General features: G+C 45.0%; 56 protein-coding genes and 1 tRNA gene (1 of these 57 cut by a window edge). 39 read left to right on the forward strand and 18 right to left on the reverse strand.

All coding sequences use genetic code 11. The annotated features are described in order from the left end of the window. Positions 1-289: the start of a transglycosylase domain-containing protein gene (locus AS034_RS18575; RefSeq protein WP_058299712.1), read on the reverse strand. Its footprint begins 1,562 nt before the window's first position; the window shows 289 of its 1,851 coding nt (coding positions 1-289); the start codon lies at positions 287-289; the stop codon falls past the left edge of the window. 17 nt (positions 290-306) lie between these two features. After that, positions 307-1,521: an MFS transporter gene (locus tag AS034_RS18580; RefSeq protein WP_032086441.1), complete on the reverse strand. Its 1,215-nt coding sequence runs from the start codon at positions 1,519-1,521 to the stop codon at positions 307-309. Between the two features lie 275 nt (positions 1,522-1,796). On the opposite strand from AS034_RS18580, the gene kapD reads away from it, so the two are divergent. Then, on the forward strand, positions 1,797-2,417 hold the full coding sequence (gene kapD, locus AS034_RS18585) for a 3'-5' exonuclease KapD (RefSeq protein ID WP_032086389.1): 621 nt from the start codon (positions 1,797-1,799) through the stop codon (positions 2,415-2,417). Between the two features lie 54 nt (positions 2,418-2,471). On the opposite strand, the gene kapB is transcribed toward kapD, so the two are convergent. Then, positions 2,472-2,876, reverse strand: coding sequence for a kinase-associated lipoprotein KapB (gene kapB, locus AS034_RS18590; protein ID WP_032086388.1), 405 nt, complete (start codon positions 2,874-2,876; stop codon positions 2,472-2,474). A gap of 243 nt (positions 2,877-3,119) precedes the next feature. On the opposite strand from kapB, the gene AS034_RS18595 reads away from it, so the two are divergent. From AS034_RS18595 to AS034_RS18605, 3 genes are all read left to right on the forward strand, one after another. Next, the gene (locus AS034_RS18595) at positions 3,120-3,710 is read left to right on the forward strand and encodes a peptidylprolyl isomerase (protein WP_244888203.1); all 591 of its coding nucleotides are present in this window, start codon (positions 3,120-3,122) and stop codon (positions 3,708-3,710) included. A gap of 266 nt (positions 3,711-3,976) precedes the next feature. Next, on the forward strand, positions 3,977-4,204 hold the full coding sequence (locus AS034_RS18600) for a hypothetical protein (RefSeq protein WP_318293572.1): 228 nt from the start codon (positions 3,977-3,979) through the stop codon (positions 4,202-4,204). A gap of 325 nt (positions 4,205-4,529) precedes the next feature. Next, a complete protein-coding gene (locus AS034_RS18605; RefSeq protein WP_058299714.1) occupies positions 4,530-5,063 on the forward strand; it encodes a superoxide dismutase family protein in 534 nt (177 codons plus the stop codon). Positions 5,064-5,159: 96 nt separating this feature from the next. Here the strand turns inward: AS034_RS18605 and AS034_RS18610 are convergent, their stop codons facing one another. Together AS034_RS18610 and AS034_RS18615 are read right to left on the reverse strand one after the other, a co-directional pair. After that, entirely contained in the window at positions 5,160-6,329 is a 1,170-nt protein-coding gene (locus tag AS034_RS18610) for a MalY/PatB family protein (protein WP_058299715.1), read from the reverse strand. A 222-nt stretch (positions 6,330-6,551) separates the two neighbouring features. Further along, positions 6,552-7,454 (reverse strand): alpha/beta fold hydrolase, encoded by a 903-nt coding sequence (locus tag AS034_RS18615; protein ID WP_082641750.1) that lies wholly within the window; start codon positions 7,452-7,454, stop codon positions 6,552-6,554. Between the two features lie 167 nt (positions 7,455-7,621). Here AS034_RS18615 and AS034_RS18620 point away from each other — a divergent pair, with 167 nt between their 5' ends. Both AS034_RS18620 and AS034_RS18625 read left to right on the forward strand, forming a co-directional pair. Beyond that, positions 7,622-8,122: an Lrp/AsnC family transcriptional regulator gene (locus AS034_RS18620; RefSeq protein WP_032086383.1), complete on the forward strand. Its 501-nt coding sequence runs from the start codon at positions 7,622-7,624 to the stop codon at positions 8,120-8,122. Then, on the forward strand, positions 8,119-9,288 hold the full coding sequence (locus tag AS034_RS18625; RefSeq protein ID WP_032086382.1) for an aminotransferase: 1,170 nt from the start codon (positions 8,119-8,121) through the stop codon (positions 9,286-9,288). The genes AS034_RS18620 and AS034_RS18625 overlap by 4 nt, the downstream gene beginning before the upstream one ends. 233 nt (positions 9,289-9,521) lie before the next feature. Here the strand turns inward: AS034_RS18625 and AS034_RS18630 are convergent, their stop codons facing one another. Further along, a complete protein-coding gene (locus tag AS034_RS18630) occupies positions 9,522-9,881 on the reverse strand; it encodes a helix-turn-helix domain-containing protein (protein WP_032086381.1) in 360 nt (119 codons plus the stop codon). A 143-nt stretch (positions 9,882-10,024) separates the two neighbouring features. Beyond that, positions 10,025-11,353 carry a sodium-dependent transporter gene (locus AS034_RS18635; protein WP_058299716.1) on the reverse strand — a complete coding sequence of 443 codons (1,329 nt, stop codon included), beginning with the start codon at positions 11,351-11,353 and terminating at the stop codon, positions 10,025-10,027. Positions 11,354-11,710: 357 nt separating this feature from the next. On the opposite strand from AS034_RS18635, the gene AS034_RS18640 reads away from it, so the two are divergent. The 8 genes from AS034_RS18640 to AS034_RS18675 all read left to right on the forward strand — a co-directional run bounded on the left by AS034_RS18640 (position 11,711) and on the right by AS034_RS18675 (position 18,961). Beyond that, positions 11,711-12,007 carry a spore morphogenesis/germination protein YwcE gene (locus AS034_RS18640; RefSeq protein WP_032086379.1) on the forward strand — a complete coding sequence of 99 codons (297 nt, stop codon included), beginning with the start codon at positions 11,711-11,713 and terminating at the stop codon, positions 12,005-12,007. A gap of 160 nt (positions 12,008-12,167) precedes the next feature. Next, complete coding sequence (locus AS034_RS18645) at positions 12,168-12,725, forward strand: RNA polymerase sigma factor (protein ID WP_058299744.1); 558 nt, start codon at positions 12,168-12,170, stop codon at positions 12,723-12,725. Continuing rightward, a complete protein-coding gene (locus tag AS034_RS18650; RefSeq protein WP_058299717.1) occupies positions 12,718-13,983 on the forward strand; it encodes a hypothetical protein in 1,266 nt (421 codons plus the stop codon). Before AS034_RS18645 ends, AS034_RS18650 begins: the two co-directional genes overlap by 8 nt. Positions 13,984-14,178: 195 nt before the next feature. Then, positions 14,179-14,586 carry a S1 domain-containing post-transcriptional regulator GSP13 gene (gene yugI, locus AS034_RS18655; RefSeq protein ID WP_032086377.1) on the forward strand — a complete coding sequence of 136 codons (408 nt, stop codon included), beginning with the start codon at positions 14,179-14,181 and terminating at the stop codon, positions 14,584-14,586. 118 nt (positions 14,587-14,704) lie between these two features. Beyond that, complete coding sequence (locus tag AS034_RS18660) at positions 14,705-15,277, forward strand: MEDS domain-containing protein (RefSeq protein ID WP_058299718.1); 573 nt, start codon at positions 14,705-14,707, stop codon at positions 15,275-15,277. A gap of 180 nt (positions 15,278-15,457) precedes the next feature. Continuing rightward, a complete protein-coding gene (gene adh / locus AS034_RS18665) occupies positions 15,458-16,978 on the forward strand; it encodes an aldehyde dehydrogenase (protein ID WP_058299719.1) in 1,521 nt (506 codons plus the stop codon). Position 16,979: 1 nt separating this feature from the next. Further along, entirely contained in the window at positions 16,980-17,312 is a 333-nt protein-coding gene (locus tag AS034_RS18670) for a DUF779 domain-containing protein (RefSeq protein ID WP_058299720.1), read from the forward strand. A gap of 188 nt (positions 17,313-17,500) precedes the next feature. Further along, a complete protein-coding gene (locus AS034_RS18675; RefSeq protein WP_032086373.1) occupies positions 17,501-18,961 on the forward strand; it encodes a catalase in 1,461 nt (486 codons plus the stop codon). A gap of 704 nt (positions 18,962-19,665) precedes the next feature. Here the strand turns inward: AS034_RS18675 and AS034_RS18680 are convergent. Continuing rightward, positions 19,666-21,057 (reverse strand): sigma-54 interaction domain-containing protein, encoded by a 1,392-nt coding sequence (locus AS034_RS18680; protein WP_074440083.1) that lies wholly within the window; start codon positions 21,055-21,057, stop codon positions 19,666-19,668. Positions 21,058-21,339: 282 nt separating this feature from the next. Here AS034_RS18680 and AS034_RS18685 point away from each other — a divergent pair, with 282 nt between their 5' ends. The 3 genes from AS034_RS18685 to AS034_RS18695 all read left to right on the forward strand — a co-directional run bounded on the left by AS034_RS18685 (position 21,340) and on the right by AS034_RS18695 (position 25,507). Continuing rightward, a complete protein-coding gene (locus AS034_RS18685; protein WP_058299722.1) occupies positions 21,340-22,536 on the forward strand; it encodes an ornithine--oxo-acid transaminase in 1,197 nt (398 codons plus the stop codon). A gap of 186 nt (positions 22,537-22,722) precedes the next feature. Continuing rightward, positions 22,723-23,967 carry a Glu/Leu/Phe/Val family dehydrogenase gene (locus AS034_RS18690; protein ID WP_032086368.1) on the forward strand — a complete coding sequence of 415 codons (1,245 nt, stop codon included), beginning with the start codon at positions 22,723-22,725 and terminating at the stop codon, positions 23,965-23,967. Positions 23,968-24,109: 142 nt separating this feature from the next. Next, positions 24,110-25,507, forward strand: coding sequence for an aldehyde dehydrogenase (locus tag AS034_RS18695; protein WP_058299723.1), 1,398 nt, complete (start codon positions 24,110-24,112; stop codon positions 25,505-25,507). Positions 25,508-25,610: 103 nt separating this feature from the next. On the opposite strand, the gene AS034_RS18700 is transcribed toward AS034_RS18695, so the two are convergent. Then, positions 25,611-25,844 (reverse strand): DUF378 domain-containing protein, encoded by a 234-nt coding sequence (locus AS034_RS18700; protein ID WP_032086367.1) that lies wholly within the window; start codon positions 25,842-25,844, stop codon positions 25,611-25,613. A 184-nt stretch (positions 25,845-26,028) separates the two neighbouring features. Here AS034_RS18700 and AS034_RS18705 point away from each other — a divergent pair, with 184 nt between their 5' ends. The 3 genes from AS034_RS18705 (at position 26,029) to AS034_RS18715 (ending at position 29,772) form a co-directional block, all read left to right on the forward strand. Then, positions 26,029-27,192 (forward strand): iron-containing alcohol dehydrogenase, encoded by a 1,164-nt coding sequence (locus AS034_RS18705; protein ID WP_032086366.1) that lies wholly within the window; start codon positions 26,029-26,031, stop codon positions 27,190-27,192. A gap of 715 nt (positions 27,193-27,907) precedes the next feature. After that, the gene (locus tag AS034_RS18710) at positions 27,908-29,257 is read left to right on the forward strand and encodes a glucose-6-phosphate isomerase (RefSeq protein ID WP_058299724.1); all 1,350 of its coding nucleotides are present in this window, start codon (positions 27,908-27,910) and stop codon (positions 29,255-29,257) included. A 107-nt stretch (positions 29,258-29,364) separates the two neighbouring features. Beyond that, positions 29,365-29,772 carry a YugN-like family protein gene (locus AS034_RS18715; protein WP_058299725.1) on the forward strand — a complete coding sequence of 136 codons (408 nt, stop codon included), beginning with the start codon at positions 29,365-29,367 and terminating at the stop codon, positions 29,770-29,772. Between the two features lie 57 nt (positions 29,773-29,829). Here AS034_RS18715 and AS034_RS18720 read toward each other — a convergent pair whose 3' ends face one another. Then, positions 29,830-30,822 (reverse strand): potassium channel family protein, encoded by a 993-nt coding sequence (locus tag AS034_RS18720; protein WP_058299726.1) that lies wholly within the window; start codon positions 30,820-30,822, stop codon positions 29,830-29,832. Between the two features lie 62 nt (positions 30,823-30,884). Continuing rightward, positions 30,885-31,436: a GNAT family N-acetyltransferase gene (locus AS034_RS18725; protein ID WP_058299727.1), complete on the reverse strand. Its 552-nt coding sequence runs from the start codon at positions 31,434-31,436 to the stop codon at positions 30,885-30,887. Positions 31,437-31,644: 208 nt separating this feature from the next. Here AS034_RS18725 and AS034_RS18730 point away from each other — a divergent pair, with 208 nt between their 5' ends. Continuing rightward, a complete protein-coding gene (locus AS034_RS18730) occupies positions 31,645-31,932 on the forward strand; it encodes a hypothetical protein (protein WP_058299728.1) in 288 nt (95 codons plus the stop codon). Positions 31,933-31,974: 42 nt separating this feature from the next. Here AS034_RS18730 and AS034_RS18735 read toward each other — a convergent pair whose 3' ends face one another. After that, positions 31,975-32,622: a hypothetical protein gene (locus tag AS034_RS18735; protein WP_058299729.1), complete on the reverse strand. Its 648-nt coding sequence runs from the start codon at positions 32,620-32,622 to the stop codon at positions 31,975-31,977. After that, positions 32,615-33,169 (reverse strand): sigma-70 family RNA polymerase sigma factor, encoded by a 555-nt coding sequence (locus tag AS034_RS18740; RefSeq protein ID WP_074440084.1) that lies wholly within the window; start codon positions 33,167-33,169, stop codon positions 32,615-32,617. Before AS034_RS18740 ends, AS034_RS18735 begins: the two co-directional genes overlap by 8 nt. 157 nt (positions 33,170-33,326) lie before the next feature. On the opposite strand from AS034_RS18740, the gene AS034_RS18745 reads away from it, so the two are divergent. Both AS034_RS18745 and AS034_RS18750 read left to right on the forward strand, forming a co-directional pair. Then, a complete protein-coding gene (locus AS034_RS18745; protein WP_058299730.1) occupies positions 33,327-33,761 on the forward strand; it encodes a hypothetical protein in 435 nt (144 codons plus the stop codon). A 31-nt stretch (positions 33,762-33,792) separates the two neighbouring features. Continuing rightward, a complete protein-coding gene (locus AS034_RS18750; protein ID WP_058299731.1) occupies positions 33,793-33,975 on the forward strand; it encodes a hypothetical protein in 183 nt (60 codons plus the stop codon). 30 nt (positions 33,976-34,005) lie between these two features. Here the strand turns inward: AS034_RS18750 and AS034_RS18755 are convergent, their stop codons facing one another. Then, entirely contained in the window at positions 34,006-35,403 is a 1,398-nt protein-coding gene (locus AS034_RS18755; RefSeq protein ID WP_058299732.1) for a cryptochrome/photolyase family protein, read from the reverse strand. A 492-nt stretch (positions 35,404-35,895) separates the two neighbouring features. Between AS034_RS18755 and AS034_RS18760 the strand changes: the two genes are divergently transcribed. The 4 genes from AS034_RS18760 to AS034_RS18775 all read left to right on the forward strand — a co-directional run bounded on the left by AS034_RS18760 (position 35,896) and on the right by AS034_RS18775 (position 42,022). Then, positions 35,896-37,581: a serine hydrolase domain-containing protein gene (locus AS034_RS18760; RefSeq protein WP_058299733.1), complete on the forward strand. Its 1,686-nt coding sequence runs from the start codon at positions 35,896-35,898 to the stop codon at positions 37,579-37,581. 20 nt (positions 37,582-37,601) lie between these two features. Next, complete coding sequence (locus AS034_RS18765) at positions 37,602-39,704, forward strand: glycoside hydrolase family 3 protein (RefSeq protein ID WP_058299734.1); 2,103 nt, start codon at positions 37,602-37,604, stop codon at positions 39,702-39,704. 26 nt (positions 39,705-39,730) lie between these two features. Next, positions 39,731-41,005 (forward strand): exo-beta-N-acetylmuramidase NamZ family protein, encoded by a 1,275-nt coding sequence (locus AS034_RS18770; RefSeq protein WP_032086354.1) that lies wholly within the window; start codon positions 39,731-39,733, stop codon positions 41,003-41,005. Positions 41,006-41,407: 402 nt separating this feature from the next. Next, on the forward strand, positions 41,408-42,022 hold the full coding sequence (locus AS034_RS18775) for a PH domain-containing protein (protein WP_058299735.1): 615 nt from the start codon (positions 41,408-41,410) through the stop codon (positions 42,020-42,022). Positions 42,023-42,374: 352 nt separating this feature from the next. Here AS034_RS18775 and AS034_RS18780 read toward each other — a convergent pair whose 3' ends face one another. Further along, positions 42,375-42,788 (reverse strand): hypothetical protein, encoded by a 414-nt coding sequence (locus tag AS034_RS18780; RefSeq protein WP_032086352.1) that lies wholly within the window; start codon positions 42,786-42,788, stop codon positions 42,375-42,377. A 186-nt stretch (positions 42,789-42,974) separates the two neighbouring features. On the opposite strand from AS034_RS18780, the gene cidR reads away from it, so the two are divergent. The 3 genes from cidR to AS034_RS18795 all read left to right on the forward strand — a co-directional run bounded on the left by cidR (position 42,975) and on the right by AS034_RS18795 (position 44,984). Then, positions 42,975-43,868 carry a cidABC operon transcriptional activator CidR gene (cidR, locus tag AS034_RS18785; protein WP_032086351.1) on the forward strand — a complete coding sequence of 298 codons (894 nt, stop codon included), beginning with the start codon at positions 42,975-42,977 and terminating at the stop codon, positions 43,866-43,868. 208 nt (positions 43,869-44,076) lie between these two features. Next, positions 44,077-44,613, forward strand: a complete 537-nt coding sequence (locus AS034_RS18790; protein WP_032086436.1) for an acyl-CoA thioesterase — start codon at positions 44,077-44,079, stop codon at positions 44,611-44,613. Then, positions 44,610-44,984, forward strand: a complete 375-nt coding sequence (locus AS034_RS18795; RefSeq protein ID WP_058299736.1) for a hypothetical protein — start codon at positions 44,610-44,612, stop codon at positions 44,982-44,984. The genes AS034_RS18790 and AS034_RS18795 overlap by 4 nt, the downstream gene beginning before the upstream one ends. 91 nt (positions 44,985-45,075) lie before the next feature. On the opposite strand, the gene AS034_RS18800 is transcribed toward AS034_RS18795, so the two are convergent. Continuing rightward, positions 45,076-45,148, reverse strand: a tRNA-Ala gene (locus AS034_RS18800). 249 nt (positions 45,149-45,397) lie between these two features. Here AS034_RS18800 and AS034_RS18805 point away from each other — a divergent pair. From AS034_RS18805 to AS034_RS18835, 7 genes are all read left to right on the forward strand, one after another. Further along, positions 45,398-46,921 carry a glycine betaine uptake BCCT transporter gene (locus AS034_RS18805; RefSeq protein WP_058299737.1) on the forward strand — a complete coding sequence of 508 codons (1,524 nt, stop codon included), beginning with the start codon at positions 45,398-45,400 and terminating at the stop codon, positions 46,919-46,921. 120 nt (positions 46,922-47,041) lie between these two features. Then, positions 47,042-47,863: a Cof-type HAD-IIB family hydrolase gene (locus AS034_RS18810; protein WP_058299738.1), complete on the forward strand. Its 822-nt coding sequence runs from the start codon at positions 47,042-47,044 to the stop codon at positions 47,861-47,863. A gap of 447 nt (positions 47,864-48,310) precedes the next feature. Then, positions 48,311-50,287 (forward strand): lipoteichoic acid synthase, encoded by a 1,977-nt coding sequence (ltaS, locus tag AS034_RS18815; protein WP_058299745.1) that lies wholly within the window; start codon positions 48,311-48,313, stop codon positions 50,285-50,287. Positions 50,288-50,496: 209 nt separating this feature from the next. After that, positions 50,497-51,249 (forward strand): DeoR/GlpR family DNA-binding transcription regulator, encoded by a 753-nt coding sequence (locus AS034_RS18820; RefSeq protein WP_058299739.1) that lies wholly within the window; start codon positions 50,497-50,499, stop codon positions 51,247-51,249. Next, the gene (gene pfkB, locus AS034_RS18825) at positions 51,246-52,157 is read left to right on the forward strand and encodes a 1-phosphofructokinase (protein WP_058299740.1); all 912 of its coding nucleotides are present in this window, start codon (positions 51,246-51,248) and stop codon (positions 52,155-52,157) included. Before AS034_RS18820 ends, pfkB begins: the two co-directional genes overlap by 4 nt. A gap of 15 nt (positions 52,158-52,172) precedes the next feature. Then, positions 52,173-54,053: a PTS fructose transporter subunit IIABC gene (locus tag AS034_RS18830; RefSeq protein WP_058299741.1), complete on the forward strand. Its 1,881-nt coding sequence runs from the start codon at positions 52,173-52,175 to the stop codon at positions 54,051-54,053. Between the two features lie 143 nt (positions 54,054-54,196). After that, complete coding sequence (locus AS034_RS18835) at positions 54,197-54,931, forward strand: MgtC/SapB family protein (RefSeq protein ID WP_032086344.1); 735 nt, start codon at positions 54,197-54,199, stop codon at positions 54,929-54,931. A gap of 31 nt (positions 54,932-54,962) precedes the next feature. Here the strand turns inward: AS034_RS18835 and AS034_RS18840 are convergent, their stop codons facing one another. Beyond that, positions 54,963-55,628: an MgtC/SapB family protein gene (locus AS034_RS18840; RefSeq protein WP_032086434.1), complete on the reverse strand. Its 666-nt coding sequence runs from the start codon at positions 55,626-55,628 to the stop codon at positions 54,963-54,965. A 174-nt stretch (positions 55,629-55,802) separates the two neighbouring features. On the opposite strand from AS034_RS18840, the gene AS034_RS18845 reads away from it, so the two are divergent. Continuing rightward, the gene (locus tag AS034_RS18845; RefSeq protein WP_058299742.1) at positions 55,803-56,732 is read left to right on the forward strand and encodes a DMT family transporter; all 930 of its coding nucleotides are present in this window, start codon (positions 55,803-55,805) and stop codon (positions 56,730-56,732) included. Then, positions 56,713-57,210 carry a GNAT family N-acetyltransferase gene (locus AS034_RS18850; RefSeq protein ID WP_032086343.1) on the forward strand — a complete coding sequence of 166 codons (498 nt, stop codon included), beginning with the start codon at positions 56,713-56,715 and terminating at the stop codon, positions 57,208-57,210. The genes AS034_RS18845 and AS034_RS18850 overlap by 20 nt, the downstream gene beginning before the upstream one ends. Before the next feature lie 252 nt (positions 57,211-57,462). On the opposite strand, the gene AS034_RS18855 is transcribed toward AS034_RS18850, so the two are convergent. Next, positions 57,463-57,642: a hypothetical protein gene (locus tag AS034_RS18855; protein WP_032086342.1), complete on the reverse strand. Its 180-nt coding sequence runs from the start codon at positions 57,640-57,642 to the stop codon at positions 57,463-57,465. Positions 57,643-57,671 lie beyond the last annotated feature (29 nt).

The following is a 57,671-nucleotide window of genomic DNA, read 5'->3' on the forward strand; positions in this document are numbered from 1 at the left end:
CATAAAAGTGCTGGTCTTCTGAAGCGACCAGGATCTCTTTTACAAAAGGGGGGATTTTCTCATCTTCCGCATATAACCGAAAGGGGCGGTTCACTTCCGAAACTACATTTCCGTCTTTGTCCAGCAGAAGACTTGTTTTATTAAGGTTCAACTGATCCGTATTCACGGTGTCTTCAAGTTCATCCTGAAACCCCTGGACTTTGGCGACTTCTTCGGTCGTAAAGAACAGTGAGGTGAAGAACAAAGCCATAAAACAAATCACTGTCAGAAATCCTGCAAACACTCTCATACTTCCACTCTACTTTTCTAGTAATCTTGATTCACGTGACCGTCAACTTCTGAATGTCTTATACTCCACCATAATAATCCAAATGCCCCCAAGAATAAAGCACCAGTTACATAAAAAACGGAAGAAATTCCAATATATCCGGAAACTGTGCCGCCGAAGGCAGGTCCAATCACATTCCCGAGGAACCGGAAGCTCTGGTTATAGCCCAATACTTCCCCCTGCATGCTGAGCGGTGCCTCCTGGCGTATATAGGCTGTGACACATGGGATCATGCCGCCGATCGCAATACCGAATAAGAAACGGAGGAAAACGAGCTGCCAAAGCTCGGTCACAAGCGCCTGCGGCACGATCAATATGGAGGCAAGCACGAGCAGGATGGATAGGACCTTCTCATACCCGATCTGGTCTCCGAGCTTTCCCCATTTACGTGTAGCGATGAAGTTCCCGAAGCCGGTTGCCGAAAACGCAAGACCCGCTAAGAAAGCAAGGTTTGAAGATGAAGTAAGTTCACTTACATACAGGGCGAGCAGCGGCTGTATGCTGAAATTCGCGACTTGGATGAGCAGCGACAGAATGATCACAGTCACAAGAAGTTTGTGACTGAATATGTGACTCAGCACCTGCCTGCTTGAATATTTGTTTTGCTTATTCCTCTGTTCCTTATCCCTCTGTTCGTTTATGCCGAACAGGACCACAGTGGCCGCAATGGCGATTGAAATCGCCGTGAAGATAAAGGTATAAGAAAAACCAACATTATCAGCAAGGATCCCGCCGATGACAGGACCGAACAAACCTCCGGATACCGTTCCCATCTGCAAGGTGCCCAGTATTTTCCCCGCTTCCCTTTTCGATGTCTGTGAAGAGATGAGTGCCATCGATGTAGGAATGAACCCGGTGACCGCCCCCATCAGCATCCTCAGAATGAACAAACCATGAACGGACTCCATAAAGCCCATAAAGAAAATCGACGCGGCAATCCCATATCCTGTGATCAGGAGGATGGGCTTATAACCGTAACGGTCCCCGAATCTTCCCCATAAAGGAGAAACGAAGAATGCCGTCAAAAACGTGACGCCAAAAACAAAGCCGGACCACTGCTGGACATATTCAGCACTATAATCGCCGAATGTCTCAATATACAGGGACAAAAAAGGCAAGATCATCGTGGCGCTGGCAGCCACTAAGAAATTCGCCGTGACCATGATGACAAGATTCTTTTTTTCTATTGAAATGATGAACACCTTCTCAATTATTATTTATTTCGGATTACTAAATATCTATTTTATAAAAGATTCCCGCATGAGTCCACTGAATGGAATCTTTTCTGTTTGTTTAAAAGGATTTAGTCATAATTTTCAAGGGGAACATGATATAATATAAGAATAAGAATTATGTTCACTGGTCATACAGGCACAGCGGTATAAGTGGACATAAACACGTTCGTATACACTATAGTAATCTACCAGCAAGAAAATTGGGGTCTGTACAAGATTGAGGAGGGAGTTACGTGGTAAAAGCAAAGCAGCTTGTGTTCATTGACTTTGAGTTTTCAATGCCTGAACGAAATAGAGTCCCCAAAGGCTTTTTCCCTGAAATCATCGAAACAGGTGTTGTGGTGGTTCAGAATGGGAAGGTGACAGATACGTTTTCAACTTATGTAAAACCATCTGCCTTTCCCAGACTAACCAATCGATGCAAACGATTCTTATCGATCACGCAAAATGAAGTGGACGGAGGTATCTCCTTTCAGACCCTCATTGATTATTTCAATCAGCTGAACTCAAAAGGCATTGAAAAAGTTGTCACCTGGGGCAATATGGATATGAAAGTGCTGAGGGATAATTGCGCCCAGTCGGGTATCGTATTTCCATTTCAAGCCCAATTTGTCGATTTATCGATGGAATATAAACGATTCTTCGGAGACCAGAATCAAACAGGGCTTTGGAAAGCTGTCCAGGAGTATGGAAGGGAAGGGGTCGGCAAGCATCACAAGGCGCTTGATGACGCGATGACCACCCATCATATCTACAACCTGGTGGAAAAAGATAAAAAATATCTGGATAAAGCCGAACCGACCACCATCGGCGACCGGATTGATTTGAGCAAGCTTTATAATCAGCTCGCTTAATATAAAAAACGTGCCGCTCATATAATGCGGCACGTTTTTTCGTAGGTTCAGAGTTTAAGATTGAAACGTCAATCCATACATCAATTCGTACTCCCGCTGCACTCCCGCCAGGGCTTCAAGACTTTTCAGCGCATGCGGGGAACCATCAGTTTCCAGTTGCTTTTTCAGGTCGCCGAATGCAGTGAGAAGGGTCTCATTATAATCCGGGATATCCCCTTCATAAGGCTTCACCATCTTTTCAGGCATATTGGCCTGTTCCCGATGAGCGAGTGCCTTCCTTTCATGAAACAACGGTACCTCCACATCGGCCGGATTGTGCAAGTCACCTTGCCGTGGATGCTTGAGTACGGCAAGGATTCTTACCACATAAGCGCCTGGACGCTCACCCGTCACCTCACCGATGTATTTTCCTGTCTTATAAAAAGCCGTGACTTTATCCCCTATTTCAAAATTTTGCAAAAAAACCCCTCCTCTTCATTGTCTAAGTCTATTATAATGGAACACAAAGTGATTTTGATGGCACTTACAATAAAAGTAGCATGTGGAGGTACATAAATGAAGCGATTGGCACTATTATCCTTGTGTCTGATAGGTTTAATCCTGGCCGGATGTGGACAAACAGAGAAAGATGAAAGCAGCAAAAGCAAACCTGCTGAAACAGAAGAAAAAACATCTGGAGAAGAAACTGGAGGAGATCAAGAAATGACATACCCGCAATTGACAACAGAAGTGGCTGAAAATGAAAAAGTAGTAGATATGAAGACATCGATGGGCAATATAAAAATAAAATTATTCCCTGAACAGGCTCCGAAAACGGTTGAAAACTTCATCACCCACAGCGAGAACGGCTACTATGACGGATTGAAGTTCCACCGGGTCATCAAAGATTTCATGATCCAGGGCGGAGACCCGAACGGTAATGGAATGGGAGGAGAAAGTATCTGGAAAGAGCCTTTCGAAGACGAATTCTCCAAGCAGCTTTTCAACATCCGCGGAGCACTTTCAATGGCGAACGCAGGTCCCGATACAAATGGAAGCCAGTTCTTCATCGTCCAGAACGATGAAATGAACCCCGGTTTCGAAGAGAAGATGAAGGAAGCGGGATTCCCGCAGGAAATCATCGATGCCTATATGGAACGCGGAGGGACCCCGCATCTTGACTTCAAACACACGGTATTCGGTCAAGTCATCGAAGGCATGGATGTCGTCGATAAAATCGCAAACGTCGAAGTGGGAGAAAATGACGCTCCGAAGGAAGACGTGATCATTGAGAAAATCACTGTAGAGAAATAATTTGATAAGAACCCCCCTTATTCGAAATCCGGATAAGGGGATTTTTTATGGCGGGTTGTCGCTTATTTCCTCGGAAATTGTCGGAATTGGGGAGATAGGAGTTTCAGGTATAGGGAGAGGGGGGAGCCCGGATTCCTCCTAATCGTGGTGGAGCCTGCGTTTTATTCGGCATCTGACGAGCGGTGGGCCGTTCATAGAATCGTTAAATTAATCTTATATGATATTGGTTTCTGCAATTTTATCTTGGTATAATGGTGAAAGAGTTTGTGGATAGACGAAAGGAGCTTGTTATGCTTTCTTCATTTGTATTGAATTTGTTTTTGTACTTTCCAGAAGATAAGACAGAATATATCCCGGCCGCAATTTGGATGGCGATCTTTTTCATATTAACAATATTGACATTCCGTTTGATTAAAAAGGTTTCAAAGAAGGAAGAGCTTAAGACGAAAGCAATCGAAGACGAAATCAGGCAGAAGAATCGGGGAACTGAATAGCAGTGAGAGCACACCGGGATGTGATGCCGGTGTGTTTTTTTATTGTCGGGGTCAGGATGTGGTGGGCGGGGGCAAAGTTTCGAGTTTGTGTCGATATATGTAGAATTGTCGGTAAGTGGCTGATTTTTGCAGGTGAAATCAAATTTCGTTGATATCTCTTCAAAAATTGCTGATAAACTTTCAAAAACGTTGATTAACATAAATCCCTCCTAAACTCCCTAAACCATTTATAACCCCCTCCCTGAAAATCCTCTTCCTGTAAGAATACTTTCCCTCCAACTAGTCAAAAATGGAGAATGAGTATGTACATTTGGAGGAATCTGAGATGAAAAAGAATATGTTATTATACATATCCATGGCGTCGGTGCTTCTCGGGGCATGTGCCATTGAAAATCCGAAGAAGATGGAAGTCGATATGAAAAATGAAACGGGTGATTCGCTCGGGAAGGTGATCCTGCAGGAGGTGGCGGAAGGGGTGGAAGTGGACCTTGATCTTGAAGGGCTGCCGCCGGGAGAACACGGCATCCATTTTCATGAAAAAGGAGTGTGCAAGCGTCCGGATTTCGTAACTGCGGGCAATCATTTCAATCCGGATGATAAAAAGCACGGCCTGCTTCATCCCGAAGGAGCCCATGCCGGCGATCTGCCGAATATCATCGTGGAAGATGACGGGGTTGCGAAGGTGAAACTGATGGCGCCTATCGTGACGATGACGAAAGGAAAGACCTCTTTGTTTACGAAAGACGGCACCTCCCTGATCATCACCGAGAACAAAGATGACGGTATGACGCAGCCGTCAGGGGATTCCGGGGCAAGGATCGCCTGTGGTGAAATCGCGAAGGAAAAAGAGAAGAAGTAAAAATTAGAAATGAGAAAAGCCCTCTGGACCGATGTTTCGGTGCAGAGGGCTTTTTTCTGTGCAACTAAATCAGTCCGACTGGGGCAATAGAGCCGATCATCCAAGTGCCTTTCGCAGTCTTTCCAGTCCATCCATCAATATTTCACGCGGACAGGCGATGTTCATCCTCACAAAGCCTTCGCCGCCTTTTCCGTATTTAGGTCCGGATTCGAGCCCCAATCTGCCTTTTTCAAGCAAACGCTCCTTCAGTTCATCGTCTGTGAGGCCAAGCTTGCTGCAATCGATCCATAGGAGATAGGTTCCCTGTGGTTCAACAAGGTGCAGGTCAGGCAGATGTTCATCGATAAATGATTTTGTGATGGCGGCATTTTCGGCCAAATAATCCAGGATGTTTTCAAGCCATTTTTCTCCGTGGCGGTAGGCGGCTTCCATGCCGGTGATACCGAATGTGTTCAGGGTGAAGAAGCCCTGCTTTTTATGGACGCCTGCGATTTTTTCTCGGAAGTCCTTGTTCGGTGTGATCATGGCTGATGCCTGCAGACCTGCCAGGTTAAAGGTTTTGCTTGGTGCGATGAGGGTGATGGTCTTATCCGCATCGCTTTCATCGAGGGATGCAATCGGGATATGGGTATGCTCTTTGTAAACGAGATCGGAATGTATTTCATCCGAAACGATAATGACATTGTATTTCTTACAGAGTTCTGACATCTTGGTCAATTCCCCGCGTGTCCATACACGCCCGCTCGGATTGTGCGGGTTACAGAGCAGGAAGACTTTAACCCCTTTTTTCAATGATTCTTCAAAGTCCTCGAATGAAATGCTGTATGTGCCGTTTTCATAGGTGAGCGGAGCATTTTCGATGACGCGGCCGTTTTCCTCGGTCATGTTGAAGAACGGCGTATAGACAGGGGATTGCACCAATACTTTGTCACCGGGTTCCGTCAATGCCTGAATGATTGTTCCGATAGCCGGTACAACACCCGGACTGTACTGCAGCCAGTTCTTATGTATATCCCAGCCGTGCCTCTTCTTGACCCACCCGGTAATCGCTTCCGCTGGTCCTTCCCCAACAAAGGTATAACCGAAAATTCCATGTTCCAATCGGTTCTTGAGGGCATCCGTCACCTCTGCAGGGGGAAGGAAATCCATATCCGCCACCCACATCGGGAGTACATCTTCTTTTCCGAATACCGTCTTGGTCATATCCCATTTGACAGAGGAGGTCCCTTTTCGATCAATTATTTTTTCAAATCCACTCAACATCATTAACCCCTTTCCGGCTGAAAAATTAATAAACACCTGAAGCTTTCAAGCGGTTCAAATCACCGGCAGCTTCTGGATCACACATATACTAGTTTCATCTTATTATGTAATTCGAAAAGTTGAAAATGATTTGTTTGTCAGTTTATGAAGGAGCCGCGCATGATTGAATGTTGCACTAAGCGGCGCGGATCCTATACTTAACATAATAGATGCAAGGTCTTCCCTTTACGTTTCACTCAGGAGGGCAGAGGGGATTCCCTTTTCAAACTGCTGACGTTCCTGCCTTACGTAGCCTTCTGCTTCAGAGTTGATGAATTGCCGGATATGTCCCAGCACTTCTTCAGGCTTTTCTTCGGGAACCAGATGTCCTGTATCATTCAATACGACAAGCTTTGATTGAGGAAGGTCCCCCGCAAGCCTGTGGCCGGTCGAGAGCGGCACCACCCTGTCATGCTCACCCCAGACGAGCAGGCAGGGGGTCTCTATTTTCTTCAATTCCCGGATGGACAGGTCTCCTTCCCGGTCCCGTATCATGCGGGTCAGTGCTTTAAATATGTCATCTTCAAGGAATGGCTTCATATAGCCGAACATCATTTCATCATCGATGAGATCTCTGTTGTGAACGACATTCTCAAGGTTTTTGCGGATCCCGGAACGGGTCAGCCAGAGCTTTACATACAGGTGGAAAAGAGGAATGCGGCTTGCCATCATGACGGGCCATTTCATTTTTTTCAGATATCCTGAACTGCACAGGAGAATGCCTTTATCGACGAGCGAAGGTTCTTTCTTCATAACATTCAGTGCAATCTGTCCACCCATTGAATGTCCGGTCAGGTGGATATTACGTACGTTAAGGTGGTCGAGCAGTGAAATGACAGTAGTGGCAAGATTGTCATAGGAATAGATGAAACGCTTGGATTTGTCGCTGCTTCCGAATGGGGGTAGATCAATCGAAACGACATTATACGTTTCTTTCAAAAGAGGAGTCAGCCGTCTGAAACTGAAAGATGAAGATAGAAATCCATGTAGAAGAACGAAGGTTTCGGAGGCTGTCGGGTGCTGGTGGTATTCATAATAAACTTGGGCTCCATTCACATTTACCGTTCTTGCAAAATCGTTTTCCTGCATGATTCGTCACTCCCCTGAAAGTGGTTTTATCGTATTTTACCCTTTTTCAGCTATTTAACACCTTTTTACAATTTGATTTCAGAATAGCAAAAACCGGCAGGATCTCTTTTTATTTCTGCAGCTTCTGCTATAATGGTACCATTTAGGTGATATGAAGGAGGAGCATTATGCAGCTTAGCGGATTGGAGCTTGATTTACTTAGGATATTACAGAAGGATGCCAGAATTTCATCAGAGAGTCTGGGAAAGATGCTTCAAGTATCATCTGAAGAAGTGGAAAACACCCTCGAAAAGCTTGAGAAGGAAAACATTTTGGTCCGATACAGCTCGATTGTGGATTGGTCAAAGGTCGAGGGGCATGAAGGTGTAACCGCGATGATCGACGTCAAGGTGACTCCCAAGCGGGGCGTCGGCTTCGATGAAGTGGCCCAGAGGATATATCGATACAAAGAGGTTAAAAGCGTGTATCTCATGTCGGGTGCCTATGATCTGTCGGTGACGGTGGAAGGGCGGTCCATGAATGAAGTAGCGAAATTTGTGTCAGAGAAACTCTCTACGCTGGATTCAGTCATTTCCACCACGACTCATTTTCAGCTGAAAAAATATAAGCATGACGGCACCATCTTCGGTGATGCCCAAGAAGACAAGCGGATTGTGGTGTCGCCATGACGACCAAGACATCCTATATAGCGAAGTCGGTGGAGAACCTTAAGCCGTCAGGCATCCGCCGATTCTTTGATCTGGCAGCCAATATGGAAGGTGTCATCTCACTTGGGGTGGGGGAACCGGATTTCATAACATCCTGGACGGTGAGGGAAGCGGCCATCCTTTCATTGGAGCAGGGTTTCACATCTTATACGGCGAATGCCGGGCTGCTGGAACTGCGTGAAAAAATAAGTGGATATATGAAGAATGGCTATGGAGTCGAGTATGATCCCAACACTGAAATCATTGTGACAACAGGGGCGAGTCAGGCACTGGATATCAGCATGCGCGCCATCATCGATCCGGGTGATGAAGTGGTGGTCGTCGAGCCTGGATTCGTATCGTATGTCCCGCTTGTGCAGCTCGCAGGCGGAACACCCGTCACGGTTGAAACAAAACCTGAAAATGGATTTAAACTCACTGCCGAAGAACTGGAGGAAGCGATTACCGAAAGGACGAAGGCTGTTCTTCTGTGCTCGCCGAATAATCCGACAGGTACCGTGTTGGAACGGGAAAATCTTGAGGAGATAGCAGAAGTCATCCGACATCATGACCTTGTCGTGCTGTCTGATGAAATTTATTCAGAGCTTGCCTATGACGAAGGGCATGTTTCAATTGCGTCCCTCTCCGGCATGAGGGACAGGTCAATCGTCATCAACGGATTCTCAAAAGGATTTGCAATGACCGGATGGAGACTCGGTTTTATTTGCGCACCGGTTGAAATTGCTGCCCCGCTGTTGAAAATCCATCAGTATGCGATGATGTGTGCTTCGACCCCTGCACAATATGCTGCAGTCGAGGCGCTTGATAAAGGAATGGAAGAAGTGCTTGAAATGAAGCGAAGCTACCGCCATCGCAGACATTATTTTGTTGATTCCCTGAATGAAATGGGACTCGGGTGTCATCTTCCGGGAGGGGCATTTTATGCATTCCCGTCAGTAGCCAAAACCGGACTGTCATCAGAAGAATTTGCAGAAAAACTTTTAATGGAAGAAAAGGTGGCAGTCGTTCCCGGCAATGTGTTCGGCAAAGGCGGGGAAGGACACATCAGGTGCTCCTATGCGTCTTCGATGGAACAGCTGCAGGAAGCGGTGAAGCGGATGAAGAGGTTTGTTGAGAATCATAGTTAAAGGAGAACCAGGTGCCAATTTTTTGGTGCCTGGTTTTTTCGTTATGGAAGATTCCGGGCAAAAAAAATAGGACGATTCAATAATCGTCCAACAAATGAAAACAAAAGGGGGAATACTTAGAAAGCTTAGTTTCAGTATGAACCGTTTTGAAGACTTATATACATAAAGTTTGAAATTAATTTTGAATTTGTCCAGCCCCGGCGGATGTAGACAATAAGCCGCTTCCGCTTTTCTTATTCATATTTCACTTCGTACAGCATTTGCATGACGCGGAGAAAATCTTCTTCTGAGAATTCCTTCGCTTTTCTTAGGATGAGCTTGGTCCGTTTTGGACCGATTTCTTTAATCAGCTGCTCGATTTCAGAATCGATTCCTGAAGGATGATGATTGACTTCTTCGCGCTCCAGAAGTTCAGAAGCGGGAATGTCAAGAACCGTCGACAGCTTCAGGATGGTCTGTGTATCGGGAATCTGTTCATTGTTCTCATACTTCTCGATAGTACTTGCGCCCAAACGCGCCTTAAAGGCTAACTCGCGCTGAGAGATATTGCGATCTTCCCTGACTCTCTTTAAATTCTCACCAAAGTGTGACATCCTGGATCCCTCCCAATGATCATAGTTTCTTCTTACTTCTATTTTATCACCGGCTGGAAATAATTAGACGTTGGATCCTTGAACATTGTGTTAAAAAAATCCCGTCCTGCACACCTTACAGTGCAGGACGGGATTTCATTGGTTCAGGATAAGAATACCAATACAATCGCCACTGGAACGATGTAGCGAAGCAGGATGATCCAGGCGTTGAACATGCCACTTGATATGGAGGAACCCTGCTGAATTTCGTGCCGGACGTCCTCCCTTTTCAAGCGGTAAGAGACAAAAATGCTGATGAGGAGTGCGCCGATCGGAAGGCCGAAGCTGCTCGTGATATAGTCTGCGAAATCAAAGAAATTCCGGCCGAGCAGGGTGAAGTCACCCAATACCCCGAATGACAGGGCACTTGGAATTCCAGCGGTGAATACGAGGAATCCCATCAGCCACGTATATGGCATCCTCTTTTTTTGATTTCCTTTTGTAATGGCGGCGACACCGATTTCAAGTATTGAAAATGCAGATGTCAGCGTTGCAAACAGCAGGAGGATTAAAAATACGGTCAGAAAGATCCCGCCGAAAGCTATTTCATTAAAGACGGCAGGCAGAACGACAAAGGCGATCCCGGGCCCTTCGTCAGGCTGGAATCCCAGTGCATAGACAGACGGGAAGATCACCAGTCCTGCCAGCAGGGAAATGAAAATATTCAATCCAGTTACGGAAATCGCCGAACGCGGCATACTGTCCTCCTTTGAAAGGTAGGACGCATAGGTCACCATGACGGACAATCCCACCGTCAACGAGAAGAAGGCCTGTCCAAGCGCAAGCAGGGCTGTTTCACCCGTCAGGTAGCTCCAGTCGGGGACCAGCAGGAACCTGACCCCTTCCATTGCACCTTCAAGGGTGAGCGAGCGAGCCATAAGAATAAGAAATAAAATGAATAAAGACGGCATCATATAGCGGCTGGCACGTTCTATCCCTTTTTGGATCCCGCCCTGCACGACCATGACTGTCAGGACGATGAATATTGCTTGTGTGATCAAGATTTCCCACGGGTTTGCAATGATGTTTTCAAATAAGGCTCCGTATTGTTCCTGGGTTTTACCGGAAAGTCCCCCTGTAAAGCTTCTAACAAGGTAAGAAAGGATCCATCCACCCACGACACTATAAAAAGAAAGGATGATAAAGGAAACAATCGTACCGAGATAGCCGATCAAATGCCAGGCTGTTCCGGGTGCCAGCTTCTTATAAGAAGTAATGGCATCGGCCCCGGTCCGTCTGCCGATCACAAACTCAGCAAGCAAAATCGGTGTGCCGATCAAAATGGTGAAAATGATGAAAAGGAGAAAGAAGACCCCTCCGCCGTTTGCCCCGGCCATATATGGGAATTTCCAAATGGCCCCGAGGCCGATCGCAGACCCCGCAGCAGCCAAAATAAATCCAATTTTCGAAGACCATTGTTGTTTCTTTGACATGTCGATGCTCCTTTCAGAAAACTATTTTTTAAGGATTAAAAACAAAACGATTTTTCCATACTACTATGTTTTACAAGGAGTGTACACAGGAGTTTTAAATGTTCAATATATTTTAAAAATGGTTGTAAATGTAATGATTTCATGGATTTTTCAAAAAGATCGGGATCCCTTCAGAAATAGTATGGTTGAAAGCACTTTAAATCATGAAAAAACTCCTATTTTATTGAAAATTTAAAAACGGGCTGGAAAAGTTAGAAAAGTATAGTATACTAATGGTAACAACACGTTCACAAATTGGACAAAAATTCGACATTAATTAGTCAAAATTGTAAGCGCTTAAATCAGGAGGGATCAATTATGGATATGTTTATGGTGTATTTATTCGTTGCCACGGCCACTCCTTTATTTTTATGGATCGAGCACCGGAAGTGGGCATTGATCCACATTCCATTTTTACTCGCATTATGGGCGATCTTCATTTATTACGTAGCTGTTCCTGAAATGGGAGGGTGGGGCCACGTTACATTCTGGAGCCTGTTTGTCTTTAACTTTGCTTTCGCTCATTTCGCAGCGTTCTGGTTATATGCTGCTCCGTACATGAGAAAGCACAGGAAGAAAATGATGGAAATGCGCAAATTTAACACTGAAAAATAAACCCTCGGCTCATGGGGGTTTATTTTTTTTGCCTCCAATCCCCAATGGTAGAATGGAAAGTGCGTATAAGATTTAAAAAATTTCCTCTTTTATGAAACAATATCCAATCCTGAAGCGTTACATAGTTAAGAAGAGCAGTATGGAAGGAGAGTTTACCGAAGTGGATGATCTAGAGCTCATCAAGAGAGCGAAACAAGGCGATCTGTCCGCCTACAGCAAACTGATCACTATTTATTCCCCCGTTGTGGAACGGTTCGCTTATCAGATGGGAAATCACATTGATGACATACCGGACATCAGCCAGGAGGTTTTCATCAGGGTCTACCGGTTCATCGACGGGTTCACCCATGCGAAGTTCACTACCTGGTTATATAAAATAACACTGAATGTATCGAGGGATTTCAAAAGAAAAGAGAATCAACATGCAAAGCGGCTTCAAAAAGTATTGAACGAACCGGGTGAAGGTGCAGTCCAAGAGAATGTACAATTAATAAGGGAAGAAGAGGATCGTGTTCTCCATGAGTGCATCCAGGAACTCGACGACAAATACAGGGCACCGATCATCCTTTATTATTTCCACGAAAGAAAATATGAAGAGATCGCAGACATTCTCTCTGTCAATCTTTCCACCATAAAAACAAGGATCCTGAGAGGGAAAGGTTTGTTGAAAAAATTGCTTGAAGAAGCGGAAAACGGGGAGGGGACAATCAATGGATGATAAAAGGTTTGATAAAAGGATGGAACTGCTTGACAGGTCATATAAGAAAATGCCAGTTCAGACGGATGCAAGTGACATCATCAAAGCCATCAGGGAGGAACAAAACCAATCTGTCAAAAAGCGCAGACCCCTCATTCACTGGCCTTATGCCGCCAGCTTCTTGGGTGTCCTTCTGATAGGGACCGTTTTGGCGCTTCAATTGACGATGGGCGGCGATAAACCTGGTGATGGAGAAGGACAAAGCCGTCAGGCGGCCAAGCAGCCGCATAAAAACGAAACGCTTCAGGCAGAAATGAAGGATGCAGAAGCTCTCTATGACCTCAGGAAAACACAGGCGATGGAGCGGCTCGGCTTTAATGAGGCAACCTTCAGCACCACACAGCTCGATAAGGATGCAAAAGGCCACTTGGTTTATGTGGAATCGATTCCCAAGCGTGATTATCCGCTTGGAGAGAAACTTGACTGGGTGGATCGGGGGAAGGACTGGATCGAAGAGTCACTGAGGACCCCGGATATGATGATAAGAAGCCTCAAGGACGGGATCCCAATGACGGAAGCTGAAGTGTGGACCAAAGAGTTCATGGAAAAACAGACTGATCTGCTGCCCATCTATGAGGTCAAATTGAATGAATACAAAGAAGCGTGGGAACCGCATATAGAGAATGGGGAAATCAATATGAAGAGCCTGAATGCCCCTCAACCGTATCCAGGTGAATTCAGAAAGATGCTCGACGGAATCACGAACAATGCCGTTCAACTGACTTACAATGAAAAGGAAGACATACTGGAAACATCAATAAACTTTGAGTATTTGGATATGATATCAGGCAGCGCCCTTCCGGATGTGTACGTATCCTATATGAAAACGCGGCAGTCAATCCTGAAAGCCGGGGAGTTTACAACCTCATGGAAGGAAGCGGGGGACCGCCTCATTCTTTTGGAACAATTGTTGAAGGAACTTCCCGAGGATTCCGCATTCAGAAATGAAGTAAGCAGGGATTTTGATTTGCTCTATCATTATTTTGTGAACGGGGGTGTCGATCAGCCGATTTTTTCAGAAAATGGCAGGCTGAAACCCGAAGTGCAGGAAGCGTATGAATATGTAGCAAAAACATATCCTTCATATGAAACCGGAGGCAAAGTAAAAGAAGTGCTGGAGGAACTGAGTGAATCAGATTATATGGAACCTGAGCGCTGGGTCCAGAATCCGCCGGTCATTATATCCTCCGAAACGGAAGATATATACGAAAGTCAGTAAAAAGCAAATATAGCCAATTGTTTTAATAATGAGGAAAATAGGGAAACATAACTAGTGAGATACGCATTTTTTAGATGAATGAAAGGAATAATCGATGCTCCTGTATAATTCCTTTTTGCCGAAAACCATAATCTATGGTATAATCTAAAATTGCGTGTAAAAGAGAAAAATAATATATATACTAGGAGTGTTACCATGACTACAAAATTCGAAACAGGATCTGTTGTAACAGGTAAAGTTACAGGCATCCAGCCATACGGAGCATTTGTTGCACTAGACGAAGAAACACAAGGACTTGTTCATATCTCTGAAATCACACACGGTTTCGTAAAGGATGTAAATGAGCACCTTTCAGTAGGAGACGAAGTAAAGGTTAAAGTATTATCAGTGGACGAAGCAGCTGGTAAAATCAGCCTTTCAATCCGTGCTACAGAAGAAGCTCCTGCACCACAAGCAAAGCCTGCGGCAGCTAAAAAAGCACGCCGTCAAGGAAGTGTGAAACCGGCAGCTGAAGAAACAACTCCAGCTGGCTTCAACACACTTAAAGACAAGCTTGAAGAGTGGATCGAGCAATCTGAACGTGAAGATCTAATCAAGAAGTAATAGATTGAAGACCGCCCGGCTGTCCAAGCCGAGGCGGTCTTTTTTTACAATATAAAGGAAATAAAAGATTTATACCGAATAGGTGTATTAAGGGGAAACGAAAGGAGAGTGTCAAGTAATGATGATGGAAGAAGAATTAAATGGTTTTGTAAAAACAAAACCTTGTACACACATCCTTTACTGTTACCACAACATAGATATGTATATAAAAAAGGTGACTGCCTATCTTGTGGATGGGGTGAAGTCTGGGGAGACGGTCATCCTGATCGAGAGTGAAAAAAACCTGAATGCTATGAACGAGCGTTTAAAAGCTGATTTGACGGATGATCAAATGAAACGGGTACATATAATCAGTAATTTCGATTTTTACCTGTCAAGCGGAAGTTATCATCCGCCGGCCATCTATGAGCAATTAATGAAGATCTACACACTATATTTCAACGGTGATACCCCGTTCAGAACCTGGACAAATGTAGAGTGGGGAGCGCTTGAGAACCCCGCACACATCGTGGATTGGTTCGAAAAAGAAACGGATAAATTGGTTAATGAACAGCAGCTTACTCTTGTGTGTGCATATGAAGCAGAAAAAATGCCGGCAGATATGCAGGCGATACTAGAACAAAGTCATCCTCATATCATGACTGACGAAGACCTTATCGAATCAACTTTACACAATAAAATCAAGCTGTAAACAGGAAAAGCGGCGAATTCCAAAAGAGGAATCCGCCGCTTGTTTTATGTGCAGCAAATAATTTGGCGAAAAATAAATAATTTTCAAACAATATACTTGTCCGTACAACTCTTATCTACTATAATGATAAATGAAAGCGCTTTAATAGATAGGGGTACATAACAATCGGGAGGGAATACAATGCTTTATAACAATCCGAATACAGAAGGTTCACTGGTTCAATTCAAAGACACATATGATAACTTCATCGGCGGTGAATTTGTTCCGCCGGCAAGTGGAGAGTACTTCGAGAATGTTTCACCTGTAACCGGAAAAGTATTTACGAAAATCGCACGCTCAAACGAAGCGGATGTGGAAAAGGCCCTGGATGCAGCGCATGCAGCGAAGGATGCCTGGGGGAAAACGTCCGTAGCTGAAAGATCGTCCATTTTAAATAAAATCGCCGATCGTATTGAAGAAAACCTGGAAATGCTTGCAGTGGCCGAAACATGGGATAACGGAAAACCCGTCCGTGAGACATTAGCTGCAGATTTGCCGTTAGCGGTCGATCACTTCCGTTATTTTGCAGGCTGCATCAGAGCGCAGGAGGGGTCCGTCGGCGAGCTTGATCAAGACACGGTATCTTACCATTTCCATGAACCGATCGGGGTAGTGGGACAAATCATCCCTTGGAACTTCCCGATTCTGATGGCTACTTGGAAGCTTGCTCCTGCCCTGGCTGCCGGAAACTGTGTTATCCTGAAGCCGGCAGAACAAACACCTGCTTCCATCATGGTTCTTGTGGAATTAATCCAGGATCTGCTTCCAAAAGGGGTATTAAACGTCGTTCAAGGGTTTGGTGTTGAAGCAGGTAAGCCGCTTGCACAAAGTAAGCGCATCGGCAAGGTTGCCTTCACAGGGGAAACAACGACCGGACGCCTGATCATGCAATATGCGTCTCAAAACATCATTCCTGTGACGCTTGAGCTCGGCGGTAAATCACCGAACATCTTCTTTGAAGATATCATGAATGAAGATGATGATTTCCTTGATAAAGCGGTAGAAGGCTTCGTTATGTTCGCGCTGAACCAAGGGGAAGTATGTACATGTCCTTCAAGGGCGCTTATCCAGGAATCGATCTATGACAAGTTCATGGAAAGAGCGATTGAGCGTGTGAAGCAAATCAAGCAGGGCAACCCGCTGGATACAGATACGATGCTTGGCGCACAAGCTTCTCAGGAACAATTGGATAAAATCCTTTCTTACATCGAAATCGGTAAACAAGAAGGAGCAGAATGTCTAATCGGCGGAGAGCAAAACAAATTAGACGGTGATCATGAAACAGGTTTCTACGTGAAGCCTACTGTATTTAAAGGCGACAATAGCATGCGTATCTTCCAAGAAGAGATATTTGGCCCGGTTGTCTCAGTTACAACCTTCAAAACGAAGGAAGAGGCACTTGAAATTGCCAATGACACACTTTACGGCCTGGGAGCGGGAGTCTGGACCCGTGATATGAATACTGCTTACCGTTTCGGCAGGGAAATCCAGGCGGGACGCGTATGGACAAACTGTTACCACCAATACCCTGCACATGCAGCATTCGGCGGATACAAAATGTCCGGTATCGGCCGTGAAAATCATAAGATGATGCTGTCACACTATCAACAAACGAAGAATCTATTGGTCAGCTACAGCCCTAAGAAGTTAGGATTCTTCTAAAATGGAAAATAGACTGGAGGCGACAGAGCAGGCCGTCCAATTGATTGAAAAGGTTAAGAGCAAGCACGGACCTCTCCTTTTCCATCAATCAGGAGGCTGCTGTGACGGTAGTTCCCCGATGTGTTTGAGCCAGGATGATTTGATCATTGGTGACAGCGATGTATTGGTGGGTACTGTGGCTGATTGTCCTTTCTATATGAACTCACAGCAATATGAATACTGGAAGCATTTTAAGATCATATTGGATGTGAAGCCAGGGAGGGGAGGCGTGTTCTCTTTGGAATCCACCGAAGGCATGAGATTCATCACGGATTCCGAATTGATTAAGTCTTAGTCTTCTGGGGAAGTTCTAATCTTATTAACAGAATAATAGTGTAAAAAGACAACTTATTTCATTAAGTTGTCTTTTTTTAATAGTTATTAATTTATAATTATTATAATTTATTATTGACTTTCATTCTCAATTGATTAAAATAAAAATATACTTACTTAATAATTATTCTAATTAAAGGAGAGTTCAATATGGATAGAAATAAATTAACGACAAACCAAGGTGCGCCAATCGGCGATAATCAGAACTCGATGACAGCGGGACGCAGGGGACCGTCCTTGTTGGAGGATTATCAATTGATTGAAAAACTGGCACACTTCGACAGGGAGCGAGTACCTGAACGAGTCGTGCATGCAAGGGGAGCGGGTGCCCACGGTGTATTCATCACAAAAAAAAGCATGAAGAAATATACGAAAGCACAATTTCTGCAAAACCCCGGGACTGAAACGCCGGTATTTGCACGTTTTTCAACTGTCATCCACGGACAGCATTCTCCTGAAACGTTAAGGGATCCACGAGGGTTTGCCGTGAAATTTTACACGGAAGAAGGAAACTGGGACTTCGTAGGGAATAACCTCCCTGTCTTCTTCATCCGCGATGCCATGAAGTTCCCGGACATGGTACATTCCTTAAAGCCGGATCCGCGGACAAATATCCAGGACGGGGAGCGCTATTGGGATTTCATGTCCTTGTCTCCGGAATCGACCAATATGCTCGTCCATCTTTTCACCGATGAAGGGATTCCAGCCGGCTACCGCCAGATGAGGGGTTCAAGTGTTCATTCTTTCAAATGGGTGAATGAAGCAGGAAACACGGTTTATATCAAATTGAATTGGAAGCCGAAAGAGGGAATCGTGAATCTCTCGGCTGAAGAAGCGGCTGAAATCCAGGCTCATGACTTCAACCATTCAAGCCGCGACTTATACGAATCAATTGAAAAAGGAAATTACCCTGAGTGGGATCTATATGTACAGATCCTCGATCCGATGGATATGGATTCATTCGATTTCGACCCGCTCGACGCAACGAAGGACTGGCCGGAAGAAGAAATCCCGTCCCATTTCGTTGGCACGATGATTTTAAATCGGAATCCTGAGAACGTGTTTGCGGAGACGGAATCTGTCGGCTTCAATCCGGGAGTGCTCGTAAACGGCATGCTTCCTTCAGAAGACAAACTGCTGCAGGGACGGCTATTCTCCTATTCCGATACGCAGCGCTACCGTATCGGGGCGAACTATCAGCAGCTGCCGATCAACTGCCCGTTTGCAAAAGTCAATAATTATCAAAGAGACGGTGCAATGCCATTCAAACAGCAAACGAGCCCGATCAATTATGAACCAAACAGCTTCTCCGGCGAGCCGAAGGAAGTGGAAGGCTACACAGAAGTGAATCAGCCTGTGAATGGCGAAAGGGGCCGGCAGAAGATCGAGAAGACTGATGACTTCGGCCAGGCAGGACGTGTGTACAGAAGCTATTCACCTGAAGTGAAGGCGCAGCTGGTGAAAAACCTTACTGCAGAGTTGAGTGCTGTCAGCGAACGCATCGCTCTCCGTGCAATCTGTAATTTCTACCGCGCCGATGAGGAACTTGGGAAGAGGATTGCAGAAGGTGTGGGAGTGGATCTGACTCCGTATTTGGAATATGTGAAATAGAGGTTTGTTGCGGAGTCGACTCCATTATTGGGAGTTTTGGAATCGTTGCTAAGGATAGCTATTATTGTTGGAGTGCCAGTCACTTTTCGGTGTTTTCCGGGAGTGGCTGGTGCTTTTTTGTGGGTGCTGGTTTGGGGCGGGGGCTGTGTGGGGGTTTTGGGCTGATATTCGGATGGTGTCTGTTGCTTATTGGGATTTGCCGACAAAAAATAGGGGCTTGCCAACAATTATTGGGATTTGCCGACAAAAATTTAGAATTACCAACAATTTTTCCGATTTACCAACAAAAATCAATCACTTACCGACAATTCTTCAAAAATCGACAAATTTCACCCGCGCTCTATTGCATGGAAATGCTGCCTGCCAGATGACAAATTGCAGGAGAGATGGGCAAACTTTTTTCATCCGTTTTAACGTCCGGAATTTAAATATATCGCCCATTTACTCAAGTTTTCGCCCGATTTTTAAATATATCGTCCAAATTAATCTTATATCGACCAAATCAACAAGATATCGACGATTCTTTAAAAATCGACAAATTTCGCCTCCCCCTCGCTGTGCCACTCACCAATCCCATATCGGAGCTGGAGGGTGGTGTTTTGCGCCCCCAATCTCCAACCTCAAATTCCATCCCCATCCCAATACAAAAAAGCCACACCCCAACCCCGGGGCATGGCCACTCCACCACAATACCAAACCTCACTTCAATACCCTGCCCCGCGCTCAATCCCATACTTTCTGATCCGGTACTGCAGATTCTGACGGCTCATGCCAAGTGATTTTGCAGTCTGGGTGATATTGTAATCATGGTGTTTTAAAGCTTTTTGAATATAATAAGTTTCGGCTTCCTCCACAAACTTTTCCAGTGGTTTTATATCGCTCCCCGTCTGGTAGAGAAAGTCAGATTGTTCTTTGACTCCCTGGCTGTAAAAACCGTGGTGCAGACGCTGTCTGAAACCGATGGGCAGATGATAGAAATCGATCATTTCTTCGAGGCCGGCCAGGTTGAAAGCACCTTCGATCACATGCTCCATCTCGCGAACATTCCCGGGCCAGTCGTATTCCAGGAAAGTATCTTCGACTTTCCTCGTCAGCCCCCTGATGTTCAAGGAGAAATGATGATTGAACTGCTTGATGAAAAATGACAGCAGTTCTTTCAAATCTTCTTTCCGCTCGCGTAGGGAAGGGATGAAGATGGAAATAACGCTTAATCGATAATACAGTTCTTTCAACAGGCGTCCTTCTGCAATCGCATCGATCGGGTCTTCATTTACGGTGGCGATCACCCGCACATCATAAGGGAGATTTGATTCCCCTTCCAAGATGTTTAACAGCTTTTTCTGAAGGGAAGGGGTTAATAGGTTGATTTCATCGAGAAGCAGCGTACCGCCATGCGCCTGCTGAAAAAGGTTTTGGTGATTTACCGTTTCACTTAGGCCGGATGCTGCGGTGTGTCCATCGACCAGCATGCTTTCAAGCATGTCTTCCGGCAGGGAGGCGCAATTCTGTGCGATGAATGGATGGTCAGAGCGGGCGCTTCCGTTATGGATGCTCTGGGCGAACAGCTCTTTACCGGTCCCTGCTTCTCCGCAGATCAAGACTGGGGAAGAGGTCATTGCCGCTTTTTTGCCGGTTTCGACGGCTTCCTTCAGCCGGACGTTCTTTCCGACGATACTGTCGAATGTATAGAGGGGATTCATGCGTTTGTGCGGATTGTCCCGCATCATCTTTTCCAGCATGGTGATATCCCGTGCGATTTCAATTGCGCCGATCAATACACTGTCATGGAAGATCGGAAACGTATCATTGATGGTCGTGATTTCGATTCCATTTATATTAAAGTAGGTTTGTTTGACATTGAGCGCCGGCTCCCTGGTTTTCAGGACTTTAAGAAGGGTGCTTTCCTCTTCGCCGCGGAATTGGAATACATCAAGCAGATTCTTGTCCAATACGTCTTCTATTTCCATTCCTTCTATTTCCCGCATTTTGCGGTTGTAGATGATCGTCCTGGCCCGTGAGTCGATGACATGGACACCCGTTTCGAGATGTTCAGCTACTTTTTCATACATATACAAGCGTTTTTCGGATTCCTGCATGATGTCCCTCTCCTCAATATTGATGTTCCGGATTCTTTTTATGGCGGTGTAAATCCAATAAAATAATTATTCCAGCAGAACAAATTTATTTGTAAGCGCTTAATGATAAAATTTTAAAAAAACTCTTGAAAAATGCAACCATCTTTTGCATTATTATAAATGTAAGGGTTTTCTAAATGCAAATTTTTTTTGCATGTCTGTTATTTAACCTTAAAAAAAGATTCCGCAAGCAGTAATTTTTATAAAAGGCATCCGTCATTTTAAGTAAGGAGGAATTTTGTTATGTCAGTAAGTACTCATTCAATTATCGAACAAACAGAAAAGTATGGTGCGAAAAACTATCATCCGCTTCCAATTGTCATCTCACATGCAGAAGGTGTCTGGGTGAAGGATCCGGAAGGCAATAAGTACATGGATATGCTGAGTGCCTATTCAGCGGTCAATCAGGGGCACCGTCACCCGAAGGTCATTCAGGCGCTTAAGGATCAGGCAGACCGCGTGACTTTGACATCACGTGCATTCCATAACGATCAGCTGGCTCCATGGTATGAAAAGATCTGTAAACTGACTGGTAAGGATATGGCCCTTCCGATGAATACAGGTGCAGAAGCGGTGGAAACGGCCATCAAGACGGCTCGCCGCTGGGCTTATGATGTGAAAGGCGTGGAAGAAGACAGAGCGGAAATCATCGCTTGTAACGGAAACTTCCATGGAAGGACGATGACGGCGGTTTCCCTTTCTTCAGAAGAAGAATACAAGCGCGGATTCGGTCCGATGCTCCCGGGCATCAACCTCATCAACTATGGTGACCTTGATGCATTGAAAGAAGCGATTACGCCGAACACTGCTGCATTCCTGATCGAACCGATCCAGGGCGAAGCGGGAATCGTCATCCCTCCTGAAGGGTTCCTGAAAGCAGCTTACGAGCTTTGTAAAGAAAACAATGTGTTGTTTATCGCTGATGAAATCCAGGCCGGCCTTGCACGTTCAGGTAAAATGTTCGCATGTGAATGGGAAGATGTGGATCCGGATATGTACATCCTTGGAAAAGCACTCGGCGGCGGAGTATTCCCGATCTCCTGCGTTGTTGCAAGCAAAGAAGTCCTTGGTGTATTCAATCCAGGTTCACATGGCTCGACTTTCGGCGGAAATCCGATGGCTTGCGCAGTATCGGTCGCATCCCTTGATGTCCTCCTTGATGAAAAGCTTGCAGACCGTTCACTTGAACTCGGTGAATACTTTATGAGTAAACTCCGTGAGATAGACAATCCTATGATTAAGGAAGTCCGAGGAAGAGGATTGTTCATAGGGGTTGAACTGCATGAACCTGCACGTAAATATTGTGAACAATTGAAAGAGGAAGGGCTGCTTTGTAAAGAAACGCATGACACTGTGATCCGTTTCGCTCCTCCGCTTGTGATTTCACAGGAAGAGCTCGACTGGGCAATCGAACGCATCAAGAAAGTCCTTTCCAAATAAGAAAAAAGCGGATTGGATAGAGCCCGAGCTTTCACGTTTTTCTTACGCCTTGAATAGATAAGTAGTGTCCCTTTAAAGCGCGTACGAAAGATTGTATTTATTTTTGAAAAGCCAATGGTTTAGTACAAGGTAATATGTTACAATATCTACGTTTCAGATCACATAATAAAGAGGCGAATGTTTAAAATGGGAGAAAACCTTAATCTGTTTACTTCTACACAGCATGTCATTAATGATGCTTTATCAAAATTAGGTTACTCAGAGGAAATGTATGAACTCCTGAAAGAACCGATCCGTATGCTGACTGTCCGTATCCCTGTGCGCATGGATGACGGCAGCATCAAGGTATTCACTGGTTACCGTGCACAGCATAATGATGCAGTCGGACCTACCAAGGGGGGCGTTCGTTTTCACCCGGAAGTGGATGAAGAAGAAGTGAAAGCTTTGTCCATGTGGATGAGTCTGAAGTGCGGAATCGTCGATCTGCCGTATGGCGGAGGAAAAGGCGGTATTGTATGTGATCCGCGTACAATGTCTTTCACAGAACTTGAAAAGTTAAGCCGCGGATATGTGAGGGCGATCAGTCAGATTGTAGGACCGACTAAAGATATTCCTGCCCCTGATGTGTACACAAACTCGCAGATCATGGCTTGGATGATGGATGAATACAGCCGTCTCCGAGAAAATGATTCACCCGGCTTCATCACGGGTAAACCGATCGTTCTCGGCGGTTCGCAGGGCCGTGAAAAAGCAACTGCTCAAGGGGTCACAATCTGTATCGATCAGGCAGCGAAGAAACGCGGCATCGATATTAAAGGTGCAAAGGTTGTCATCCAGGGATTCGGTAATGCAGGAAGTTTCCTTGCCAAGTTCATGCATGACGCCGGAGCGAAAGTGATCGCCATTTCCGATGCACATGGGGCACTTCATGATCCTGCCGGTCTGGATATTGATTACCTGCTGGATCGGCGCGATAGTTTCGGTACGGTAACGACTTTATTCGAGAATACGATCTCGAATAAAGAACTGCTGGAACTTGAATGTGATATCCTCGTCCCGGCAGCGATATCCAACCAAATCACGGAAAAGAATGCTCATGATATCAAGGCATCCATTGTGGTAGAAGCTGCAAATGGACCGACTACTCTTGAAGCGACTCGCATCCTTTCAGAAAGAGGGATCCTGCTAGTACCCGATGTACTGGCAAGTGCCGGCGGTGTGACGGTATCCTACTTCGAATGGGTTCAGAACAATCAGGGGTACTACTGGTCCGAAGATGAAGTAAACGAGAAGCTTGAAGCTAAACTTGTCGATGCATTTAATAATGTATACGAAACATCCCAGAACCGCCGGGTCAATATGCGCCTGGCTGCATACATGGTCGGCGCTCGCAAGATGGCAGAGGCCTCAAGATTCAGAGGTTGGGTGTAACCCATCAAATAAAAAGAACCTGTTCCCGATTCGTTCGGAACAGGTTCTTTTTGTTTTTTCAGCATATTACATAAGAATTATAATGGTGATTCATGCTATATTAACTTATATATGAATTTATGCAGAACGAGGAGGGATCTCATTGACGACAGCAATTGAAGAAACATCCCGTGAAATCATACATGACGCAATTATAAAGCAGAAGCAGTTTTTTAAAGAAGGCAGTACGAAGTCTCTGGATATGAGGAAACAAACGCTGCAGAAACTGGCAGATATTATCTCAAAGCACGAAAAAGAAATTATTGTTGCGCTGAAACAGGATTTGAATAAATCCGAAATGGAGAGCTACACAACAGAGATAGGTTTTCTCCTTGAAGAGATCAGGTTCACCCTGAAGCACATCGATGATTGGGCGGCTCCTGTCAAGGTGAAGACGGCAAAGACGCATGTTGGATCGAAAGCATATAAAATACCGGAGCCATACGGAAGCGCCCTTATCATTGCACCGTGGAATTATCCTTTTCAGCTGGCACTTGCCCCTGTCATCGGAGCGATTGCTGCTGGAAATACAGTTGTCATAAAACCGTCCGAGCTCACACCGCACACATCGAACCTGATTTCGCGTATCTTCCATTCCCATTTCGATCCGGAATATTTAGCGGTCATCGAAGGAGGGGTGGAAACGACACAGCATCTCTTGGAGCAGCCCTTTGACTATATTTTCTTTACAGGAAGTGTGCCGGTCGGGAAGGTTATCATGGAAGCAGCAGCGAAACAGCTGATACCCGTCACTTTAGAGCTCGGAGGGAAAAGCCCGTGTATTGTAGACTATACGGCCAATATCCCCCTTGCAGCCAAACGAATCGCATTCGGCAAGGTGACTAATGCTGGCCAGACTTGTGTGGCCCCTGATTATCTTTTCGTTCATGAAAATGTAAAAGAACGGTTCATCACTGAATTCCAAAAAGCGGTCCGGGATTTTTATGGGAAAAATCCGCTTACCAATGACTCTTACGGCAAAATCGTGAATGAACGGCATTTCAACAGGCTGACCGATTATTTGCAGGACGGCGAAATCCTGACCGGCGGACGGGTGGACCATGCCTCACTGAAGATAGAGCCGACTCTCATGGTTCCGAAAGACCAGACTGTACCTGTCATGCAGGATGAAATTTTCGGACCGATATTTCCTGTATTGGGCTACGAAGATTTGAATGAAGTGATTGATTTTATCAACGACCGCCCCAAACCGCTTGCTCTTTATCTGTTCACGAGTGACGACCATGTTGCGGATAAGGTGAATGAATCTGTATCTTACGGCGGGGGCTGCGTGAACGACACGCTCATGCATCTGGCTACTCCCTACCTTCCATTCGGGGGAGTTGGGGAAAGCGGGATCGGCAGTTACCACGGGGAATCGAGTTTTTCAGCATTTTCGCATTACAAAAGCATTTTGAAGCAAACAACAAAATTTGACGCCAGTTTTAAGTATCCCAATTCGAAATGGGGATTGAAAATAATAAAAAAACTGATGAAATGATACGGAAGTGACTCATCGCAGAGGCTGATGAGTCACTTTTTTTAAAAAACGAAAAACCCGCCCCCATGTGTTAAAAGAGAGGGACGGGTATAATCTGTAAATGTTAGCGCGTAGGTTCTGTGTGTGGTTCTCTTTCGATCTCTTCTGTTGGCTTGAATAATAATCCGAGATTTATGAGACCTGCGATTCCCACTAATCCGTAAATGATACGGGACAGGGCAGAATCTTGTCCACCGAAGATTGCCGCTACCAGATCAAATTGGAAGAATCCGATCAAACCCCAGTTGATGGCACCGATGATCGTTAGAACCAAAGCAATACGTTGAATTGCACTCATGTTATTTTCCTCCTTAAACAATGGCTCATTTATAAGATGTCCACCCGCAGCATTCTTATTCCTGAAAAGAAAGTTTTTCTGTGTGCAGTTTCTTTGCATTTTGGGAAAGATATATTCGATAATAGAAATGTGGATGAACGAGGCTGTAATGAAAGCCCGTCATGAATAAAGGAGGTAACGCAATATGAATACTTTTACTTTTTATAACCCGACCAAGTTGATTTTCGGTAAGGGGCAAGTGGAGCAATTGAAAGAACTGGTACCTCAATATGGAAAGAAAGTACTTGTCGTGTATGGCGGCGGAAGCATTAAACGAAATGGACTTTATGATCAGGTGATCTCCATTTTAAATAGCATTGATGCAGAAGTACATGAGCTTTCGGGTGTAGATCCGAACCCGCGTCTGTCCTCTGTAAGGGAAGGCGTTAAGATTTGTAAGGAAAACGATATCGATTTCCTTCTTGCGGTAGGCGGAGGCAGTGTCATCGACTGTACAAAAGCAATCGCAGCGGGAGCGAAATATGACGGCGACGCCTGGGATCTTGTGACGAAGAAGGCTTTCGCACATGAAGCCCTTCCATTTGGAACAGTGTTGACGCTTGCGGCGACTGGTTCTGAAATGAATGCAGGCTCCGTCATCACGAATTGGGAAACTCAAGAGAAATATGGCTGGGGCAGCCCTGTCACATTCCCTCAGTTCTCCATCCTTGATCCGGTAAACACATTCACTGTACCGAAGAATCATACGATCTATGGAATGGTGGATATGATGTCTCACGTGTTCGAGCAGTATTTCAATGACGCAACAAACACTCCTTTACAGGATCGTATGTGTGAGAGCACTTTGAGAACAGTCATTGAAACGGCTCCGAAGCTGATCAATGACCTTGAAAATTATGAACTGCGTGAAACGATCCTTTATTCAGGAACAATCGCGCTGAACGGAATGCTTCAAATGGGCTATCGCGGCGACTGGGCAAGCCATAACATCGAGCATGCGGTTTCTGCGGTATATGACATTCCACATGCCGGAGGACTTGCGATTCTATTCCCGAACTGGATGAAGCACAACCTGAAGGTCAACCCTTCACGTTTCGCACAAATGGCTGAGCGCGTATTCGATGTGGATCCAACAGGAAAAACAGAAGAAGAAACGGCGCTTGAAGGAATCTCTAAGCTTCGTGAATTCTGGAGTTCAATCGGAGCACCATCCAGCCTTGCCGACTATGATATCGATGACAGCAAACTCGACCTCATGGCCGACAAAGCAATGGCAAACGGAGAATTCGGCAACTTCAACAAACTAAACAAAGAAGACGTCCTTGCAATCCTGAGAGCATCTTTATAATACCCATCAAAAAGAGCAGCCTTTATGGCTGCTCTTTTTTTAGGCTGATAATATAATAACTAATCGGATATGAACGAAAGTTGCTTCATGAGAAAATTCCAGCATATTTGTTTTTTTAAGTATCCGCCATTATAAATGTTAGGGTGATTGGAGAGGAAGAAGACTACGGCGAAAATAACAGCCAATCAGAGTATCTTCTGTTCCAGCAAGGAAACTCAGGATCTCGATCGATCTAATGAAAGCTACCATCACATTTTTGTGTGTTTTTGGGGAGTATTATCCAAGTTAAAAACGGTTCCAGCGTTTGATTGGAGTGCAAAACGTAGACTCCTGCGGGAAAAGCGTGTTAGGTGAGACCCCGGAGGCGAAGCCGAGGAGGCTCACCAACCGCCCGCGGAAAGCGAAGTTTTGCACGGAAATCAATAGCGGTGATGAATGGAATCAAATAAGTTGGGAAGTTAAGATTGCTTCTCTAATTAGGGCGCCGGTTTCTTCAATAACATGAAGCTCACAGGTCACCCGCGGAAAGCGAAGCCTTGCACGGAAATCAAAAGCGGCGATTAAAATCCGTTTTAAATCACCAAAAACAGGGGAAAATCATCAAGTAAAGAAAAATTTCATCATGACTGCGCTTTCATAAATGGCGCGTTCTTGATTATCGTCTCAGCATTCGATAAAGTGAGATAGAATAAAATAATTTAATCGGAGGATGGTTATGACACACATTCGTTTTGATTATTCAAAAGCGCTATCGTTTTTTGGAGAACATGAACTTACATATTTAAGTGATGCAGTGAAAGTTGCGCATCATTCTTTACACGAACAAACAGGGGCAGGCAGCGATTTCCTTGGATGGATCGATCTTCCTGTCGATTATGATAAAGAAGAATTCTCCCGCATCCAGAAGTCTGCAGAAAAAATTAAAAATGATTCCGATATCCTTCTTGTGATTGGAATCGGGGGTTCTTATCTTGGAGCACGTGCAGCCATCGAAATGCTGAACCACAGCTTCTATAATGCCCTTCCAAAAGAAAAGCGTTCGACTCCGCAGGTCCTTTTCCTCGGACAGAACATCAGCTCCACTTATATGAAGGATCTTATGGATCTTTTAGAAGGAAAAGACTTCTCGATCAATGTGATCTCAAAATCAGGTACTACGACCGAGCCTGCGATTGCATTCCGTATTTTCCGCAAGATGCTGGAAGAGAAGTATGGTGTTGAAGAAGCACAGAAGCGTATCTATGCAACAACGGATAAGGCGAAAGGTGCATTAAAAACACTTGCGAACGATGAAGGTTATGAAACGTTTGTCGTACCAGATGACGTCGGCGGACGCTACTCTGTTCTTACAGCTGTAGGGCTGCTTCCGATTGCGGTGAGCGGTGTTGAAATCGAGCAGATGATGAAGGGTGCTGCCGAAGCACGTGAAGACTTCAGCAAGTCTGAATTGACTGAGAACCCGGCGTATCAATACGCAGCAGTGAGGAATGTTCTTTACAACAAAGGCAAGACAATTGAAATGCTGATCAACTATGAGCCTGGCCTTCAATATTTTTCTGAATGGTGGAAGCAGTTGTTCGGCGAAAGTGAAGGGAAAGACCAGAAAGGAATCTTCCCTTCATCTGCGAACTTCTCAACCGATCTTCATTCTCTTGGACAATATGTTCAGGAAGGGCGCCGCGACTTGTTTGAAACAGTTATCAAAGTACAGGAGCCGCGTCATGAGCTGAAAATCGAAAAGGCTGACAGTGACCTTGACGGTTTGAACTATCTTGCAGGAGAAACAGTCGACTTTGTGAATAACAAAGCATTCGAAGGGACCCTTCTTGCTCATACGGACGGAGGAGTACCTAACCTGATCGTTGAGATTCCGGCGATGGATGCTTATACATTCGGCTATCTCGTCTATTTCTTCGAGAAAGCATGTGCCATGAGCGGATACCTTCTCGGCGTCAATCCATTTGACCAGCCTGGTGTGGAAGCATACAAAGTCAACATGTTCGCCCTTCTCGGAAAGCCTGGATTCGAAGAGAAAAAAGCTGAACTGGAAAAGCGTTTGAAATAAAACTGCATCGTAAAGAGCACGTGGAAATCTATTTCACGTGCTTCTTTTTTATACATCTTTCCCCCTCTTTTGGAAAAACTACTCCTAAAGAAAGGGGATTGATTTGAGTGATTGAGCTTTCATCCAGTATTGAAGGTAAACATTATCAATTATACAAACTTGAACAGCTTCTGAAGCCTCTCGGTTATACGATCGGCGGTAATTGGGATTACGACCACGGATATTTTGATTATAAGATAGACGATGAGGTCGGCTATCAATTTTTAAGGGTACCGTTCAAAGCGGTTGACGGCCAGCTAGATTCGAGGGGTGCGACGGTTGCATTCGGCAAACCATTCCTGCTTGGGCACAAATATCAAAGGGGACTGGATGACTACGCCGCTGCAGGTGATTTTTCGGGGACGGTCAATCAATTCTCAGAGCCTCAGGATCCGGATGCGAGTATACCTGACAAGTACGTCGATATCGGCCGGGAGCTGGTAAAGGAACTTGAAGATATTATGATGACCAATTAAATTATACGATGAATAAAAAGAAGCTGACTCCATTACATGGGGACAGCTTCTTGTTTGTTAATTTGTGATGACGAGCAGTTCGTCTGAAGAGTCTGCAGTTGTCGTCAACGGAGGGTTCACTAATGTTTCTTCGCCCTTTTTAATCCCGAGCAGGATGATGTTATGCTCCAGCAGCCTCTCGCTTAAAGATTGAAAGGTTTGGTTGAGGCAGTCCTCTGTAACGGGAACGAGCTGCAGATGATTCCCTTTAAGATGGTTCAACAGTTTCAGGATCGCCTTTGACATTCCTTTTGATATGATGCTGTTGATCATCACATAGCTTGACTGCAAATTAGTCTGGATCACTTCATCGGCGCCCGCCCGTTCAGCATTTAAGACCTGATCCTTCTGGAGGATTTCAACCACGGTATACACATTGGGGTGATTTCCTTTCACTGCGAGGAGTGTGAGGATGGAATGCATATCAGCTTCGATTTCATTTCGGTTCTGATCGGCTGTGATGAGGGCAATCGATGCTTCGTGCATGCTTGCCTTTTCCAGTACTTTATCTTTAAAAGGTTCTCCCTTGATAAAATGGATATGATGGTTGCGATAGGGGTTTTGCTGCAATGTTTCATCTATCAGGATGATATCCCCGCGGAAGTGGAGGGAATTTAACTGGTTGATGATTTCCCTGGCACGTTCATTCCAGCCGATGATCACGACATGATCCTTTCCTTTGAATGTCGCTTTCCCTTCGATATATGCATTTTGGGACATGACCGTATTTGTAGCAAGCGTGATGAAATAGGTGGATAGGAAACCCGCACCTACAAGGATGAGCAAGACGCCGAACAGCCTTCCTTCGGTAGTGGCCGGGACAAAGTCTCCGTAACCGACTGTCGACATCGTGATGACCGCCCACCATATCCCATCAAAATAGGAAGGGAACGTATCGGGTTCGACATAGTGGATAAGGATCCCAAAAACGGTCATTAGGCTTATCGCGATTAAAAAAATCCGCACTAATAAAGGCCAGCGCAGGAATTGATGAAACACTTGCTGAACCATTTCATCCAGCCTCCTTTTTCTTCTGCACTGACCATTATTGCCTATTAAGCCTTATTTCATAACTAATCCAGCCATTCTTTCTTTAACAGGCTGTACATATATGCATCATACATGGTGTCATCCTGCAGGATATAATCACGCAGCAGTCCCTCACGACGGAATCCGAGTTTCTCGACAACCCTTGAGGAGGCCATATTATTAGGCACGATCACCGCTCCGATGCGGTTCATCTCCCTTTCTATGAACAGGTACGTGATAAGCGGTTTCAATGCTTCACCCATTATGCCGTTTCCCCAGTAATCAGGATGAAGGTCATATCCGATTTCACAGCGTTTATAAGACTTTGCAATCCCATGAAATCCGCATGTTCCCATCATCTGATCTGTGCTTTTATCCACGATCGCCCAGCGCATCGGGCCCCCTGCTTCGAACTGTTTTTCGAAATTATCGACCATGTTTTCAGCCACTTCTTTAGAAGAGATGGGGCTCATGCCGAAGTATTGCAGGACCTCCCTCGAAGTATAATGTTCAAATAAAAAATTGACATCTTCTTTTGTGATCTGCCTTAAAATAAGGCGCTCTGTTTCAAAGATTGGATACGTTGTCGTCGTCATCTTCATCTCTCCTTCAGGCACTCTGTTTATATAAAACAGCTCTCTTTTAAAAGAGTATATCATGAGTGAATTAGAAAATAAGGAAAATTTCGAAAAAGTGAAGCGTTTGGAAGATGTATCTTAGCTTTCTGTTGAAAAATACAATAAATGGAATTAAACTAGTAGAGTATAACTATATGATATATTTTGGAAGTGAGGGGACAGTGGTATGAAGAAAGCGGTAAGGACAGGTTTGAAATGTTTACTCGCACTGGGTATGATTGTACCGGGTGCAGCGGCAATCAGCGTGACTTCTGCTTCGGCAGCAGGGGACTTTAACCGGGCGATAGAAGGGCCGCCGGGGGGATACGGCAGTCTATCATGGGTGTATCATGGGCAAAGCAGCACGACCTATTACACCATCAAAGAATACCTCGATACGACCCAGCAATACTGGAAAAAAGTATATTATGATAAAAACAATCAATATGTAAAATCAACGTTTGGCATAAATTAGCAAAAAAAGATTATGTCCGATGACATAATCTTTTTTCACTCATTATTTGAAAGATTCGGCGATCATCTTCAGGTCTCGCTTCCCCAATAAGATGTTTGAAGAACGGCGTTTATAGCCGACGTAGTACAAGGTACCATCTTTATACCAAGTCACGTGGCTCACTCCAAACTCCCGGTTTTCCCTGTAGCTGCCTTTCACACCCCAGATTTCCACCGGATCATTCATGGCCGGTATTGCGGATTCAAGGCCAATATCCATATTGATCGTCAGTTTTTGTTTCTCAGGTCCCGTCAGTTTGATTGAAACCGAATCAATTCCATCTTCCCGGGTCTTTTTGTAGGTTCGGTCAACTACTTCAAAGGGGACCACGGTCGGCAGCTTGATATTATCCAAGTTTATATCATCTTCAACCACTTGAAGGTCGAGCTGCTGAAATTCAGCCTGACTCGCATTCTGTCCATCTTCGAAAATCCCAAGCTGGCTCCCGCCAAAATATACAAATAGTGACAGGCAGGCCAGCATAAAGACGGCCGACAACATTGGTGCAAGTACCGGTCTCCTTTGATAGGAGGATTTGCTTTTACCGGAATGGATTTCATTTAATATGTTTCTTCTCATTTTGTCAGTGAAGCCGTGATGCTTAAATGTTTCTTCTTTCATCAGTCCCCGAAGGCGGCTCAATTCATCCATTGTCATACACCTCACTGTTTTGATATGCGGCACCAAGAAGCTTACGCCCTTTTGCCAGACGCGTCTTGACAGTATTCAGGTTCAGATCCATACACTCTGCAATCTCTGCGAGCTTCATTTCTTCAAAATAAAACAAAAATATGATTTCCCGGTATTTTACCGGGAGGGATAATAGATTTTTTACCAGCTCGCTTTTGGTTTCTTCCTGGATGAGGCTTTGTTCGGGTGTTCCGAATTTACCCTTCACCATTTCATTGATGGAGTTGGTGAACGAAATCATCCTCGTATCCCACCGCCTGAGGTAGTCCTTGCAGTGGTTGATTGCCATCCGGACAATCCATGTCTTTAAGGAGGACTCTTCCCGAAAGGAATCGAGTTTCTTATAGACCTTCACGAAAACTTCCTGGGTCAGGTCTTCAGCCAGGCTGTGGTCTTTCACATACGAATACACTATGTAATAAATATCGTTGCCATACTCACTCATCGCTCTTTCCAGAATGAGGTCCCTTGATGAATCAGGAAAGGCTTCTTCTTGATTTTTCAGCAAAAAATCACCTGCTTTCGTCCTCTCCATTCTAACAATTTGACGTACGCGGTTGGAAAAAAGTTGTGGAATTTGTGAAAAATGTGAAGGATTATGAAACTTTTTCCAATTAAAATCGTAGAAATAGATGAACGCTGAAAAGAGGGAGGGGGAGGGAAGCATGAATTATTATGTGAATGTCGGGTTTACAATCGTTCTTTTGATTGTCTTGACGATGGGGGCCTTTGCAATTGACTACATAGGCAAAGTACTGCAAAAGTCGATCAAACCTAAATATCTTAAAAGTACAATCATTTTTATGCTTCTTTTATTAATGGCAGGCGCTTCTTTTGCGTTGAGCACGCTCGGAGACTGGAGATTCATCGATACGATCTTTGTAACGAGCCTCTGTTTCTTCGGACTGGGCTGGATCACCAATATCACGAATCGGGCAAGCAGGAATGCGGCTGGGACGACGGCAAAATTCATCACGAACAATGCCTATAAACATCAATATGAAGCAGCCGGTACATACCGGATGAGTCTCTATTTCCTAGCCAGCCTGATTTTTCTTGCCGGGAGCTGGACAGTGGCATTTGCTGCGGCATTCTTATGAATATACGGGCTGAAGGGAGAGGAGATACCTGATGAGGACAGGGAGCATTATATTAACAGCCATCATGGCAGGGGTATATTCAGGGATATTGGATGTTTTTGAAGAAAGCAGGGGGCTCGCTCCGATTGTCAGCGCGCTGCTATTAATTATCATGACATTCGGTACAGCTATCCTATTAAGAAAAGTCCTCCCGCAAGAGGGTGTGAAAAAATAGCAGGAGAACCGCACAATGGCGGTTCCCCTGCTATTTTATTTCTTCGAAACGGTCCAGGGCCCGCTGCCTGGCAGCTTTATGGTCGACAACGGGGTATGGGTAATCCACACCAAGTTTCACACCGGATTCTTCTAATACATCAGTGGGAGCCGTGGAAGGGGAGTGGATGTATTTGGACGGTATGTCCTTCAGTTCTGGAACCCACATCCGAATGTACTCGCCTTCCCCGTCGAACTTCTCGCTTTGAAGGGTTGGGTTGAAGATGCGGAAGTAAGGCGAAGAATCAAAGCCGCTTCCGGCCACCCACTGCCACCCCATCGAATTGTTGGCGGTGTCGGCATCGATCAGCGTATCCATGAACCAGTCCGCTCCTTTTTGCCATGGAATCAACAGATGCTTTGTTAAAAAGGAAGCCGCGATCATTCGGACGCGGTTATGCATGAAGCCTGTTGCCCATAGCTCCCTCATGCCCGCATCTACAATTGGATAGCCGGTTCTGCCTTTGATCCAGCTCTCCCAATGTGCGGCATTTTCTTCCCACTGAAACGCCTTGAATTTCTCGTGCAGAGGCTCTTCCGGGGACTGCGGGAAGTGCATGAGGACGGAATAGGAAAAATCCCTCCAAATCAACTGCTTGATGAACGGTTCGGTCTGTTTCTCGATTTTTTCTGTGAAGTGATGGAACAGGCTTCTTACTGAAACTGCCCCGATTGCCAGATAAGGGGAAAGAGTGGAATGGATTCCTGCTGCCGGATAATCCCTGCCTTCATCATAATCCTGGACTTGTTTGCTGAATCGCTTCATCCGTTTTATTGCTGCCTTTTCTCCGGGATCCCAGACTTTCTCCATTATCTTGTACCATCTGATTTGGGGCAGCAACCGGAAATCCTCAAGCTGCATTTCATTTTCAGCAATTTCAGGTGCAGACAATGATTTAACGGTCGGAACAGGTTTCGGCACCTCCACTTTCCTAATGGCCTTGTAGTAGGAGGTATACACTTTGTAAGGGGATCCGTCTGCTTTTGTAATCTTCCAGGGAGGAAGAAGGAGGGTCCCTTCAAACGTTTTGACCTCGATTCCATCCGCGGCCAGTTCCTCTGCAAGTTTCTTATCCCTTTCAAATATGTCAGGGGCGTACAAGCGATTCCAGTATACCGCTGCCGCCTCTGTCTTCTTTACCCATTTGGGAAGCACTTCTTCCAATTTGCCTTTGTCGAACAGCAGGCATCCGCCAATCGCTTCGAGGGATTTTTCATACTGTTCGAGATTCCTGTGGAGCCACCATTTCCTGGCTTCGCCCGGCGGTGACATGCTCTCATCATGAATATAAAGCGGGATGACGAGTCCCTCTTTGGACGCGTGATAAAGAGCGGGATGGTCATGGAGACGGAGGTCCTGCCTGATTAGGACGATCGTCGTTTTTGTCATGGCTGCCCCCTCGCTTTCTTGTTCAAGTTGTTATGAAAATTATATAAAAATTAGGGGTCATGGTTCAAAAATGGATGGGTTTTTAGAATTTAGATTAAAAAAAGACATGATTGGGGCCTGTTTGTATATTTCTTATAGCCATTTGACTGTACCCCGCCTGATATATTTTCAAAAACAGGGATGATATTATCAAAAATCCAAATATATTATCAAAAACTGTGATTATATTATCAAAAAATCAATTATATTATCAAAACCTATTAATTGGTAAAAGAAACCCGCTATATTACTTTGCGAAGACAGCATACCTCCGGAAATTTCAACAAAAATAGTCTAAATTTTCAAAACAGTCCATATGTCATACATAATTACGACATTCTGCGCACTAACAGGACTTAAGTGGTATAGACATCTATACTTTTAATTCCATAAACTAGAATAGTAAAGTAATTGGAAACCCTTACATTTATAACTAAAAGGAGGGAAAGATGGATGAAAAAGAAACCAGTTTCGATCGCTTTGACCGCTTTGATGTGTACGTCGTTATTTAGTCCCGCAGTATTTGCGGAAGGTGGGGATAAAGACAGACCGGTATCAAAAGCGGAACAGGTACGGGCGCATCCTGCATTCACATGGGGGAACCCCGCACCATCATCGCCTGTTCTCCATCCGGGCTCTGCACGGGGTGCAGGAATGATTCAGTCTACTTTGGACCGGATCGATCCAATGATGGAAGAGAAGATTGAAGAGGGTGTCATGCCCGGGGCAGTAGCGCTTGTCGCGAGAAGCGGCCAAATCGTGAAGCATGAAGCTTATGGGGATGCTTATCGTTATACAGACGGGGATTTCACAGAAGCAGACTCTCCGATTGCGATGCAGAAAGATACGATTTTCGATCTCGCCTCCATCAGTAAAATATTTACCACCACTGCCGCGATGATCCTTTATGAAGACGGGGCATTCGGGCTCGACGATCCGGTGGCTGAGTATATCCCCGAGTTTGCAGCGAATGGGAAAGAAGATGTGACGATTCGTCAGCTTATGACGCATACGTCCGGATTCACGGCCTGGATTCCGCTTTACAGTAAAGGGAATGATAGAGAAGACAGGCTGCAGCTGGTATTCAACCAGCCGCTGGCGAATGAACCCGGCACCGCCTATACATACAGCGACTTAAACATGATTACCCTGGGTGCCATTATCGAAAGATTGTCCGGCCAGCGTCTTGATGAATTCGTGAAAGAGAATATAACGGAACCTATCGGAATGAAAGATACAATGTACAACCCGCCTGCATCCTTAAAAGAAAGGATTGCGGCAACTGAATATCAGCCTGCGATCGGACGCGGGCTCGTGTGGGGAGAAGTACATGATGAAAATGCCTGGTCACTCGACGGAGTTGCCGGCCACGCCGGAGTATTTTCAACAGCAGAGGATCTGGCAAAATTTGCCCACATGTTTGTAAAAGACGGACGTTATGGAAACAAACAGATCCTGAAACCGGAAACGGTCAAACTGCTCTCAGAAAATCAAATCCCCGAATTCCCGGGTGATGACCACGGACTTGGCTGGGAATTGAACCAGGGGTGGTTCATGGACGGTCTTGCAGGAGAGAATTCACTGGGTCATACAGGGTACACAGGAACTTCAATCGTAGTGGATAAGGATAACGATACGATCGCCATCCTCCTGACAAATCGTGTGCATCCTTCACGGACCACAGTTTCGACCAATACGGTCAGACGTCCGTTTGCACAGTTGGTTGCAGATTCAATCCCTGTGGATATGGAAGGAAAAAAGAAGGAACAAGCCTGGTTCGCTGGGTACGGAGATAAAATGGAACGAAGCCTGGCGGCGGAAGTGAACGTTGATAAGGAGGCAGTTTTATCCTTTGATACCTGGTACCGGATCGAGAAGGATTCCGATTTCGGTCATGTAGAAACCTCAATGGACGGGGAGACCTGGACAGCGGCGGCAACTTCTTTTACAGGAAACAGTGAAGGCTGGACAGAAGAGGAAGTGAAAATACCTGCAGGGACAAGGTTCATCCGTTTCAGCTATGAAACAGATGCATCCGTTAACTACCGAGGGTGGTATGTGAAAGATATCGAACTGAAAGCAGATAACGGTCATGAGCTGAAGACGCATTTCCAAGGCTGGACTAAACGCAGTTATTAAAAAGCAGGGGAGGAACACGCATGAAACACTTTAATAAAATCTTTTCATTAACCGTCCTGGTACTTGCGCTCATCATTTCCGGACTGCCGCTGAACAATGTGAAGGCGGAAAGCGTCCTGAAAGATTTGATCATTTATCAAAATGCACCGCAAGTGGAGGCGGAGGCAGGTGAAGAAATTGGCATGAAGGCATTGAATATCTATAACGACGGGCACTTTACGCTTGTGTCCGAAGGATTGAACTGGAGTTCTTCGAACAAAACAGTGGCCTCAGTGGATGAAGATGGAAAAGTCACTTTGACCGGCAAGAACGGGAAAACGTTTATCAAAGTGTCAAACGGAACCTATTCCGACCGCATTGCCGTGCATGTGAAGCCTGTCGATAACAAGGGTGAAAAAGGCAAACCTGCATCGGAAGCGAAAATTATTAAACAAAAAGGAGAGCGCTACAATCTGGTTGATGAAGCGATCGAAAACATGACGATCGAAGAGAAAATCGGTCAGATGCTCATGCCCGACTTCAGGAACTGGGACGGCGAGAACGTAACGGAAATGCTTCCTGAAATCGAGCAGCTTGTGAAGGACTATCATCTCGGCGGGGTTATTTTATTCCGTGAGAATGTGGTCACGACCGAACAAACAACGAAGCTGGTAGCAGATTATCAGGATGCTTCAGAGAAATATGGCCTGCTGATGACAATCGACCAGGAAGGCGGGATCGTCACACGTCTTCAATCTGGAACTGACTTCCCAGGTAATATGGCATTGGGGGCGACAAGATCACCTGAAATTGCCCGTAATGTCGGGAAAGCGATCGGGGAAGAACTTCATTCCCTTGGAATCAATGTGAACTTTGCGCCGGTTATGGACGTTAATATCAACCCTGACAACCCGGTGATCGGAGTCCGTTCTTTCGGCGGTGATCCCGAATTGGTCGCCGAAATGGGAGTTGCCTATACGGAAGGACTTCAGTCCGCCGGTGTAGCAGCGACTGCCAAGCATTTCCCAGGCCACGGTGATACTGCTGTTGATTCACACCTTGGGCTGCCGGAAGTTCCTCACGATAAGGAACGGTTGAAGGAAGTGGAGCTGTATCCATTCCAGAAAGCAATGGATGCTGGGATTGATGCAATCATGACGGCTCACGTCACGTTCCCTAAAATCGACGACTCCAAGGCCATTTCGAAAAAAACAGGAGAAGAAATTGCGGTCCCTGCCACTCTTTCTCATAAAGTCCTGACAGAATTGATGCGTGAAGAAATGGGATATGAGGGCATCATCACGACAGATGCCATGAACATGAAAGCGATCGCCGACCATTTCGGTTCAGTCGATGCGGCAGTCCGCGCAGTAAAAGCGGGCACGGACATCGTCCTTATGCCGGTTGGACTGAGCGAAGTGAGACAAGGGCTTCTTGATGCGGTCGACAGCGGTGAACTGACAGTTGATCGAATCGAAGCATCTGTTGAACGAATCCTTACCCTTAAAATCAAACGGGGAGTCATCAAGGAAGAAACCCCGCTTCCACTGGAAGAAAAAATCGCTGAAGCAAATGTAATCGTCGGATCTGAAGAACATAAACAAGTGGAAAAAGAAGCGGCAGAGCGTTCCATCACTCTTGTGAAAAATGAGCAGGCGCTTCCATTAAATACTACTGAAGATGAAAAGGTCGTTGTGATCGGTAATACGTTTATCGAGGATCTTGGAGAAGCTGTACAGGAACAGCATGAAAATACAACAGTCATCAAGGTTTCATCGAATTACCAATTAACTGAAGAACAGAAAGCCGAAATCAGAGGTGCTTCGGCTGTCATCGCCGGTACTTACACCTACAATGTCTCGGGCAGATCTCCTGAGAGTGCCCAGATGCAGATGGTCAAAGCTTTACAAGACGAAACAGACGCCCCTGTAATCACTGTCGGCATACGCAACCCATACGACATCATGGCGTATAACGAAGAGGTTGACGCTTATCTTGCTCAATACGGTTTCCGCACGGCAAGCTTTAAGGCATCCGCCGCGACGATTTTCGGAGCGAACGCACCAGGCGGAAAGCTTCCGGTATCCATACCGGGAGTGGATGAAGGCACCCTGTATGAATTCGGACACGGTTTGACGTATTAAATTTCAGTTAACGGGAGGGGAAGAATTTGAAAAAGTGGATGATTGCAGTGCTCACACTGATACTCATTTTTTCGACGATGTCTGCGGGCTCTGCGCATGATAACGGCAAAGGCAATGGACACGGAAAAGGGAAAGGAAAACATAAAGAATTCTCACTTGGTGTTGAGCAGCTCTTAAAAGAGGAAAAAGATCTGATTGAAGGGAAGAAAGTCGGCCTGATCACGAACCCTACCGGGGTGGATCAAGAGCTGAACAGTATCGTGGATACATTGCATAATGATCCGGATGTGGAATTGACTGCTCTTTACGGGCCTGAACATGGTGTGCGTGGAGACGCACAGGCAGGACAGTATGTCGATTTCTACATCGATGAACGCACAGGTCTTCCGGTATACAGCCTTTACGGGGCGACAAAGAAACCGACACCTGAAATGCTTGAAAATGTAGAAGTCCTTCTCTTTGATATCCAGGATGTGGGAACTCGTTTTTACACGTATATTTACACCATGGCATATGCGATGGAAGCTGCAAAAGAAAATGATATCCCGATCATCGTGCTCGACCGTCCGAATCCGCTGAGCGGATCAAAAGTCGAAGGTCCTGTACTTGATATGGAATATTCTTCATTCGTCGGAAACTACAGCATCCCGCTCCGTCATGGAATGACAGTCGGGGAACTTGCAAAATTGTTCAATACAGAATTTGATATCGGTGCCGACCTGACCGTTGTGGAAATGGAAGGCTGGAAACGCGACAAGTATTACGATGAAACACCGCTCGAGTTCGTCATGCCTTCACCGAACATGCCGACCCTTGATACAGCTTTAGTATATCCTGGAGCTGCACTCATTGAAGGGACTAATGTCTCTGAAGGGCGCGGCACAACGAAGCCGTTCGAACTGATCGGAGCACCGTTCATCAACGCTGCCGACCTTGCAGATGAACTGAATGGGCTTAAGCTTGAAGGGGTCACGTTCAGGGCGGCATCTTTCACTCCGGCATCGTCCAAGCACGCAGGCAAACTGTCACACGGAATCGAGATTCATGTCACTGACAGAAAAACATTCAAACCTGTCGAAACGGGACTTCACATCGTGAAAACAATTCATGACATGTATCCTGAAGACTTCCAGTTCCGTGCAGAAAACAGCGCCGGCGTCTCATTCTTCGACAACCTCATCGGAAACGGCTGGATCCGTCAAGGAATCGAAGAAGGAAGAAGCATAGAAGATATGACAGCCCAATGGCAGCCAGAACTAAAAGAATTCAACAAAGTACGAAAACAATACCTGCTATACTGATCCAAACCCCAAAAGAACCCAAGGCTTTATCAGCCTTGGGTTCTTTTCTTTTCATTACTATTAACAGTAGATTGATGACATTGCCCCCTGCAAAGATACTTACATTCTCAGTCATTTCTTGATAGCATGGTAGTGTAAGAGAATGGTTAAACAATAGCTAAGGAAAACAATGCACAACCGGCCCCAGCTGTTGATTGGAGTGCAAGACGAAGACTCCTGCGGGAGAAGCGCGTTAGGTGAGACCCCGCAGGAGCGCAGCGACGAGGAGGCTCATCAACCGCCCGCGGAAAGCGAAGTCTTGCACGGAAATCAACAGCGGTATTTAGGGTGATTAACCACGGATGTTTTTTTGTAGTGTATTGTTTAACCTGCAAATTAATAATTGAAAAGAGGTTATCAATCATGCTAAAGAAATTCGCAAGTGATGCATTGGGTATCAGCGACATCGGAAAAATCATCAAACGTGAAGACTTCGACAAAACACAATCAGACGATTATGTCCTAAGCGAAGACGGAGAAAAAATCCACTTCCTCATCAAGTCCAAAACCGACGAATACTGCTTCACCAATCGTGCGCTCATTCATTTAGATGGTGAAAAGGCCTCAAGCAGCAAGCGCAACCTTTACCGCTATGACTATTACAAACATCCGATCAGCAATGTATCCATTGAAACGGCTGGCACCATCGACCTGGACCTTGAAATCAAATTCACCATGGGCAGCAAGGCATTCTCAGTCGATATCGATAAAAAAGAAGGAGAGGCAATCGCCGACCTTTACAAATCACTTCTTGCTATCTCCCACATCCAGGATGAAGGGAAGCGGATCATCGACTCTGCAGAGAAGAGTCTGTCTACGGCAAGGGAACTCATAGCCAATAACCGATTCCATGATAATGACATATCAGACGAATTCAAACAAACGACCAGTTTTGCGTTTGAATGGTTCAATGACCATTATAATGCCAATACAAGAAAAGACTTTGGAGAGGTTTTCAATAAGTATATTCAAAACTAGATAGACAATCAGAATCGAGGTGGAGACAAAACTAATGAGCTACCATACAAAGATGAACAATATTAGTATAGGTTCTTTTTACCGCTAATGATTTCCGTGCAAGACTTCGCTTTTCGCGGGTAGCCTGTGAGCCTCCTCGGCAAGCCTGCGGGGTCTCACTTGTCCAGCTGCAGGGCTTAGAGGCACACGTCATAAGCCAAACCGACCAAGAAGGCAAAGAACGCCTTCGTCTTGCACTCCAAACTCTAAATGTACTTCGAACAAATTAAAAACCCGAACTAATTTGTCCTATCTTTTGCAAATTAGTTCGGGTTTTACATAGACTAAAACACATTTGTCCCAGCCTCATTTTTCACAGGAGAACTTTATCCAATTCATACATTCGGTCATAAGCGCTTATCAGCTCTCCAGGCACCAACGTCCGCCCATATATCCACGCATTTTTCTCAATCAGATTCTTAAGGTCTGTTTTCTCTTTGTCATCGCCGTACATCAATATTCTTGTATCATGCTTATTTTTCTTAAAGTCCAGATAATAACCGAGAACCCGGTAAAGGACAATCCGTACAAGATCCTCCTTTGGCTGCCTGATATTCAACTTTGCTATATATCCATTGATCTTCAAATAATTAAATCTGATTGTATTATGGGATACGTTATAACTCATTGGCACAGTGAGACTGTTGCTTGATTCATAGTTGATCTTCAAGTTGTGCTGAGATAGTGTTTGCTGGATGATCTTCTCTATATTCCATATGTATAGCATTTTGTATCACTGCCCTTCAAGAACTTACTAATCAGTATAAGAACTAACAGGGATTTGGTCAAAGATCTGAAACAAGGAACAGCTGCCATGATGCATATCGGGGAGCAGGTTTCGGATTAACTGTATTCTTGAGTCGCCGGGATGCTATAATATGTGGACCGAAGAATGAAAAAGAGAGGTGTAGGCATGGATATACGTCACTTAAAATATTTCATCGAAGTAACTCGATTTAAAAGTTTCACCAGGGCAGCGGATCACTTATTTGTGACTCAGCCTACCATCAGTAAAATGATCAGAAACCTTGAAGAAGAACTCGGGGTGGAACTGTTTGACCGCTCGCGGAGGCAGCTTGTGCTGACCGATGCCGGAAGGGCAATCCTGCAGCAGGCACAAACAATCGATAAAGCATTCGAGAACATCCAGCATGAACTCGATGACCTTATCGGGCTGCAGAGGGGGCATATCAGGATCGGGCTGCCGCCGATCATGGATGCCGGTCATTTTATCCGTGTACTTGGGGAATTTCACAAGCTGTATCCACGCATCACGTTTCAGCTTATTGAAAACGGGACGAAAAGAATAGAAGAAGACATCATGTCAGACCAGTTGGATGTCGGGATTGCCGTCCTTCCTGTGAGCGGCGATGATTTTCATCATTTTTCCTTCATGAAAGAAGAACTCCTGGCAGTCATTCCGCCAAGCCATAAGTTCGCCCGCAGAAAACAGATCAAGATGGAAGAATTGGAGGAAGAATCATTCATTCTTTTCAATAAAGATTTTGCACTGAATGACCGGATTAAAGCAGCGTGTAAAGAAGCCGGTTTTATGCCGCAGGTCGTTTCCGAAAGCTCTCAGTGGGATTTTATCGGGAAGATGATCGAGGCGGAGCTGGGGATTTCCATTTTGCCTGCGAGCGTATACAGTCTTCTCAAGGAGGATCTCACCGCAATCAAAGTGGTGAAACCTGTCATTGAATGGGATCTTGCAATTATTTGGAGAAAAAATCAATATTTATCTTATGCGACTTCCGAGTGGCTGAAGTTCACCCAGGACAGGCTGATGGGGAGCATCTCTGATTAAAAGGGATGCTCTTTTTTAGTTTAAATAGTAAAAAAATTCATTAGGATTTTCCAAAATCATACGCTGATACCATTTGGTTGAAAGCATTCTCATTGATGATATCTATGACACGGATAAAGAACATTCATTTCACTTATGGGACACTCAGGCGTACACTTTGGGTATCAAACGTTTGAAATACGAATTCACACAGAAGGGATTGTTCACCATGAAAGAAGCCAAGCATCCTAAAGAAAGCCTGGTCGTCAGTACGGACCAGGTTATGATCAATGATCTGAATAACTACAATACATTGTTCGGGGGTGTATTGATGAAGAAGCTTGATAATAATGCAACATTATCGGCGAGGCGTCATGCAAGAGTGAAAGAATGCGTGACGGCATCAACAGACTCCATCGATTTTCTTTATCCGATACAGCAATCCGATTCCGTATGCGTGGAGTCATATGTCTCTTACGTTGGAAATAAATCAATGGAGATTTTCTGCAAGGTGATCGCTGAAGACATGATGACAGGGGAAAGAAGGATGGCCGCAACAGCCTTTTTGACCTTTGTGGCACTGGATGAAAATAAAAAGCCGGTCAAGGTGCCGGAAATCATCCCGGAAACAGAAGAAGAGAAGTTCCTTTATGAATCAGGCAAAGAACGTGCCGAAAGAAGAAGGATCCGCCGCAAGCACAGTAAAACACTGACTCAAATCATCGGGCTTGAGAAGCCTTGGAACTTGGGAGGTGAAGCTTCATGACAACTATGCTTGAAAGTTTACACGATCTGAACGATGCAAAAAAAGATGTGGAATCTCTGAAGCATGAATATCCGGAATTGAACGAGCAGATTGTTCATGTGGTCAGCCTGACAAGACAGCTTCAATTGAAATATGGGTATATGGGATCTTTATTGAGGGATAAGGAACTGCCGGATTACGAGCCGCGCTTCGTAAGGGGATCGATTCTTACTTTGTATCAGCAGGAAGTGAGAAAATTAAAGGATCATCCGCAAGTCATTCAATTGAAGGAACTTATGAAGAAACACCGCAACATCAGTGATTCAAAACTGTTTTTACTGATTCTTGGCGCCAAGCCGGAACTGCTTCAGGGGTCGACAATCATTAAATAAGGAAGAAAAACCGTCAGCTTACGTAATCTGGCGGTTTTTTCTATAAATAAAAAAACAGGGAAAACCATTAAGGTTTTCCCTGTTTTCGGTATGGAGCATAGCGGGATCGAACCGCTGACCTTTTGGCTGCCAGCCAAACGCTCTCCCAGCTGAGCTAATGCCCCGTGTTTCAATATGTATGCCTCGTTAACGGCTATGAAAATAGTTTAATGGATAGGCTGTTTTGTTGTCAATAAAAATTGTAAATAGAATTGATTTTTTTACTTTCTTTCTTATTTAAATGGGTCATCACTATTCACCGTATAGGAAAGTCTGCCGCGAGGATAATAAAAATTAATTAACCATACCGGTTTTCTGGCTATCCATAAGAGGTATGTTAACATGGTACGGTACATAATTTTGAGAGGTGACACATGAAACAGGCTACACGAGTATTTTGGTATTCACTATTTATTACTTTGATCGTTGTCATTTGGGGATCTGTTGCTCCAAAACATCTGGAAAAAATCACGGCTGCATTCACACAGGGAATCCTGGATAAATTCGGCTGGTTTTATTTGCTTATTGTCATTGCCATTTTACTTTTCTGCGTATATTTAATGTTTTCGCGTTACGGGAAAATCAGGCTCGGCAAGCATGGAGAAAAACCTGAGTTCAGCAACTCTTCATGGTTTGCCATGCTGTTCAGTGCAGGAATGGGGATGGGGCTTGTCTTCTGGACGACGGCAGAACCAATATCCCATGCGTTCAAAAGCAGTCCGGCAGCAGAGCTGGGGACGGATGCTGCGGTTAGGGACGCGCTTAAATATTCCTTTTTTCACTGGGGAATCCACGCCTGGGCGGTCTACGGCATTGTTGCGCTGGTATTGGCCTACTTTAAATTCAACCGCGGGGCACCTGGATTAATCAGTGCCACGCTCACCCCTTTATTCGGCGAGAAACGTATGAGGGGTCCATTGGGGAAAGGGATTGATGTGCTTGCTGTATTTGCGACGGTTGTCGGTGTTGCCGCTACCCTTGGGTTCGGATCCGCACAGATAACAGGAGGGCTTTCCTTTTTATTCGGCACCCCCAACAATTTCACTGTACAGCTGATTGTATTGGCGGTTTCCACCGTTTTATTCATCTGGTCTGCATGGTCAGGCATCGGGAAAGGGATCAAATATTTGAGTAATATCAATATGGGCCTTGCTGCATTCCTGCTAGTTCTATTATTCATCGTCGGACCGACCATGCTGATTTTGAACATGTTTACGAATACGCTGGGCAATTACGCTGCCGATTTCTTCAAAATGAGCCTGCGCATCGCACCGATGGATGCCGAAGGACGGACGTGGATCAATGGCTGGACCATTTTCTACTGGGCCTGGTGGATCTCCTGGGCGCCTTTCGTCGGCATATTCATTGCGCGGATATCAAGGGGCCGGACAATCAAAGAGTTTTTATTCGGCGTTCTATTGCTCCCTTCCCTCGTATGCTTCATTTTCTTCTCTGTATTCGGGGTTTCCGCCCTACGTTTAGAGAATCTTGGGATCGCGACCATCTCTAAGTTAAGCCTTGAGACCTCGACATTCGGGACGCTTGCTGAATATCCGCTCGGAACCTTTATGTCCATCATTACGATTTTTGTCATCGCCATTTTCTTCATCACTTCCGCGGATTCCGCTACCTTTGTATTGGGCATGCTCAGTACCGACGGCCGTTTGAATCCGGGAAATCAGGTCAAGATTTCTTGGGGATTGATTCAATCGATGATGGCGGCAGCTGTCGTTTACTTTGGGGGCACCCAGGGACTGCAGAATATGCTGATCATCGCAGCTCTTCCTTTTGCCCTGGTCATCATCCTGATGGGAGTCTCTTTTTACAAAGACATACGATCGGAATTAAGGTCCAAGTCACATGATCAAAAACATCAAGCATTGAAAAAAGGCAGCTGATCTCAGCTGTCTTCTTTTATGGTGCACCGGATATTGTTCACAAAGATTTCCTTTTATTAAAAATCCGTTTGATGTTATAGTAGGAAAATATATTTTCTACTATAGAAGGGGTTTCTATTAATGAATTATAAAATGATCGTTCTTGATTTAGATGATACACTGCTTCGGGATGACCAGACGATTTCCGGACGCACCAAAAAAGCACTGATGACAGCTCAGGAGAACGGTGTGAAGGTGGTCCTCGCATCTGGCAGGCCGACCTATGGTATGCGCAGGGTGGCGGAAGAACTGAAACTGAATGAGTTTGGAAGCTATATTTTATCCTTTAATGGATCCGTGATCATCAATTGCAGTACGGATGACGAAATTTACAGCCGCTCATTATCTGCTGAAACAGCCCACCGTTTATATGATTTAAGCAAACGTGAAGGCGTCGGGATCCTGACGTATTCTGATGATGCGATCCTTGTAGAGGAACCGAATGAATTTGCAGAGATCGAAAGCAGGCTGACCGGGCTTCCGGTGCAGGTGGTACCTGATTTCAAAGAAGCGGTTGCCGGACCGGTCGTCAAGGCCCTTATGCTGAAAGAAGCGGAACGACTGGTGGAAGTGGAGAAGAAGCTTCAGGAGGAATTGGACGGCCAACTTTGTGTCATGCGCTCAAAACCATTCTTTCTCGAGTTTACGCAGCTTGGAGTGACAAAAGGCGCTAGCCTGGATTATCTGATCAAACCCCTTGGTATCACCAGGGAAGAAGTCATCGCAATCGGAGACAGCTATAATGATCTGGCTATGATTGAATTCGCCGGGCTGGGTGTCGCGATGGGCAATGCGCCGGAAGACATAAAGAAGAAAGCCGATCATGTCACATCTTCCAATATGGAAGACGGCGTAGCTGAAGTTGTGGAAAAATTTGTGTTGAAGGAATTGACCCGGGTTTAAGTGTACGATGAAAGATTGAAGTGTGAAGTCTTCAATCTTTTTTTGTAAAAAGCTTTACATTTGGTTAATTTTACATTTACATTCCAGGTTTACAGGCGGTATAGATGAGGGAAAGAGATAAAGGATAAAAACAAAAGAAACATCTTTCTTGTATTTATTTACAATTCATGTAACTGCAGCCACGTATCTAAATTGTATTTCATTTCGAAATTACGTAACAACCCTTGTCATTATCGTATTCCCCTATAGAAGCCAACTATTTTTGTCGAATCACGGTGAAATCTTTTTGTTACGAATCACACCAAAATGTTATACAGCTGAAATTAATTTCTGTTATAATACTTTCTGTTGACTCAATCTGATTTACAAAAACTACAAATTAACTTTACTAAATTTTAATAATAAAGGTGATGAAGCATGAACTTCTTTAAGAACCGTTTCAATGACATGCGCAGTGAGATGCGTGCTGGGAAGTTGACTTTCTTCTTTACAGTCGTCATTCTATTCTGGTTAAAAACGTATGCTGTCTATTTAGCGGAATTCAATCTTGGCATCCAAAATGCCATGCAGCAATTTTTGTTATTCTTTAATCCGCTGAGTTCAGCACTATTTTTCTTTGGTATAGCACTCTTTTGGAAAGGCAGAGGGCGATACATTGCATTTATCGTCATTAATTTATTGATGTCTTTCATTCTATATGCAAACGTCGTGTATTATCGTTTCTTTAATGATTTCATTACAGTGCCGGTTCTTTTGCAGGCGAAAACGAATAACGGACTTGGAGGCAGTGCACTCGAGCTGATCAATCCTCTTGATATCCTTTACTTCCTTGATCTGTTCATCATCATTGGACTTGTGATCGCCAAGAAAGTGAAGCCTCAGGAAAAATTGCGCTTCCGTGCAGTGTTTGCAGTCATGACATCAGCGGTGCTTGTGTTCCTGTTGAACCTTGGACTTGCGAATATTGACCGCCCGGAGTTATTGACACGCAGCTTTGACCGTAACTATCTTGTAAAATATTTAGGTACAACTAACTTCACGATTTATGATGTCGTCCAGAACTCTAAGACACATGCCAAGCGTGCCATGGCCGACAGCAATGAAGTATCAGAAGTGGAAAACTTCGTAAAAGCGAATAAAGTCGCTCCAAACCCAGAGGCATTTGGAAAAGCCGAAGGGAAAAACGTTATCTATATTTCAATGGAATCCCTGCAGTCGTTCATGATTGGAAGAGAGCTGAATGGCGAAGAGGTCACTCCATTCCTGAACTCATTGGTTGAAGATCAAAATGCCATGTATTTTGATAATTTCTTCCATCAAACAGGACAGGGAAAAACATCCGATGCGGAATTTATCCTTGAAAATTCATTATATCCACTTCCTCAGGGAGCAGTGTTCATGACACACGCAAACAACACGTATCAATCTGCCCCTGCTTTATTAAAGGATAAAGGGTACACTTCTGCGACGTTCCACGGTAATTACAAGACGTTCTGGAACCGTTCAGAGATGTACCGCTCTATGGGATATGATAAATTCTTTGATGCAACATACTATGATATGAACAATCCGGAAGAACAGCTTCCTTACGGTCTAAAGGATGGCCCGTTCTTCAAGGAATCAATGCCTATGCTGGAAAGTCTGAAACAGCCGTTCTATGCGAAGTTCATTTCGTTATCCAACCACTTCCCATTCGACCGTCATGAAGAAGATGCCAACTTTGGTACAGCTGACACGCATGATGGTGTAGTGAACCGTTATTTCCAAACTGCTCACTACATGGATAAACAGTTGGAGAACTTTGTGAACGACCTGAAAGAAAAAGGTCTTTATGATAATACAATGATAGTCCTATACGGAGACCACTATGGTATTTCTGATAATCATAATAAAGCGATGTCTGAAATACTTGGCAAAGAAGTCGGTCCTTATGAAAGTGCACAGCTTCAACGAGTGCCGTTGTTCATCCTGAACTCCGGTGCAAAAGGTGGAGTCAACCATACCTACGGCGGCCAAATCGATATTCGCCCAACGGTTATGCACCTTCTTGGAGTGGACACGAAGGACTATCTAAGCTTTGGTCAGGACCTGCTTTCTAAAGAACGCAAGCAAATCGTTCCTTTCCGTAATGGTGATGTCATTTCTGACAAGTATTCAAACATCAAAGGTGTCTGCTATGATAACGAAACAGGCAAGCCGGTTGAAGAAGGTAATGAAGAAGCCAAAAAGGCTTGTGAAGCTATGAGTAAAGATGCTCAGAAGCGTCTCGAGCTATCAGACAAAGTAATCTATGAAGATTTATTGCGCTTCTATGAACCGGAAGGATATACACCGATCGATCGTAAAGATTATCAGTATGTCAATCCTAATCCGAAAAGCTCAGAAAATCCTGAAGCACAGCAGCATGAAGAAAATCACGAATAATAGTGTTTGATATAAAGCCAGTTCCGGGTTGTTCCCGGGGCTGGCTTTTTTAGTGTTAGTGGATGATGGTTCGTCCTGAACCGCAGTAATCCATTGTGGATGTTTTTGAGTGTTTTGTGATTGTTTTTGAATGAAAATGATAGATAATGATTGATTTCTGAAAACGTTCTCATTATAATAAGGGTAACAAAGAGTTGCAGGAGGAGCTTATGCTTACTGAAGAACGGCATCGAATCATTATAGACTTGCTGAAAGACAAGGAAACCGTAAAAATTTATGAGATCGCTGAATTGACAGAAGCATCCGAATCAACGATCCGCCGGGATCTGACCCAGCTTGAACAAGAAAAGTATTTAAAAAGGGTTCACGGGGGAGCTTCAAGGCTGCAAGGAAAGTTGAAGGAGCTGACTGTTTCTGAGAAAACATCCAAAAGCCTTCATGAAAAAAACGTGATCGGACGTTTTGCTGCAGGACTTGCGGAAGAAGGGGATTGCATATTTCTTGATGCAGGAACCACGACACTCGGTATGATTGAATTTCTTCCTCAGGTTGACATCGTGATTGTGACAAACGGGTTGACTCATGTGGATGCCCTGCTCCAAAAAGGATTCAAGACGTACCTCATCGGAGGGAACGTGAAGCCGACAACGAAAGCGATGATAGGAAGCGGAGCCATTGAAGCTCTTCAGAAGTACCGTTTTGATAAAGCGTTTCTTGGAACGAATGGGATCCATCCGCAATACGGATTTACTACACCTGACCCTGAAGAAGCGCAAGTGAAGAAGACGGCCATCGAACTTTCGAGAGAAGCGTTTGTGCTGGCTGACGATTCTAAATTAGGTGAAATCGCGTTCAGCAAAATAGCTGATTTAAATGAAGCGGTTGTCATCACAAATAGGAGCGGAGACGAACCAGACCCGGCTTATATGGAAAAAACGACAGTAAAGGTTGTGACAACATGATATACACATTAACCCTGAATCCATCAGTTGATTATATTATGGAGCTTGACCAGTTCACTAAAGGAGGATTGAACCGGTCGACGAAAGAAAATGCTCTTCCCGGCGGAAAAGGAATAAATGTCTCACGGGTCCTCCATGTCCTGGATGTGAAAAGCACGGCATTAGGATTTGCTGGGGGATTCACTGGGGAATTCATCAAGCAGTTTTTAAAAAATGAGCAGATTGAAGCTGAATTTGTGGAAGTGGATGAAACCTCCAGGATCAATGTGAAGGTGAAGGCTGAAGATGAAACGGAAATAAACGGAAACGGCCCGTCCATTACAAAGGAGCAGCTGAACCGTCTTCTCAGTAGGATTTCGACTTTATCAAAGGATGATACCCTCGTACTTGCCGGGAGTATTCCTGCTTCCGTCCCTGAATCCTTTTATCAGGAAGCTGCTTCACTCTGCGGGAAGCGGGAAGCGCGGATTGTCATCGATGCTGAAAAGAAATTGATCGCACCTGTCCTTTCCTTGAAACCGTTCTTGATCAAGCCTAATCATCATGAATTGGGGGAAATGTTCGGAGTAGAGATCAATTCTGTTGAGGATGCAGTCTTTTACGGAAAGAAACTGAAAGAAAAAGGACCGGAAAATGTGATTGTATCCATGGCGGAAAAAGGTGCCCTCCTGTTATCCGGGAAGGACGTATATCAAGCGTCCGTCCCGGACGGAGAGCTAAAAAGTTCAGTAGGGGCAGGGGACTCAACCGTAGCAGGATTCCTCGCTGGACTTTCGAAGGGATACAGTATGGAGGACTCATTCCGGCTTGGGACGGCGGCTGGTTCTGCGACGGCTTTTTCCATAGGTCTTTGTGATGCAAATAAAGTTAACGACTTATACAAACAAATTGAAATCAGTAAAAGATAAAAGGGAGGAAGTACAATGCGTATAACAGAGCTTTTAAGAAAAGAGACAATCGCATTGAATCTGAAAGCATCATCCAAAGGGACCGTCATTGATGAACTTGTTTCCGTCCTGGATAAGAGTGGGAAACTACAGGATGCGGAGGAATTCAAAAAAGCGATTCTCAATCGGGAATCACAAAGTACGACAGGGATCGGGGAAGGGATCGCCATCCCCCATGCGAAAACATCTGCAGTAAAGTCGCCGGCTATTGCCTTCGGGAAATCGGCTGACGGAGTCGATTATGAGTCCCTGGACGGGGCACCGGCACATCTGTTCTTCATGATTGCTGCAACCGAGGGAGCCAATCAGACTCACTTGGAAGCGCTAAGCCGCCTGTCATCCATGTTGATGGACGAGGACGTACGGAAATCACTGGTGAATGCTTCTTCAGAGGAAGAAGTATTGGAAATTATCAACTTGCATGATAAAGAGGATGAAGAGGAAACTGTGTCGGAAGAGTCTTCCTCAGAGGAAGGGCAGGTGCTCGCTGTAACTGCGTGCCCTACCGGCATCGCCCACACCTACATGGCAGCGGATGCCCTGAAAGCAAAGGCGAAAGAACTTGGTATCAAACTCAAGGTTGAAACAAATGGTTCAGGCGGAGCAAAGAATGTGCTGACTGCAGCCGAAATTGAAAGCGCTGCAGCCATCATTGTCGCAGCAGATACGAAAGTTGAGATGAATCGGTTTAAAGGTAAGCCTGTCATCGAAGTCCCTGTGGCAGAAGCAATCAGAAAACCGAAAGACCTGCTGGAAAAAGCAGTGGAAAAAGATGCACCATTATACAGTGGAAGCAAGGGCTCAGAAGATCAAGAGGAGCAGGGTGCTGAGAAAAAGAAACGCACAGGCTTCTTCTATAAGCATTTGATGAACGGTGTATCCAATATGCTTCCGTTTGTTGTCGGCGGAGGAATTCTGATCGCGATTTCGTTCCTTTTCGGCATTCAATCTGCGAATCCGGATTCTCCACAATACAATGAATTTGCAGCCATTTTAAATAAAATAGGCGGAGAGAATGCATTTTACCTGATGGTTCCGGTTCTAGCAGGGTTCATTGCCATGAGCATTGCAGACCGTCCTGGCTTCGCGCCGGGTATGGTCGGGGGTCTGATTGCCGCGACTGGTCAGAGTGGATTTCTGGGAGGAATCATTGCCGGTTTCCTTGCAGGTTATGTTGTCGTTGGAATCAAGCGATTAACGAAGAATTTCCCAGCCGCGCTTGAAGGCATTAAACCCGTTTTGATTTATCCGTTGTTCGGGATTTTCATTACCGGTTTCATTATGCTCCAGTTCCTTGTTGAGCCGCTGAGTACAGTGAACAGCGGGATCCAGAACTGGCTGGATGGACTGGGCACAGGAAACCTGGTATTACTTGGTTTGATCCTTGGCGGAATGATGGCGGTTGATATGGGTGGACCAATCAATAAGGCCGCATTCACATTCGGAATCGCGATGATCGAAGGAGGAAACCTTGCACCACACGCAGCGATTATGGCGGGCGGTATGGTTCCTCCGCTTGGATTGGCGCTTGCCACTACATTCTTTAAAGGCAAATTTAAAGATAATGAAAGAAAAGCAGGGATTGCAGCCTACTTCATGGGAGCATCCTTTATCACGGAAGGGGCGATCCCGTTTGCAGCGGCAGATCCTTTCAGGGTCATCCCTTCGATTGTGACTGGTTCCGCAGTTGCCGGAGCCCTGACGATGGCCTTTGGCATCGGACTGCCTGCCCCGCACGGAGGACTATTCGTCTTCCCGGTCGTAGAAGGTAATCCGTTCCTTTACCTGGTGGCTGTGCTGGTTGGTTCAGTCATTACGGCCTTGATGGTTGGTTTCTTGAAGAAGCCTGTAAAATAATATGAACATGTGCCAGGTGACGTTTGTCGCCTGGTTTTTGTTTTTGAAAGACGATTCAGCGCCGCCTCCAAAATGAAGGGTTTTAAAATTTGCGTTTCAGGTTAAAAGTATACGTAATAGAAGAAAGTGAAAAGGGGACGCTTATGGACTATTTCGAATGGGTGCCGGAACTTCCGGACGAGTATGAAACTTCCTTGATCCGCATCATGCTTATTGTGATTCTGAGCGGTCTGATCGGGATTGAGAGGGAATCGAAGAATCACCCGGCCGGACTGCGGACGCATATCCTTGTTGGTGTAGGGTCTTGTTTATTGATGCTGGTTTCATTATATGGTTTTGAACCTTTCCTGGAGGAGCACCCGGAACTGGTGGGGTTCGATCCAAGCCGTATCCCGTCTTATGTTATCTCAGGGATCGGTTTCCTCGGTGCAGGAACAATCATGGTGCATGGAGGGGTGACGGTCAGGGGACTGACTACCGCAGCGAGCATCTGGGTTGTGGCGGGACTCGGACTAGTTGTAGGGATCGGTATGTATTATGAAGCGATATTTACAACTTTGATTATCGTCATGACCTTATTTTTCTTAAATAAATTTGAAATGTTCTATAAAGAAAGAGTCAGGCATAAGAAACTCCTGCTTCTAAGCCTTGTTGTGAAAAAAGGTGAAGGGAATATCACTGCCATCAATGAGGCGATCACCAGCCACGGCATTGAAATCACACAGTATCAAATCGAGGACGACGATGACCTTAAAGGGCTGGATAGTTTTAAATATTCCCTGCTTATCCTTACCCCTGACATTGTGAACTTCAATGGTGTACTTGAAGTGGTGAAAAAACTTCATTGCATTGAAAAGATCCAGCTTCATAAAAAATGACCCCCATGGCTGCCAGGGGGTCATTTTACTTTTACAAACTTTCAATTTCAACATCCTTGATCCCTTCAATCTCGGATATCCTGTAATAAATATCCGTTGTCTTCTTTCTAAAATCAACAATGATCTTCAACTCAAGCAGATGTAAATTATTTTTCAAATCTTTAATACGGATGTTTTCAATTGCAATATCCTCTTGTTTGATTTGATCGATGATTGCTCTGATCTCATGCTTTTCCTTGATGGTAGCCCGAAGGAATAATTCCTTTTCGCGAAGTCGTTTCGGTCCTATGAACGTAATGATCGTAGGTACGACTTCCACAGAAACGATGATAAGGATGACTCCTGCAGTTGCTTCCATATAGAAGCCCGCCCCCACAGCAATTCCGATGCCCGCCGCCCCCCAGATCATCGCTGCTGTTGTAAGCCCGGATATACTGTCATTTCCCTTCCGCAGAATGACACCTGCGCCAAGAAATCCGATTCCAGATACAATTTGAGCTGCGAGCCGGAGCGGATCCATGGTGATATTCACTTTTTCAGAGCCTTCGGAAATATACGCCGATTCAATGGATACGACCGTCAAAAGGCAGCTTACGATACAAATGACAAGTGAAGTCTTAAGACCGACCGGCTTCCTTTTTAATTCTCTTTCAAGTCCGATAACCAGCCCGAGTACTGCAGAGATTCCCAGCTTCATATATAGTGCCGTGTCTATGAAGTCCACTTGACCCCCTCCATCTCCCTTTCAACTATTGTAAAAAATGATGAATTTGGTTATAGTATTCTTTCTCTTAATTTATTAAAATGAGAACAATTGAATATGAAGGCTGCACGCCTAGTATTACATTCAAAAAGCACGGGGGGTGTTTCCATGTCAGATACAAAAGTAAATCCTTATCTTATACTTGCGATCGGGGTGATTTCCGTATCAACCTCAGCCATCTTAGTGAAGGTATCGAGTGCTCCTGCCGGGATTTTGGCATTTTACAGGCTCTTCTTCACAATTTTATTAATGACCCCGGTATTTTTCTTAAAATATGTGAGGGAACTCAAACTTATTACTTTGAGAGATTGGGCATTTTCCATCATAGCCGGTATTTTTCTGGCATTTCATTTTATTCTTTGGTTTGAATCTCTGAACTACACTTCGGTTGCCAGTTCAACTGTACTTGTTACCCTTCAGCCGCTGTTCGCATTTATAGGTGCGTATCTATTCTTTCAGGAAAAGCTGACCGGAAAAGCAGTCATTAGTGCACTCCTGGCTGTGGCAGGAAGCTTCATCATCAGCTGGGGGGATTTCAGGATCAGCGGGGAAGCACTGTGGGGGGATATCTTAGCCTTGCTTGCCTGCGCTTTGGTGACAGGCTATCTCCTTTTCGGACAGACCATCCGTAAAAGGCTTTCGCTGATTACCTATACGTACCTGGTCTATACAATAAGTGCCATTGTTCTTTTATTTTATGCTCTAAGCCGTGGTGAGAGTCTCGGACCTTATCCCAGAGAAGACTGGCTTTACTTCCTGCTCCTGGCAATTGTCCCAACGCTTCTTGGTCATACCCTCTTTAATTGGTCACTGAAGTGGTTAAGTACGTCGACCATATCGATGGCGATTTTGTTCGAACCCATCGGGGCCTCTTTACTAGCCTATTGGCTGTTGGCTGAAAAAATACTTCTTACTCAGGTAGTGGGCGGTTTGATCATCATTCTTGGAGTAACGCTCTTTCTAATAGAAGAAAGAAAGGTGAAGAAAATGGTTCAACAAGTGAATGAGGTGAAAAACAATGAAGGAGTACCATATTAGAAAAGCGGTACCTGAAGATGCAGAAGGGATTGCGGACGTTCATATAAACAGCTGGAAAACGACGTATAAAGGAATCGTCTCAGATGATTACCTTGATTCCTTAAATGTGGAGGAGAGAAAGGTCAGGTGGGAAGGCATTCTAAGCGGCCCTCATCAAACCTATGTATGCGTACTGGATACCGGCAAAATTGCAGGGTTCGTTTCCATAGGCCGGGAACGTGATAAACAGTATGAAGGTGAACTTTATGCCATCTATCTATTAAAAGAAAATCAGCGGACTGGAATCGGAAGCGCCATTTTTCGTTTTGCGATGGCCGAGTTAAAAGCACAGGGTCATTCCAATATGCTCGTCTGGGTATTAAAAGAAAATCCATCTAAACATTTTTATTACCAATTCCGTCCTGAGATCGTCAAAGAGCAAAAAATATCAATCGGCGGAAACGAATATGATGAAGAAGGCTTGCTGTTTGGATTATAGATCGTAATGAAATGCCAAAAGTCAGGAAGGGACGTATATTATTATGCCTACGTGAGACCCTAATGAAATTGCTTTTTATCAGGCAAATTCATTAGGGTTTTCAGTTTGCACGTTATGTTAGATATTATTAGTCCTTTCAAGCGTTTGATTGGAGTGCAAGGCGAAGCCGAGGAGGCTCACGGGTCACCCGCGGAAAGCGAAGTCTTGCACGGAAATCAATAGCGGTGTTAAAAGTCCGCTCTTCCTATTTTATTATGAGAACGTGTAAGTGAAACACGAAAAGACAAATGCCATGACTACTGACAAAATAAAAGTCAAACCTCTGACTGGTTTTGTGCTTTCACAGATTTTCAGTCCGGTTACATATGAGTACGCAAACAGATAAATGGCCATAAAGTAAGAGAGGTACTGGGCTGCATCCATAACTGTCATTAACTGAAACTCCTTTCAGGAAAGTCTAC

Source organism: [Bacillus] enclensis (assembly GCF_001456935.1).
GTDB classification, from domain to species: Bacteria; Bacillota; Bacilli; order Bacillales; family Bacillaceae_B; genus Rossellomorea; species Rossellomorea enclensis.

Coding starts and splice junctions, on each gene's coding strand:
- AS034_RS18765 (WP_058299734.1), top strand. CDS start 37,602: ATGAAACACTTTAATAAAATCTTTTCATTAACCGTCCTGGTACTTGCG.
- AS034_RS18790 (WP_032086436.1), top strand. CDS start 44,077: ATGAAAGAAGCCAAGCATCCTAAAGAAAGCCTGGTCGTCAGTACGGAC.
- AS034_RS18725 (WP_058299727.1), bottom strand. CDS start 31,436: ATGACGACGACAACGTATCCAATCTTTGAAACAGAGCGCCTTATTTTA.
- AS034_RS18640 (WP_032086379.1), top strand. CDS start 11,711: ATGGATATGTTTATGGTGTATTTATTCGTTGCCACGGCCACTCCTTTA.
- AS034_RS18745 (WP_058299730.1), top strand. CDS start 33,327: ATGAATTATTATGTGAATGTCGGGTTTACAATCGTTCTTTTGATTGTC.
- AS034_RS18720 (WP_058299726.1), bottom strand. CDS start 30,822: ATGGTTCAGCAAGTGTTTCATCAATTCCTGCGCTGGCCTTTATTAGTG.
- AS034_RS18620 (WP_032086383.1), top strand. CDS start 7,622: ATGCAGCTTAGCGGATTGGAGCTTGATTTACTTAGGATATTACAGAAG.
- AS034_RS18690 (WP_032086368.1), top strand. CDS start 22,723: ATGGGAGAAAACCTTAATCTGTTTACTTCTACACAGCATGTCATTAAT.
- AS034_RS18780 (WP_032086352.1), bottom strand. CDS start 42,788: ATGCTATACATATGGAATATAGAGAAGATCATCCAGCAAACACTATCT.
- AS034_RS18610 (WP_058299715.1), bottom strand. CDS start 6,329: ATGATGTTGAGTGGATTTGAAAAAATAATTGATCGAAAAGGGACCTCC.
- AS034_RS18630 (WP_032086381.1), bottom strand. CDS start 9,881: ATGTCACACTTTGGTGAGAATTTAAAGAGAGTCAGGGAAGATCGCAAT.
- AS034_RS18820 (WP_058299739.1), top strand. CDS start 50,497: ATGCTTACTGAAGAACGGCATCGAATCATTATAGACTTGCTGAAAGAC.
- AS034_RS18795 (WP_058299736.1), top strand. CDS start 44,610: ATGACAACTATGCTTGAAAGTTTACACGATCTGAACGATGCAAAAAAA.
- yugI (WP_032086377.1), top strand. CDS start 14,179: ATGACTACAAAATTCGAAACAGGATCTGTTGTAACAGGTAAAGTTACA.
- AS034_RS18730 (WP_058299728.1), top strand. CDS start 31,645: ATGAAGAAAGCGGTAAGGACAGGTTTGAAATGTTTACTCGCACTGGGT.
- AS034_RS18810 (WP_058299738.1), top strand. CDS start 47,042: ATGAATTATAAAATGATCGTTCTTGATTTAGATGATACACTGCTTCGG.
- AS034_RS18735 (WP_058299729.1), bottom strand. CDS start 32,622: ATGGATGAATTGAGCCGCCTTCGGGGACTGATGAAAGAAGAAACATTT.
- AS034_RS18850 (WP_032086343.1), top strand. CDS start 56,713: ATGAAGGAGTACCATATTAGAAAAGCGGTACCTGAAGATGCAGAAGGG.
- AS034_RS18670 (WP_058299720.1), top strand. CDS start 16,980: ATGGAAAATAGACTGGAGGCGACAGAGCAGGCCGTCCAATTGATTGAA.
- AS034_RS18615 (WP_082641750.1), bottom strand. CDS start 7,454: ATGCAGGAAAACGATTTTGCAAGAACGGTAAATGTGAATGGAGCCCAA.
- AS034_RS18675 (WP_032086373.1), top strand. CDS start 17,501: ATGGATAGAAATAAATTAACGACAAACCAAGGTGCGCCAATCGGCGAT.
- AS034_RS18660 (WP_058299718.1), top strand. CDS start 14,705: ATGATGATGGAAGAAGAATTAAATGGTTTTGTAAAAACAAAACCTTGT.
- AS034_RS18595 (WP_244888203.1), top strand. CDS start 3,120: ATGACATACCCGCAATTGACAACAGAAGTGGCTGAAAATGAAAAAGTA.
- AS034_RS18830 (WP_058299741.1), top strand. CDS start 52,173: ATGCGTATAACAGAGCTTTTAAGAAAAGAGACAATCGCATTGAATCTG.
- AS034_RS18775 (WP_058299735.1), top strand. CDS start 41,408: ATGCTAAAGAAATTCGCAAGTGATGCATTGGGTATCAGCGACATCGGA.
- pfkB (WP_058299740.1), top strand. CDS start 51,246: ATGATATACACATTAACCCTGAATCCATCAGTTGATTATATTATGGAG.
- AS034_RS18650 (WP_058299717.1), top strand. CDS start 12,718: ATGGATGATAAAAGGTTTGATAAAAGGATGGAACTGCTTGACAGGTCA.
- AS034_RS18835 (WP_032086344.1), top strand. CDS start 54,197: ATGGACTATTTCGAATGGGTGCCGGAACTTCCGGACGAGTATGAAACT.
- AS034_RS18855 (WP_032086342.1), bottom strand. CDS start 57,642: ATGACAGTTATGGATGCAGCCCAGTACCTCTCTTACTTTATGGCCATT.
- AS034_RS18805 (WP_058299737.1), top strand. CDS start 45,398: ATGAAACAGGCTACACGAGTATTTTGGTATTCACTATTTATTACTTTG.
- AS034_RS18705 (WP_032086366.1), top strand. CDS start 26,029: ATGAATACTTTTACTTTTTATAACCCGACCAAGTTGATTTTCGGTAAG.
- AS034_RS18625 (WP_032086382.1), top strand. CDS start 8,119: ATGACGACCAAGACATCCTATATAGCGAAGTCGGTGGAGAACCTTAAG.
- AS034_RS18700 (WP_032086367.1), bottom strand. CDS start 25,844: ATGAGTGCAATTCAACGTATTGCTTTGGTTCTAACGATCATCGGTGCC.
- AS034_RS18845 (WP_058299742.1), top strand. CDS start 55,803: ATGTCAGATACAAAAGTAAATCCTTATCTTATACTTGCGATCGGGGTG.
- AS034_RS18680 (WP_074440083.1), bottom strand. CDS start 21,057: ATGCAGGAATCCGAAAAACGCTTGTATATGTATGAAAAAGTAGCTGAA.
- AS034_RS18605 (WP_058299714.1), top strand. CDS start 4,530: ATGAAAAAGAATATGTTATTATACATATCCATGGCGTCGGTGCTTCTC.
- adh (WP_058299719.1), top strand. CDS start 15,458: ATGCTTTATAACAATCCGAATACAGAAGGTTCACTGGTTCAATTCAAA.
- AS034_RS18710 (WP_058299724.1), top strand. CDS start 27,908: ATGACACACATTCGTTTTGATTATTCAAAAGCGCTATCGTTTTTTGGA.
- AS034_RS18760 (WP_058299733.1), top strand. CDS start 35,896: ATGAAAAAGAAACCAGTTTCGATCGCTTTGACCGCTTTGATGTGTACG.
- AS034_RS18685 (WP_058299722.1), top strand. CDS start 21,340: ATGTCAGTAAGTACTCATTCAATTATCGAACAAACAGAAAAGTATGGT.
- AS034_RS18840 (WP_032086434.1), bottom strand. CDS start 55,628: ATGAAGCTGGGAATCTCTGCAGTACTCGGGCTGGTTATCGGACTTGAA.
- AS034_RS18755 (WP_058299732.1), bottom strand. CDS start 35,403: ATGACAAAAACGACGATCGTCCTAATCAGGCAGGACCTCCGTCTCCAT.
- AS034_RS18750 (WP_058299731.1), top strand. CDS start 33,793: ATGAGGACAGGGAGCATTATATTAACAGCCATCATGGCAGGGGTATAT.
- cidR (WP_032086351.1), top strand. CDS start 42,975: ATGGATATACGTCACTTAAAATATTTCATCGAAGTAACTCGATTTAAA.
- AS034_RS18635 (WP_058299716.1), bottom strand. CDS start 11,353: ATGTCAAAGAAACAACAATGGTCTTCGAAAATTGGATTTATTTTGGCT.
- ltaS (WP_058299745.1), top strand. CDS start 48,311: ATGCGCAGTGAGATGCGTGCTGGGAAGTTGACTTTCTTCTTTACAGTC.